The following is a 57671-nucleotide window of genomic DNA, read 5'->3' on the forward strand; positions in this document are numbered from 1 at the left end:
AGTGCTTCTTTGCAGAAGGCTTATATAGAACCGTTAATATTACTATCAACCATTCGTTGTAAAGTGGCGCGTCCTGGAGGATTCGAACCTCCGACCGCCTGGTTCGTAGCCAGGTACTCTATCCAGCTGAGCTAAGGACGCACAGTGTTCTCGTTCTGAGAAGGGTGCGAAGTCTATCACACTTTTCAGTTTAGAAAACAAAAAAATTGACCATACGGTCAATAAATGGCGGTGAGGGAGGGATTCGAACCCTCGATGCGGCTACAAACCACATACTCCCTTAGCAGGGGAGCGCCTTCGGCCACTCGGCCACCTCACCGCATTATATTTTATATCGAATAAACGATATGGCGCGTCCTGGAGGATTCGAACCTCCGACCGCCTGGTTCGTAGCCAGGTACTCTATCCAGCTGAGCTAAGGACGCGCATTTTTCTTTTTCAAGAATTCCACAAGAATGGCGGTGAGGGAGGGATTCGAACCCTCGATGCGGCTACAAACCACATACTCCCTTAGCAGGGGAGCGCCTTCGGCCACTCGGCCACCTCACCGTCTTGCGGAGGCACATATTACGATTTACCAAAAATATGTCAAACATTTTATTGGCAAAATCACATAAAAAACGGTTAACAGAACAACTTTCAACCAAACTGCTTAAAAATGCTAGTTATATGTACTTTATGCCTACTATAAAACAAGAAAGGCTAGTCCTATGACCAGCCTTTCAATAGAAACTTAGTAGTTGCCTGATGCAACGTTTCCATTACCTTTTTCTGCTTGAATGCGCATGTAAATCTCTTCACGATGCACAGAAACTTCTTTAGGTGCGTTTACACCGATACGCACTTGGTTTCCCTTAACACCCAGTACAGTAACGGTCACTTCATCCCCAATCATTAGGGTTTCACCAACACGGCGAGTCAAAATTAGCATTCGATAGCTCCTTGCTGTCACTCAAAATACTTTGAGATCTATTATTCAATAAAAATAACAACTTGGTAAAGAACTTATTACAAAATAAGCGCTTTTTTGTCTGTAGCAACACTATGAGACTGCTCAATGTATTGAGCATGAATAAAATTGGCAGCCCGATCCAGATGTTCCGGTAATAGTAGCAACTTCACTACCCTATCACACCTAAAACTATCAAGAACTTTGATATCTTTCGCCAACAATTTAGGTAAAACATTAAGATGTAGCCCCTCAAGCTCAGCACCAACAATAGTCAAAGCGCTAATAGGTTCAACATTGCTGACGTCTTCAGATAGGATCTGTAATAGCTTGGAGACATCATTGTTGTTAACAATTAGGTGTTTGGTCGTTTGAGAATGCACGGCGATGCCCAGTAACTGACACTGCATTGCAACCTGTTCTCCTTTGTCTTCATTAACAATTAGGCGAGCAAGCTCGCGCTGTAGTGCTAAACCACACACATTTTTTTTGCTTTGTAAGCGAGTAACCAAAGTACCTTGTTTTGGCGAAAACGAGGACAATACTCGAATATCAAGATTGTACTTAGCAGCAAACTCTACACACGGCTCGTGTAAAACCTTAGCGCCATGCTTTGCCATGGTTTGCATGTCATCAAAATCGACATGGTCTAGTTTCAAAGCCGATTCAACAACCCTAGGGTCGCAGCTGTACACGCCATCAACATCGGTGAAGATCTGGCATTCCTTGGCCCCTAACAACCCTGCGAGGGTCACAGCGCTGGTATCTGAACCGCCGCGTCCTAGAGTGGTAATCGCACCAGCTTGGTTAACGCCTTGGAAGCCCGCCACAATGACTATCTGATCGTCATTGAGCAATCGGTTAAATTTCTCATTATCGACCGACTGAATCGTTGCTTGATTGTGCATATCATCGGTAACAATGCCCGCTTGCCAACCTGTTAACGAGGTCGCTTTGTGGCCGAGTTTATTAAGAGTCATCGCTAATAGAGCAATGGTGACCTGCTCGCCAGCGGACAAGATGACATCGAGCTCTCTAGAGTTAGGTACGCTATCAACCTCATAGGCTAAGCCTTGCAAGCGATTCGTTTCACCCGACATCGCCGAAACCACAACCACAACTTGATTGCCCTGCTCTTTGGTCTTTATGACCTGCTCGGCAACCGCTCGAATTCGGTCAACGGAACCTACAGATGTCCCACCAAACTTTTGCACGATTAATCGGTTCTTCACTTACTTTCCACCTTCCTAAAACAGTCTTCTGTTCTTTGTACACAGGACACTTTAAAACAACAAAACCAAGCACTTTGCGATAACAAAAATGCTTGGTTCCTATTACTTTCCTTGGGCACTGAATGTACCCAAGTTAATTACTCTTCGCTTACAGGCGCTCTTCCAACCATGGAATAACAGACTGTAAGGCTTCCGGTAGTGCTGCCACGTCTGTACCGCCCGCTTGAGCCATATCAGGACGACCTCCGCCTTTACCACCTACTTGAGTCGCCACCAAGTTAACTAACTCACCCGCTTTCACTTTGCCAGTAAGATCTTTCGTTACGCCCGCAACTAAGCCGACTTTGTCGTTGGCAATATTGGCGAATAGAATAACGCCAGTACCAATGCGGTTTTTCGTATCGTCAACCATGTTGCGAAGGTTCTTATTGTCTGCGCCTTCAAGCGCAGCAATAAGTACTTTAGTACCGTTGATTTCCTGTACCTTACCCATGATATTAGCGCTTTCTGCTGCTACCATTTTGTCTTTTAGGTACTGAATTTCTTTTTCTAGTGATTTCGCTTTCTTCGCTGATTCAACTAGCTTCTGTTGCAGTTTATCTTGCTCAGCATCGATAGCGTCTAGAGCTGCATCAGCTGTTACCGCTTCGATACGACGAATACCGGCAGCAATGCCGCCTTCAGAGGTAATCTTGAACAGACCGATATCACCAGTGTTAGCCGCGTGAATACCACCACATAATTCAGTAGAGAATTCACCCATAGAAAGCACGCGAACTTCGTCGTCATACTTCTCACCGAACAATGCCATCGCACCTTTCTGCTTAGCAGACTCGATATCCATTACATTAGTTTCAATGTCGTGGTTAGTACGAATTTGTGCGTTAACCATACGCTCAACTTCTTTCAATTCAGCAGCTGTTACCGCTTCTAAATGAGAGAAGTCAAAACGAAGGTTTTCAGCTTTAACTAGTGAGCCTTTCTGAGTTACGTGCTCACCTAGAACCTTACGCAGTGCAGCGTGTAGCAAGTGAGTTGCTGAGTGGTTCAGTGAAATTTGTGCACGGCGCACTGCATTAACAGCGGCTTTAGCTTTTTCACCTAAGCTCATCACGCCTTCAACAAGCTCACCATGGTGTGCAATGGCATTGCCTAGCTTCTGCGTATCAGTAACCTTAAATTCACCGAGCTCAGTTTTTAGGGTACCCGTATCGCCAGATTGACCGCCTGATTCGGCGTAGAACGGAGTTTGCTCAAGAACAATAATGGCCTTTTGACCACTTGATAGGTTCTCTGTTGGTTGACCTTCTACAAAGATAGCTTCAATGTTGCTCTCGCCATCTGTCGCAGAGTAACCACAAAATTCTGTTGTGCTGTCTAGCTTGATTGTTTCATTGTAATCAGTGCCAAACTGACCCGCTTCACGCGCGCGCTTACGCTGTGCTTCCATCGCTTTCTGGAAGCCTTCTTCATCAATGTTGAATTCACGTTCACGTGCAACATCATTGGTTAAGTCAGCTGGGAAACCATAGGTATCGTACAATTTAAATACCGTCTCACCATCAAGCGTTGATTTACCTTCGTTCTTCAAGCCATCCAATGCGTCGTTAAGAATGCTCATACCGCGCTCTAGGGTGCGGCCAAAGTTCTCTTCTTCAATACGAAGTACTTTCTCAACCAGTGCTTGCTGTTTCTTAAGTTCAGCGCCTGCTTCACCCATAACATCAGCCAATACACCCACTAGAGTATGGAAGAATGCACCTTGAGCACCTAACTTATTACCGTGGCGAACTGCGCGACGAATAATACGGCGAAGTACGTAGCCACGGCCTTCATTTGACGGCATAACACCATCAACGATAAGGAAAGAACATGAGCGGATATGGTCGGCGATTACACGCAGAGACTGATTTGAAAGGTCTTCGTACCCAACCGCTTCTGCAGATGCTTTGATAAGAGTTTGGAAGACATCTATTTCATAGTTTGAGTGCACGCCCTGCATGATTGCAGAGATACGCTCAATCCCCATACCTGTATCAACAGCCGGCTTTGGAAGGGGTTCCATAGTACCGTCAGCGTGACGGTTGAACTGCATGAATACGTTGTTCCAGATCTCGATGAAGCGATCACCGTCTTCTTCTGGTGTGCCAGGACGTCCGCCCCAAATATGCTCACCATGATCATAGAAGATCTCAGTACATGGACCACAAGGACCTGTGTCACCCATTGTCCAGAAGTTATCAGACTCGTAGGCTTTGCCACCTTTTTTATCACCAATGCGGATAATACGGTCAGCTGGAATGCCCATCTGCTTATTCCAGATATCAAAGGCTTCATCATCAGTTTCGTAGATAGTAACCAACAATTTCTCTTTTGGTAGGCCAAGAGATTCAGTCAGGAATTCCCAAGCAAACTTGATTGCGTCTTCTTTAAAGTAGTCACCAAAACTGAAGTTACCTAGCATTTCAAAGAAGGTGTGGTGACGAGCAGTAAAGCCAACGTTTTCTAAGTCATTATGTTTACCACCGGCACGAACACAACGTTGCGCCGTAGTCGCTCGCGAGTAGCTACGCTTTTCAGCTCCTAGGAAGCAGTCTTTAAACTGGTTCATACCTGCGTTAGTAAACAGCAGTGTAGGATCGTTGTGAGGTACAAGAGAAGAACTCTCTACAATCTGGTGCCCTTTGCTCTCAAAGAACTTTAAAAAGGCACTACGAATTTCGGCGGTGCTCATGTACATGTGGCAATTCCTGAAACGTTCAAGTTAGATTTTTGCCACATTGTAAATCAAGCAAGGGAGAACGACTAGTTTTCTGTCTAATTTGCCTGAAAATGCTGGTGAATTAACGAAGAATTGTCAGAAGGGCTTTGCTTACTGCAGGGCAATAGAAGCAAGTATGCTGTTTATATCTCTGAATTTACTAAGGATTTAGCGCATATTGGATCTGCTCAAGGCTAAACCCGCGATATTGCAGAAAACGCACTCGTTTGGAGTGTTCGTGATTCTCACTGGTAGGATTATCAGCTAAGTACTTTTTTGCTGATAGCTTAGCAAGTTCAAACCAATTTTGAGGCTCTTCTGCCAACGCTTGATCGATAACCTCACTGCGCACATGTTTTACGTGCAAATCCTGACGAATTCGACGTTCACCATGGCCTTTTTCCACATGCTGTTTGATTTGATCTTTGGCGTAACGCAGGTCATCTAAATAATGATGCTCTCGACAAAACTCGACGGCTTCATCAATATCACTTAACTCAAAACCTTTGTTCAGTAGCTGTTGTTGTAACTCGTAGCGACCATATTCACATCGACTCAATAGATCTAGTGCGGTCTTTTTAGCGGTCCAAGTAGGAGTAAGAGAATACATACACACCTCGTTAGATTCAGTGCGAAGAAAAAAGAGAAAAGCTAAGGGAAAGTACTGAGCCTTAGGATAAAGGCTCAGTATATTAGGAGCATAATTGAGTTAAGGTTACTCTACCTCAGCCTCTTTAGTGTCTTCAAGTTGAGCCGTAGTCAGAAGCATTTCACGCAGTTTAGTGTCGATCTCTTTCGCTACTTCAGGGTTTTCAGCTAGGAACTTGCCTGCATTAGCTTTGCCTTGGCCAATTTTGTCACCGTTATAGGCATACCAAGCACCCGCTTTATCTACCAACTTGTGCTTAACACCAAGATCAATTAATTCACCGTTACGGTTAAAGCCTTGACCATACATGATTTGGGTTTCGGCTTGTTTAAACGGTGCAGCAATCTTGTTCTTAACGACCTTAATACGGGTTTCGTTACCAACAACCTCGTCACCATCTTTAATTGCGCCAGTACGACGGATATCAAGACGAACAGAAGCGTAGAACTTAAGTGCGTTACCACCAGTAGTGGTCTCTGGGTTACCAAACATCACACCGATTTTCATACGGATCTGGTTGATGAAGATACACATACAGTTAGATTGTTTAAGGTTACCGGTTAGCTTACGCATTGCTTGAGAAAGCATACGAGCTTGAAGGCCCATGTGGCTGTCGCCCATCTCACCTTCGATTTCAGCTTTTGGTGTTAGTGCCGCTACTGAATCGACAACCAATACGTCGATAGCGCCAGAGCGAGCTAGTGCATCACAGATCTCTAATGCTTGCTCACCTGTATCTGGCTGAGAAACTAAAAGAGCATCAATGTTTACGCCAAGCTTTTGCGCATAGATAGGGTCAAGTGCGTGCTCTGCATCGATAAAGGCACACGTTTTACCTTCACGTTGAGCTGCAGCAATCAACTCTAGAGTTAGTGTTGTTTTACCCGATGATTCAGGGCCGTAGACTTCTACGATACGTCCCATTGGCAAGCCACCAGCACCCAGAGCGATGTCTAGAGACAGTGAGCCAGTAGAAATTGTTTCTACGTCCATGGTGCGGTTATCACCAAGGCGCATAATTGAGCCTTTACCGAATTGTTTTTCTATTTGGCCAAGTGCAGCCGCGAGAGCTTTTTGCTTGTTGTCGTCCATTTTATGCTCCATGGAATCGGGTATTTCTAGTTGATGAATCAATTATTACTGTTAATTCATACAGTGTCTAGATGAAAAAGTGTTTTTTTTGCATCCAGCAAAGAATTACTTATTTTCTATATGTTTTTCAATTAGTTGAAGAGCATGATAAACGGACTGATTTCTCACCTGCGCACGATTACCAGCAAAAATGCAGCGTTGTACCTGTATAAGATCAGTATTTAACGCTAATGCAAAACACACAGTGCCAACGGGCTTATCTTCACTGCCGCCACCAGGACCTGCAATCCCAGTAATAGAAACTGCAATCTGAGCTGCAGAGTGTTGCACCGCGCCTAAGGCCATCTCCTGTGCTACCTCTTCACTCACTGCGCCAAAGCAGTCTAATGAGCTAGAGTTCACGCCCAGCATCTCCATCTTAGCTTCGTTGCTATAGGTGACAAATGCTCGATCAAACCACGCTGAGCTGCCAGCAATTTCCGTTACCGCTTGCGCCACACCACCACCAGTGCATGATTCAGCGGTTGCCATCATCCAGCCTTTTTTCTCAAGCAATTTTCCCACTTGAGCACTTAAGTTATCCAATGTTCTTTCCGACATCTGACTGATTCGCTTTACCCTTTAGTTGTGAATCATTTATCCTAAGCCTCTATAGAAATAATGAAAAGCAACAGAAGTGATTATGTCGGTAAAATCAAAGCCAAAACACACCCCAATGATGCAGCAGTATCACAAGCTCAAAGCAGAGAACCCTGAGATCCTGCTTTTTTACCGCATGGGTGACTTCTATGAATTGTTTTATGATGATGCAAAGCGTGCCTCTCAGCTGCTGGATATCTCGTTAACCAAACGCGGAGCATCTGCAGGCGAACCTATCCCAATGGCCGGCGTGCCTTTTCATGCTGTTGAAGGCTACTTAGCCAAGCTGGTTCAATTGGGTGAGTCTGTGGCTATATGCGAACAAATTGGCGACCCTGCCACGTCAAAAGGTCCCGTTGAGCGTAAGGTCGTTCGTATCATTACCCCTGGTACCGTTACCGATGAAGCCTTGCTAGCAGAACGTGTAGATAACCTGATTGCCGCTATCTATCAACACGATGACAAGTTTGGTTATGCCACTTTAGATATTACTTCTGGCCGCTTCTTAATATGTGAGCCACAAACCGAAGAAGCCATGCTCGCAGAGCTGCAGCGCACTAGCCCTAAAGAGCTGCTATTTCCAGAAGACTTCGCGCCAGTGCACCTAATGGAAGGTCGTCATGGCAACCGTCGCAGACCCGTTTGGGAGTTTGAGCTACAAACAGCAAAGCAGCAGCTGAACATCCAGTTTGGTACGAAAGACTTAGTAGGCTTTGGCGTTGAAAAAGCAGAGCTTGGTCTTTGCGCCGCTGGCTGCCTAATACAATACGTCAAAGATACCCAGCGCACCGCTATGCCACATATCCGTTCGATCACAATGGAGAGGCAAGATAACTCGGTTATCCTCGATGCCGCCACAAGACGCAATCTAGAGATCACGCAAAACTTATCGGGTGGCCTTGATAACACCCTGGCTGAGGTATTGGATCATACCGCGACTGCAATGGGCAGCCGCATGCTCAAACGTTGGTTACATCAACCCACTCGTGAAGTCTCAGTGCTGAACAACCGCTTGGACTCAATTTCTGAGTTAATTGAGCAGGGGCTTTTTCCCGAGCTGAGTCAAACCTTAAAACAGATTGGCGACATTGAGCGTATTGTTGCTCGATTGGCGATTCGCTCTGCTAGACCACGTGACCTGGCTCGTTTGCGCACCGCACTGCAACAACTGCCGGAGCTAGAAGCAACACTAGAAAGCTTAGTGAACCCGCATCTGAAAGGTTTATCCAATGATGCTAAGCCGTTAGACAGTTTATGTGAGCTGTTAGAGCGAGCAATCAAAGAGAACCCTCCTGTGGTCATTCGTGATGGTGGGGTACTCGCTGAGGGGTATAACGAAGAGCTCGACCAATGGCGCGATCTTGCTAATGGCGCCACTGAGTACCTAGAGAAACTTGAATCCGATGAACGAGAGCGACACGGTATAGATACCTTGAAGGTAGGCTACAACGCCGTTCACGGCTTTTACATTCAAGTCAGTCGTGGGCAAAGCCACCTTGTGCCACCTCACTACATTCGTCGCCAAACGCTGAAGAATGCTGAGCGCTACATTATTCCTGAGCTAAAAGAGCACGAAGACAAGGTACTCAACTCTAAATCTAAGGCTCTAGCGGCTGAAAAGGCATTGTGGGAAGAATTATTCGACCTGATATTGCCTCACCTTAATAGGCTACAACTGCTGTCGTCTGCCGTCTCTGAAATTGACGTATTGCAAAACCTTGCTGAGCGCGCCGAAACCTTAGAGTACTGTTGCCCAACCATTAAAAATGACATTGGGTTATCCGTTACTAACGGCCGACATCCCGTTGTTGAGCAAGTGCTAGAAGACCCGTTCATTGCCAATCCTATTGAGCTTCACCCGAAACGTAAAATGCTGATCATTACAGGCCCAAACATGGGCGGCAAATCCACCTATATGCGTCAAACGGCATTGATTGCGCTGCTTGCTCATATTGGCTCTTATGTTCCTGCAGAATCTGCAGATATTGGCTTGCTTGATCGTATATTCACACGTATTGGTGCTTCCGACGATCTTGCCTCTGGGCGCTCCACCTTTATGGTGGAAATGACGGAAACAGCGAACATCTTGCACAATGCCACCGACCGAAGCTTAGTGTTGATGGATGAGATTGGGCGAGGAACCAGTACTTATGATGGACTATCTTTGGCATGGGCTAGCGCCGAATGGCTGGCGAACCAGATCAGTGCCCTCACCTTATTTGCCACTCACTACTTTGAATTAACAGAGCTACCTGCTCAGCTAAAAGGGCTGGCAAACGTCCATCTAGATGCCGTGGAACACGGCGATGACATTGCCTTTATGCACGCGGTACAAGAAGGCGCTGCCAGCAAGTCTTATGGTTTAGCGGTGGCAGGCTTAGCTGGTGTACCTAAGCCTGTAATAAAGCAAGCGAGACAAAAGCTCAACTTACTAGAGCAGCTTAGCCATCAGCCACAAGCAAACAATCCAAGTAGTGTCGAGATTGCAAATCAACTTAGCTTGATCCCTGAGCCTAGTGATGTGGAGCTAGCGTTGGGCGCCATTGATCCTGATGATCTGACACCGAGACAAGCTTTGGAAGCGCTGTATCGGTTGAAGAAGATGCTTTAACTATCAGTTATTAGCTACCAGCAGTCAGCTATCAGTAAGAGCAATAACAACAAAAAAAGGTCAGCAAATGCTGACCTTTTTATTGGGTACTTATAGGATGTTATTCACTGTCAAAGTTAAACAGCGACTCCATATTCAGTCCTTGCTTCAATAGAATCTCACGCAGTCGACGTAAACCCTCTACTTGGATCTGACGTACGCGTTCACGAGTTAGGTTAATTTCACGGCCTACCTCTTCTAGCGTTGAAGGTTCATAGCCAAGCAACCCAAAGCGACGAGCAAGTACTTCTTTCTGTTTTGGATTTAGTTCATCAAGCCAATCGATAAGAGAGTGCTTAATATCGTCATCTTGAGTGGAAACTTCAGGGTCTGAGTTGTTGATGTCAGGAATGATATCAAGCAATGCCTTATCACCGTCACCGCCAATTGGGGTATCGACTGAGCTCACACGCTCATTAAGGCGCAGCATTTTGCTGACATCATCTACTGGCTTATCCAGTTGCTGAGCAATTTCTTCGGCTGTTGGTTCATGGTCAAGCTTCTGAGATAACTCACGAGCCGTTCTAAGATAAATGTTCAGCTCTTTAACCACGTGGATCGGCAAGCGAATTGTGCGGGTTTGGTTCATCAGGGCGCGTTCGATGGTTTGTCGAATCCACCATGTTGCGTATGTAGAAAATCTGAAGCCGCGTTCAGGATCGAATTTTTCTACGGCGCGAATTAGACCAAGGTTACCCTCTTCAATTAGATCTAATAGAGCTAAGCCGCGATTGCTGTAACGACGAGAGATCTTAACAACCAGACGCAGGTTACTTTCAATCATGCGCTTGCGTGCTGCTTCGTCTCCGCGAAGTGCTCGTCTTGCATATAGAACCTCTTCTTCTGCTGTTAGTAGTGGGGAGAAGCCGATTTCGCCTAGATAAAGTTGAGTTGCGTCTAGATTCTTTGTTGAAGCATCAAACTCTTCTTTTACCTGAGTTTCTACCTTTTCAACAATGCTACTTTCTTCTACTTCCGCACTAACTTTGTCTTCTGTTAGGTCTTCCACTTTTGCTGCAGTGTTATCCATACTCATAGCGCCTCCAATGGCTCAACAGGTTGGCATTACCGCTTTTAATGCCATCAGTTAGGGTAAATATCTTTCCGGGTTAACGGATTTTCCTTGATACCTAATCTCAAAGTGCAGTTTAACGCCGCTAGTGCCAGAGCTACCCATGGTTGCAATCTTTTGCCCCGCCGATACTGTCTGTCCTTCATGGACTAACAAATTATCGTTGTGAGCATAAGCACTAAGGTAATCATCATTATGTTTAACAATAATAAGGTTGCCATAACCACGAAGGGCGCTACCGGAATAAACCACACTACCACTGGCAGTTGAGATAACCGACTGGCCACGTTGACCTGCTATATCAATCCCTTTATTGCCTTGTTCTCCTGATGAGAACTTGCTGATGACTCTTCCTTTAGTTGGCCACTCCCATGACGAGACCGCTTTATTTGCTGGCGGTTTCGATGTTGCGGCACTGTTAACACTTTGTTTAGAACCAACATACTCCTTTGTTGACTGCTGATCAACCTTTGCGGTAGCACTTTTTTGTGGGTTTGTCGAAGTCTGCCCCGAATTTTGTGCTGTACTCTGTGCAGGTGGAGGACTCTTTGCAGTGGAAGTTTGAGCTACAGCAACAGGTTTACTTGAACTATAAGCTGGAGTTGTATCTTTATAATCAGGGTGCCAAAGCTTAATTCTCTGGCCGACACGCAGGGTATAAGGTGCTTTAAGATTGTTAAAGCGGATAAGATTATTGACGTTGCGATCCGTAATATAAGCGATGTAATAAAGGGTATCGCCCTTATCTACCTCATAAAAACTGCCTCGAAAGCTGCCACGATCGAGCTGCTTATAATCACGATTTTTGGCAGAAAATCCGCTAGGGGCGCAACCTACTAAGGCTGCTACCAGTGCAATCCCAATGATCGAACGCAAAATCTTATCCATAAACCTAAGCTAGCTCTCCCTGAACTAAAGGCACAAATCGTACATCTTCTATAATTTCAGACTGAACTCCAGACTCGTGTTTCACAATTTTCAACAATTGTTGCTGTGAGTCTCCAATGGGAATGATCAGTCGCCCGCCAACCGCTAACTGGTCAACAAGAGCTTGGGGAAGCTCCGCTGCTGCCGCTGTTACAATAATAGCGTCAAATGGTGCATGTGCGCCCCACCCTTTCCAACCATCACCATATTTCGATGACACATTATAAATATCGAGTTTCGATAAGCGACGCTTTGCATCCCACTGCAGCGTTTTAATACGCTCAATGGTATGCACACGTTCAACCAACTGTGCTAATACCGCCGTCTGATAGCCTGATCCTGTCCCCACTTCTAAGACCTTAGAGGTGTAATCCAGTTCCAATAATTCTGTCATTCTTGCGACAATATAAGGCTGAGAGATGGTTTGCCCATTACCGATAGGCAGGGCGTTATTATCATAGGCCTGATGTCTCATTGCCTCAGATAAAAATGATTCTCTAGGCAGATTAGCCATCGCCTTCAACACAGCAGAATCACGTATGCCCAACTGCTGCAAATGCTCTGACAAACGTTGAGCTTGATAATGTCCCATCTACGATCCTTTCAACCACTTGTTCATACTAGGCAGAGACTCATGCGCGGTCAGGTCTACTTGTAGAGGCGTGATAGAGACCTTTTTCTGCTCAAGTGCATAAAAGTCAGTGCCAATTCCGGCATCTTGCTCTTTACCCGGAGGACCAAGCCAGTAGATCTGCTTTCCTCTCGGGTCGAGTTGCTTAATCATGTTTTCTGCGTGATGTCTTGCGCCTAAGCGAGTAACCGTAATGTCACCGAGGTCTTCCCAGGCAACATCAGGAATATTCACGTTAAGCAGTCTATTGGTTGGTATAGGTTGGCGCTGGTGTTGCTCCACCAGCTGACGCGCTATCTTAGCCGCGGTAGTAAAGTGTGTGTTTCCAACCAAAGATAATGCAATAGATTGCACGCCAAGAAAGTGTCCTTCCATTGCAGCGGCAACGGTTCCAGAATACAGCACATCATCACCTAGGTTTGCACCATGGTTGATACCACTCAATACCAAGTCTGGATAATCGTCTTTCATTAACTCATTCAAGGCAAAGTGCACGCAGTCCGTTGGCGTCCCCTGCACGGAATGAACATTAGGTGCAATCTCATTAACCCTAAGAGGATTTTCTAACGTCAGTGAGTTTGACGCGCCGCTGCGATTTCTGTCTGGCGCCACAATGATCACGTCTGCAATCTGTTTTAGCTCCTCAGCTAGAACTCGAATACCTTCGGCATGTACGCCATCATCATTACTTAAAAGAATCTTCATTAAACTTAGGTACTCTTAATCAAACGAACGTTCAAAAGGAATATCTTCAATTACCTCTCGCATGATAGAAGTAGCGAAACAGCCTGAATCCAACCAGAATTTCACTACTACTTCATCGTTACTGCTTTCCCAACTCAGTTGCTCAGGTAGCAATTTAATGGCTCTGCGGTCATGACGCATGCGATTGCCTCGAATCAAAGCCATTAGGTCGGGTTCTGCATCTACAGCAGCCTGCTCTATCTCTAGTGCAATGTCTGAGGTTGGTAGCGCATTATCACCAGCTAAAGCTGCGGTAATGTCACCCGACTCAGAGAGCACATCACCAGCAATAACTGAGTCAAAACACTCTTTGTCTAGTCGCTCAGAGACGATCTGATTAAAGATCCATGAGCGTGCGGTTGAGAGATATAAGCTACGTTTGTTTTGATTTCGAGTACGAACATTATCTCGGCCCCAGCGACGAGCTTCATCAAGGTTATTGCCGTTGTTTCCGAAGCGCTGTGCACCAAAGTAATTTGGCACGCCACTTTCTGAAATAGCCAGCAAGCGTGCTTCAACTGCAGCGACGTCCGTCACTTCACTTAAGGTGAGTTCGAAAAAATTACCCTTTAAATCACCAGGGCGAAGTTTCTTGTTGTGCCTAGTGATTTCTAGGATCTCGACACTTGGGTGCATTGTTGTAAATAGTGCGAAGTCCAAGTCATCACTTTTTGGAAGGTGCACACTTAGCCATTGCTCAGTGACGGCATGGCGGTCTTTCAAGCCAGCCCAGCTTACGTCTTTAGACTTTACGCCACAGAATTTAGCTAACTCATTTGCTACAAAACTGGTGTTCTCGCCAGTTTTGCGAACACGTAACATCAAATGCTCGCCAGTGCCTAATAACTCAAAGCCTAAATCTTCTTTCACTGCAAAATGTTCGGCTCTAGCTTTAAGTTTGGCTTTAGCGGTTGGCTTACCGTGTTGGTAAGCAAGATTTGATAGTATGTCACTCATAGTCTGGAGTGTGCCTCTAGTTAGAATGTTGAATCAGAACCACGGCTTCTACCGCGATCCCTTCTTTACGTCCGGTAAAGCCCAAACGCTCTGTTGTTGTAGCTTTTACGTTGACGTTGCCAAGCTCAGTCTGCAGGTCTTGCGCAATCGCTTCTCGCATACTTTGAATATGCGGCGCCATTTTAGGCGCTTGTGCCATGATAGTGACATCGAGATTGCCCAGTACATATCCAAGCTCTTGCACACGTCGGTATACATCTTTGAGTAAATCGCGGCTATTTGCGCCTTTCCATTTATCATCCGTATCAGGAAAATGATGGCCAATATCTCCCGCGGCAATAGCGCCAAGCAATGCGTCGCATACAGCGTGCAGGGCCACATCACCATCAGAGTGAGCAACTAGGCCTTGTTCATAAGGAACAGCAACACCGCCTATGATAACGGGGCCTTCGCCGCCAAATTTGTGTACATCAAAGCCGTGTCCAATACGGATCATAACTGCTCCTTGGTCGTAGGTCTTAAATAGAATTCAGCTAAGGCTAAATCCTCTGGCTGAGTTACCTTGAAGTTATCCGAGCGCCCTTCAACAAGAAGTGGTGATAGCCCTATCAGCTCCATACAGGAGGCCTCGTCAGTCACTTGAGAGTGATTATTCAAAGCCGACTGCAGGGCTTGTTGCAGTGGATAGCAGCGAAACATTTGCGGCGTTAAGGCATGCCAGAGGTTAACGCGATCGATGGTGCCTTTGATCTCGTTGGCTGGCGATGAACGCTTCATGGTATCGCGCACCTTTGCTGCCAAAATGGCGCCCACTTGATGTTTGCACCCTTGTTCAATGAGCGTTGTGATGTCCTCATGACTCACATTAGGTCTTGCAGCATCGTGCACCAATACCCACTCTTGATAATCTTGTTGTTTAAGATAATCCAAAGCATTCAATACTGAGTCGCAACGCTCTTTTCCACCCGCAACTCGAGTCACTAGTGGGTGGTTCGCGATAGTCGTCTCAGAGAAATATTCATCCTCTGCACTCACAGCAATCACTACCTCAGAAATAGCAGGGTGCGATAACAGTTTTTCTACTGTGTGTTCTAAGATAGTTTTTCCGTGCAGCATGAGATACTGCTTAGGTCGATCTGCCTGCATTCGACTGCCAACACCGGCAGCAGGGACAATAGCGATATATTTATTCAAGTTGAGAACCGGTTATACAAAATTAGTCCGAATCGATAATACGATAGAAGGTTTCACCTTCTTTAACCATTCCGAGTTCATGGCGAGCTCGCTCTTCGATGGCATCAAGTCCTTGTCTTAGGTCGTCAATCTCAGCAAACATCTCATCATTGCGCTTGCGTAGCTCCGAGTTCACTGAGCTTTGAATTGCAATCTCATCTTGAACCTGGCGGTAATCGTTAACGCCATTTTTACCGGCCCACAGCTTTGCTTGCATCAGCACCAGTAAACCAAACAGCAATACGGAAAATACACGCACGAAAGAATCCTTCTCTAATAACTGACTCTTATAGACTTTCAGCCCAAGAACCTGGCAAACCTTAGTTATACCAATCACAGTAAGTAAGTGGTCAGAAATAGCGTAGGAAAAACGCTGGATAACAAGGCAGAACTTTTTGATAAGTCGTTATTCTACAATCAAAAATTCTAACGCCGTTATCGAGTGTTTTAACAAGCTAGGATGACCTGTCATTTATTACGATTGGTATTAGTTAATATTTATAACATATTCGTGTAATAGACGACACGCATCAAACTTAATGACAAGAAAAATACAAAAAAAAACACCCCGCAAACGCGAGGTGTTTATGTTTTAAAGCTGACAGCTGAAAGCTATAAGCTTCAAGCTAAGCTAATAATTAAGCTTGGCCTTTAACTTCTTTAAGACCGTTGAACGGTGCACGCTCACCTAGAGCTTCTTCGATGCGAAGAAGTTGGTTGTACTTAGCAACACGGTCAGAACGGCTCATAGAACCAGTCTTGATTTGACCTGCAGCAGTACCAACCGCTAGATCAGCGATAGTTGCATCTTCAGTTTCGCCAGAACGGTGAGAGATAACTGCAGTGAAGCCAGCATCTTTAGCCATCTTGATTGCAGCTAGAGTCTCTGAAAGTGAACCGATTTGGTTGAACTTGATAAGGATAGAGTTAGTGATACCTTCTTTGATACCGCGCTCTAGGATCTTAGTGTTTGTAACGAATAGATCGTCACCTACTAGTTGAAGCTTGTCACCTAGTAGTTCAGTTTGGTGCTTGAAGCCATCCCAATCTGATTCGTCAAGACCGTCTTCGATAGATACGATTGGGTATTGGTTAGCAAGGTCTTGTAGGTAGAAGTTAAATTCTTCAGAAGTGAAGATTTTGCCTTCGCCTTTCATGTTGTACTTGCCAGTTTCTTTGTCGAAGAACTCAGAAGCAGCACAGTCCATAGCAAGAGTAACGTCTTTACCTAGTACGTAACCAGCAGCTTCTACAGCTTCTTGGATAGCAGCTAGAGCAGCAGCGTTAGACTCAAGGTTAGGAGCGAAGCCACCTTCATCACCAACTGCAGTGCTTAGGCCTTTTGCCTTAAGAACTTTAGCTAGGTTGTGGAATACTTCAGCGCCGATACGTAGAGCTTCTTTAAGAGTTTTAGCGCCAACTGGTTGGATCATGAACTCTTGGATGTCAACGTTGTTATCAGCGTGCTCGCCACCGTTGATGATGTTCATCATTGGTAGAGGCATAGAGAATTGACCTGGAGTGCCGTTTAGCTCAGCGATGTGCTCAAAAAGAGGCATGCCTTTAGCTGCAGCAGCTGCTTTTGCGTTAGCAAGAGAAACAGCAAGGATTGCGTTAGCACCGAACTTAGACTTGTTTTCAGTACCGTCTAGGTCGATCATCACTTGGTCGATAGCAGCTTGGTCTTTAGCGTCTTTGCCAGCTAGAGCAGTAGCGATTTCGCCGTTTACAGCGTCAACAGCTTTAAGAACACCTTTACCTAGGAAACGTGCTTTGTCGCCGTCACGTAGCTCAAGAGCTTCGCGAGAACCAGTAGATGCGCCAGATGGCGCAGCAGCCATACCTACGAAACCGCCTTCTAGGTGTACTTCAGCTTCTACAGTTGGGTTACCACGTGAGTCGATAATTTCACGACCTAGAACTTTAACGATCTTAGACATTAAATGTTTCCTCTTATAATCAAAAAAATGTCAATTTTAAGGGGTGCTATACATCTCCGCTCAACACCCCTGCATTCCTTTACTTGTCGAATTCACCGCGTTGGAATTGACCAGCCGCTTTAACGAAACCAGCGAATAATGGGTGCCCATCACGTGGTGTCGATGTGAATTCTGGGTGGAACTGAGCCGCCACGAACCAAGGGTGCGCAGGATTCTCGATAACTTCCACCAATTTTTTGTCTGCTGATAGACCTGATACTTTAAGACCAGCTTTCTCGATCAACGGACGTAAATTGTTGTTCACCTCATAACGGTGACGGTGACGTTCGTGGATCTTAGCGCTGCCATAGAGTTCATGAGCTTTAGTGCCCTTCTCTAGGTGACATAGCTGAGAACCAAGGCGCATTGTACCACCAAGGTCAGAGGTTTCGGTACGCTCTTCAACGTTACCTTCTTTATCAACCCATTCGGTAATCAAGCCTACCACAGGGTTTGGTGTTTCTTTGTTAAATTCTGTTGAATGCGCATCAGCGAGGTTAGCAACATTTCGCGCGAATTCAATCAGCGCTACTTGCATACCAAGACAAATGCCTAGGTACGGGATCTTGTTCTCACGAGCGTATTGTGCAGCACGAATCTTACCTTCAACACCACGGTCGCCGAAGCCACCTGGTACTAGAATTGCGTCTAAACCAGCAAGTGCTTCTTCGCCCTTGCTCTCAACATCTTGAGAGTCCACATACTTAATGTGGACGTTGAGGCGATTTTTCAACCCTGCATGCTTCAATGCTTCGTTCACAGACTTATAAGCATCTGGTAGTTCGATGTATTTACCGACCATACCGATGACCACTTCACCTGTTGGGTTTGCTTCTTCGTAGATTACTTGTTCCCACTCAGACAAGTCTGCTTCTGGCGCATTAATGCCGAAGCGAGTACAAACTAGATCGTCGAGACCTTGTGACTTGATAAGCTGAGGAATCTTGTAGATAGAATCTACATCTTTCATTGAGATAACTGCTTTCTCTTGTACGTTACAGAACAAAGCAATTTTCTTGCGCTCGTTTGCAGGAACCATACGGTCACTACGACAAACAAGGATATCTGGTTGGATACCAATCGAAAGCAACTCTTTAACTGAGTGCTGTGTTGGTTTTGTTTTCACTTCGCCCGCTGCCGCTAGGTAAGGTACCAGCGTTAGGTGCATGAACATAGCGCGTTCACGGCCTAGCTCAACAGCTAGCTGACGAATCGCTTCCATAAATGGTAGTGATTCGATATCGCCCACGGTGCCACCGACTTCAACGATCGCTACATCATGGCCTTCAGAACCCGCAATTACACGGTCTTTGATAGCATTAGTGATGTGAGGGATAACCTGAATGGTAGCGCCTAGGTAGTCGCCACGACGCTCTGCTGCTAGAACGTCTGAATAAACACGACCCGCTGTAAAGTTGTTACGCTTAGTCATCTTGGTGCGAATGAATCGCTCATAGTGACCAAGGTCAAGGTCAGTTTCAGCGCCATCTTCCGTGACAAACACTTCACCATGCTGAGTTGGGCTCATTGTACCCGGATCAACGTTGATGTAAGGGTCAAGCTTCATCATGGTCACTTTAAGACCACGAGCTTCTAAAATAGCCGCAAGAGATGCTGCTGCAATACCTTTACCGAGTGAGGAAACAACCCCGCCAGTAACAAAAATGTAATTTGTCGTCATGTTTAACCTGAAATTGGTTGAATGAGGGAAATGGATATCTTCTGGACGGGATGCAAATATACCAGAAGCCCTTTATCGCCACAACGTGAAACTTATCACAGGCATTTTTTTTATTTTTTGCTTCAAATCAATTCAATCTTCTAAAGCCAATTTTACTTCCGCTCATCTTGTTTTACTAAATCCCACAAAGAATCAAGATACTCAAGGTCACAATCATCTAGGTTGCGACCTTGCTCTTGAACCTTTTTCTCTACTGCTCTAAAGCGTCTTTCAAATTTGTTATTTGCCTTACCCAGCGCAACCTCTGGGTTGCAATTTAGGTGCCTAACCAGGTTCACTGTAGCGAACAAAAGATCGCCCAATTCATCCTCAACTTTCTCTTTTACAACAGTCACTTGCAAGGCTTCATCGAGCACCTCTTGCACCTCTTCATGCACCTTATCTACCACGGGTCCAATGGTGTCCCAATCAAAGCCATGTTTAGCACAGCGTTTTTGAATCTTGTTGGCACGACTGAGTGCAGGCAAAGACTTAGGTACAGAGTCTAGAATACTTTTTTCAACATTGCCTGAACGAGCTTTCTCTTTCTCTTTTTCTGCTTCCCAGTTGTCATTTATTTCTTGCTCATCGGCAAACTTCTCGTCAGAAAAAACATGTGGATGACGGCGCACAAGTTTTTCATTGAGCACTTCTAGCACATCTTCAAAATCAAACAGTTGCTGTTCTTTTGCCATTTGTGAGTAGAAAATCACTTGAAACAGTAGATCACCCAGCTCTTCTTTTAGATTATCCCAATCTTGATTTTGAATGGCGTCTACCACTTCATAAGTTTCTTCAATGGTATGGGGAACAATAGTGTCAAAGCTCTGCTTTTTGTCCCATGGGCAACCCTGCTCAGGGTCACGGAGCGTGGCCATTATGGATAGCAATTGTTCGATGGAGTTTGAAGCTGACATAATATTTCCAATTCACATTCAAAAAAGAAAGCCCCTTTTCAGGGGCTTGTTAGATGGGTTAGCCAAGACGTTTGACGGATATAACGTCTTTGATCTGCTCGATTCGAGATTGAACCCGAGAACTAATTTCCACACTGTTCACTTGAACATCGAGATCCATAATCGACATTTGGCGCTTATGGTCGGTGCGTGAACGCATACTCGCTACCTTGAGCTTTTCGTTAGTGATCAAGGTAGTAATGTCTTTTAACAGTCCTGTGCGCTCTAGCGCTTCCACTCTCAAGGTCAGAATAAACGAGCCGACAAAACCACTTCCCCATACCGTATCTATGATTCGTTCCGGGGCATGATGCCTTAGCTCGTTGAGTTGGTCACAATCACTGCGGTGCACTGAGATGCCACGACCTTGTGTAATGTAACCACTGATTCGGTCACCCGGTATCGGCTGACAACAGCGCGCCAAGTGGGTCATGAGATTATCAACCCCTTCAACCACCACTGCGTCTTTGTGTGGCTTGCTCTCAATCGGCGCTGTCGAGTCTACACTCTTGAGCTTTTCAAGGGCTTGCTTATCTTCTTCTTCCGCTGTTGGCTTGTTGACTAGGGCATTGATGTGATTAACCACTTGGTTAATGCGCAAGTCACCACTACCGATCCCAGCGTACAACTCATCAGCTGAATTGACGTTAAAGCGTTTTAAGGCGTAAAGATCCGCATCTTTCAGATTTGCGCCAATCTTAGCCAGTTCAACCTCTAGGATCTCTTTACCCGCATCAATATTTTTCTCTCGGCTCTGTTTTCTAAACCAAGCATTTATCTTGGCGCGAGCACGGCTTGAGTGAACAAAACCTAATGATGGGTTTAGCCAATCTCGAGAGGGATTTGGCTCTTTTTGAGTAATGATCTCAACCTGATCGCCCATTTCCAATTGATGAGTAAACGGTACGATTCTTCCTGCTACTTTAGCGCCAATACAACGGTGCCCTACCTCAGAGTGAATGTGGTAAGCAAAATCGAGAGGCGTCGCTCCCATCGGCAGGTCGACTACATCACCACGAGGGGTAAAGGCATAAACGCGATCATCAAACACTTGAGATCGCAGTTCATCCAACATCTCACCGGAGTCCGACATCTCTTCTTGCCAATCAAGCAGTTTACGTAGCCAAGTAATCTTCTCATCGTAGCCACTGCGTCCACCTGAGCTGCCCTCTTTGTATTTCCAGTGGGCCGCCACACCAAGCTCTGAGTCTTCATGCATTTGCTTGGTACGGATTTGAATCTCTATGGTTTTGCCTTCAGGCCCAAGCACAACGGTATGAATAGATTGATAGCCGTTAGGTTTTGGGTTCGCGACATAGTCATCGAACTCACTAGGAAGGTGCTTATACTTGGTGTGTACGATACCGAGGGCGCCGTAACAATCTTGCAGTTGGTCAGCAATAATTCGCACGGCACGCACATCAAAAAGCTCATCAAAGGCGAGCTTTTTCTTCTGCATCTTACGCCAGATACTAAAGATGTGTTTCGGACGACCGCTCACCTCAGCATTGATATTGGTGCGCTTCATTTCTGATTCGAGATCATCAACAAATTCAGTGATATAGCACTCGCGGTCAATGCGTCGCTCAGCTAATTGCTTGGCAATTTTTTTATAGGTAGTCGGGTTTTGATAGCGAAACGCGTAGTCTTCGATTTCCCATTTAAGCTGACCAATACCCAGGCGATTAGCAAGCGGTGCATAAATGTTGGCACACTCTTTCGCAACGGCTTGGCGTACTTCATCTGGAGCGTTTTTCACTTCACGCAAATTACAGATACGTTCGGCGAGCTTGATGATGACACAGCGAAAATCATCCACCATGGCCAGCAACATGCGTCTAACGTTATCAATCTGGGAGGAAGCACTACTGCTCTCTAAAGAGGCGTTTAGTTGACCAATGGCGGCCATCTCTTCAACGCCCTCGATCAATTTCATGATCTCTTGGCCGTAACGCTCTTTAAGTTCTTCGGTGTCAAATAAGCCGCTGGAGACAACTGGGAATAATTGAGCTGCAAGCAGGGTTGCTCTATCCATAGATAGAGTGATCAATATTTCGATCATCTCACGCCCACGCCACAGCAATAACTCCTTTTGCTCATGACTTGCTAGCATCTCTTCACAATCGATGTACAGCTTACGCAGCTTATTCTCGGTTTTTTGCCCTTGTTTTAGACTGTCTATCCAGACATCAAGGTTAAACTCTTCATCCTTTTTTATGTGCGCACTGCGTACCGCAACCATATTTCGTCCCTAAATAACTATGATTCTACTCTCGTACATTTCTTGCAACAGTATACCCCTAGGGCGATTCAGCTGTTTAGCAAAATTTGGAAATTTGCGTTATTTCTCAAATAACACCATGGATTCTAGGTGCCCCGTATGCGGGAACATATCTAAAATTCTCATTTTCACCACCTTGTAGCCTTGCTCAAGCAAGGATTCACTATCACGAGCTAGAGTCGCTGGGTTACAAGACACATACACGATGCGCGAAGCTTCAAATGAAGAGAGCTTTTCCACTACACCCGCGGCGCCAGCTCTGGCAGGGTCCAAAAGGATTTTGTCAAAGCGCTCACTTGCCCAGCTTTCTTTCCCGGTAAGCTCTGCAAGGTTAGCTTGATAAAACTCAGCCGTATCTATGCCCAGCGTCTTCGCATTATCACTCGCTCTACAGACCATTTCATCGACCCCTTCAATACCAACTACCGCTTTTGCTTTAGCACTGAGTGGGAACGTAAAGTTACCAACGCCACTGAACAGATCCAGCACTCTTTCATTCTCGTTCACATCAAGCCATTCAATAGCTTTAGATACCATCTGCTGATTCACAGAGCGATTAACCTGAATAAAATCGGTAGGCAAGAAATCCAACTCAAAACCAGTCTCATTGCACCTAGGTGATTCGCCGCACAGTTTTTTTGGCTTGCTCTGTCCCTCGTGAAGATACAAGGTAAGGTTATTCTGCTGAGCAAAATCTAGAACCGCTTTACTGTCTTTCGCTCTTAATTCAGCACTAGTTCGAAGTAAGATAACCTTAGTATTGTCCGCTTCTACCAGTTCTAAGTGACCGAGAATCTTAGGTTGGGATAACCCTTCTAGGAGAGTCTTCATTTCAGGAAATAGACCAGCTAGTGAATCGGCTAGCACAGGGCACTGACTAACAGTCACTATATTTTTGCTCTGCCCTTCTCTGAAGCCAAAATTCAATTTGTTCTTTTTAGTATCCCACAGCAGGCTAATACGAGCTCTACGACGATAGCTTCTACTATTACCCACTATCGGCGCTTCTAATTCTTGTTGCGGTGCGACCTTAGACATCACCTTAGAGAAGGCCTGTTGCTTCACCTCTAACTGCTGCTCGTATGGCATATGTTGCAAGGTACATCCACCGCATTGCTGAAAGTGCGGGCAAAATGCAGTCACACGTTCATCACTGGCCTTTAATACTTTGATTAATTTAGCCTTTATGAATTTCGCTTTGCTCTCTACAGGCTGACATACCACTTCTTCGCCCACCAAGGCTCCAGAAATGAACACTGGCTTTCCTTGGGAGTAGGCCATCCCTGCACCCTGAAAGTCGTATTTTTCGATGGTCAGACTCAAGTGCTTGTGGGTACGGTTGTTATTTTTTTGCGGTTTATAAAAGTTAGCCATAGAGGTGTGCCTAGTAAGTTTTAACGGTCATGCATCAAGCTTTTGACTGAGTTTTCAGTCTGACAGAGTTCTTGGGAAGCAATTTTAATTTCAATGATTTAGACTTAGGTTCAAGTTTAGGAAACTCAAAAGCCTTTGAAGGCTTATTTTTTCACATCCGGCACATTAATAAAACATGACAAGATACGGACTTCGCGCACGCGTAATAACATTGACTCTCGCCCCAACACTCATTGTTGGGATGTTGCTGAGCGTGTTCTTTACTTCAAATCGCTATAACGACCTTGAAGCGCAATTGATCACCGCCGGTACCAACATTGTCGAGCCACTCGCGATTGCCAGTGAATTCGCTATGTTACAGCAAAATCGTGAAGCGGTGAGAAGACTGATTAGCTACAGCCATCGTAAGCGCTCAGATGTGGTTCGAAGTATCGCAGTATTCGATGCCAATCACGAATTATTTGTTACCTCAAACTTTCATCCTAACTTCCAAAGCCTGATGTTCCCCCAGTCAGAGCCAATTCCGCTACACAGCACTGTTCAGTTAATTGATACCAAGCTGATTATTAGAACACCAGTCATCGCTGAGGCTCAGTTTGTCGCGCCTCAAGCAGACTCAAAAGAAAGTAATCAAGTGTTGGGCTACATCGCCATAGAGCTGGATCTTTCTAGCTTGAGGCTTCAACAGTATCAAGAGATCGTCGTAGCGCTGGTTGTGATGTTCCTAGGAGTGGGGTTATCCGCCTTTTTCGCCTACCGATTGATGCAGGATATTACTGCGCCAATTACCCATTTGAAAAACAGTGTGGACCGTATTCGACGCGGGCAATTAGACGTTCGTATTGAAGGCAAAATGCATGGTGAGCTTAATTCACTGAAGAACGGTATCAATGCGATGGCAATGTCGCTCTCTGAGTACCATATAGAGATGCAGCACAGTATTGACCAAGCGACTTCCGATCTTCGTGAAACCTTAGAGCAGCTGGAGATCCAAAACGTTGAGCTGGATATTGCTAAGAAACGCGCTCAAGAAGCCGCGCGCGTGAAGTCTGAGTTCTTAGCCAATATGTCACACGAATTAAGAACACCGCTCAATGGCGTGATCGGCTTTACTCGTCAAATGCTCAAGACCAATTTGTCACACAGCCAAACGGATTACCTGTTAACTATCGAGCGTTCAGCTAACAATTTGCTTAGCATTATCAATGACATCTTAGACTTCTCTAAACTTGAGGCGGGTAAGCTGCTTCTAGAAAATATCCCATTTGATTTCCAAGAATCACTGGAAGAAGTTGTCAATCTGCAAGCCCCAAGCGCGCACGAAAAAGGACTAGAGTTAACCCTGAAGATCGACCCTAAGATCCCTGCTGGGGTTGTAGGTGATTCATTACGCATTCAGCAAGTACTGACCAACTTAGTGGGTAACGCAGTTAAGTTTACCGAACGTGGCAACATTGACGTCAGCATTGAACTTCGTACGCAAAAGGAAGATCAAGTTGAGATCCAGTTTATGGTGAAAGATAGTGGTATCGGTATCTCTGAGCGCCAGCAAGCTCAACTGTTCCAAGCATTTAGCCAAGCGGATGCCAGTATTTCAAGACGTTACGGTGGTACAGGTCTTGGCCTTGTCATTACCCAGAAACTGGTGCGCCAAATGGGCGGTGAAATCAGCCTAACCAGTCGTCTGCACCAAGGCTCAACCTTCTGGTTCACTATTCGCCTCAATACCACCGACTTGCCACTTGAACAGATCGATCTTTCAGATATTCGTGGCAAAGAAGTGCTGCTAATTGAGCAAAACCTGCAAGCGGCCAATGTATTACAACAACTGTTAACTCAAGAAAATATTGTTACTCAATATCGCTCGGCGATTCCTGAGTCCATTACTCCTCATGATTATATTATCTATAACGTTCCAGTGAATGAGATCATGGGAGAGGCAGAACTGGTCGAGTTCATCTATCAAGCTAAAGCAGTTTGCCCGAACGTTATTATTGGTCTGCCAAGTAATCAGCTAGCCCTATCTGAAACCTTGATGGCTCAGCATTCTGTAACCTGTATCATCAAGCCACTAACTCGCACTAAGATCATGCAGGCGATGCTACGCGGCCAAGATAGCAGTGTGCCTATCTACGCAAAACCCGAGCCTCTATTGCTTGAGAAACTACCACTTAAAGTAATGGCGGTTGACGACAACCCAGCAAATCTCAAGCTCATCAGCGCCTTGCTTGATGAGCACGTAGAGTCAGTCGTCACCTGCTCCAATGGTCAGAGCGCCGTCGACGAGGCCACTCGCACTCACTTTGATTTGATCTTAATGGATATTCAGATGCCAGGGTTGGATGGTGTTGCGGCTTGCCAAGCTATCAAGCAAACAACGACCAATAGAGATACTCCTATCATTGCAGTGACTGCCCATGCGATGAGTGGCGAGCGCGATAGATTGCTGCAAGCGGGGATGGATGATTACCTGACCAAACCTATTGAGGAGCGAGTTCTGCTCAAGGTACTTAATCATTGGGGTGGAAACCCAATTGATGAGACAGTGGCAGTCTCTGCACCAGAAGTCGTTTCTACACCGAGCAGTGACGTCATCATTGACTGGCGAGCAGCCTTAGCTCAATCCGCCAACAAGGAAGACTTAGCCAAAGAGATGCTGCAGATGCTCGTGGATTACATTCCAGAAGTTAATGAGATCGTGGAGCAAGCAATTGATGAGCAATTAGGCTCACGAGAAGACCTTATCCACCATATCCATAAACTGCATGGTAGCAGTAGCTACTGTGGTGTTCCTAAGCTTAAGAAGGCCTGTGCATTGCTCGAACAGATGTTGCGCTCTGGAGAGACGATAGAAGATATTGAGCCTGAGCTGTTAGAGCTTCAAGATGAAATGGAGAAGGTACAAACGACGGCTCGCTTGTACCTACAAGGTTAGCACTCGAGAATAACCGTAGCTACGGCGTAGTGCCTTTCATCGGATATTGACAGATGAATATGCGCAACGCCAAGCTGCTGAGAAACTTCTTGAGCCCTGCCCGACAGCAGTAGCACCGGCTTGCCCAAGGCGTCATTACTAATGGTGAAATCTTGGAACGACACACCTTTTGCTATGCCGGTACCTAAAGCCTTAGAGGCGGCTTCTTTGGCAGCAAAGCGTTTGGCTAGGAACTTAGCCTTTGAGGTGAGCTGATGAAACCGCTCCATCTCAACCTCAGTTAAAATGCGCTCAGCAAAACTAACACCCGTACGATTGAGCGCCTTTTCTACGCGCTCAATCTCTGCAATGTCAGTCCCTAAACCAACAATGGCCATTACTTACGAGCCTGATCCATGATCGCTTTCATGTCAGCGACCGCTTTGTTCAAGCCATCAAATACTGCACGCCCCATAATCGAGTGGCCGATATTCAGCTCATAGATCTCAGGCAGTGCCGCAACAGGGCCAACGTTGTGATACGTCAAGCCATGCCCCGCATTTACCGTGATGCCTAAGCCTGATGCATAGGTTGCAGCTTCGGCAATAACCTTAAGCTCTTTGTGTTGCTCTTCTTCAGTCTGTGCTTCTGCATAGTGACCGGTGTGAAGCTCAATGAAAGGGGCGCCCGCAGCCTTCGATGCATCGATTTGCTTCGAATTTGGGTCAATAAACAATGATACCTTGATGCCTGCTGCTGCCAGTTTTTCTGTAGCAGCTTTGATCTTGTCGAACTGACCTACGACGTCTAGACCACCTTCCGTAGTAAGCTCTTCGCGTTTTTCAGGAACCAAACATACGAACTCTGGCTGAGTCTTAAGTGCGATATCTACCATCTCGTCGGTAACAGCCATCTCAAGGTTCATGCGAGTCTGAATCGTCTCAGCTAGGATACGAACGTCTCTGTCGAGGATATGACGACGATCTTCGCGCAAGTGGATTGTGATGCCATCGGCACCGGCACGTTCTGCAATTTCGGCTGCGTGAACTGGATCTGGATACTTAGTTCCGCGCGCATTTCGTAGGGTCGCAATGTGGTCAATGTTGACCCCAAGTAAGATTGGATTCATTTTCCGATACTCCGTGTTCGGGGCATAAATAACTCCCGACTTTTTATTGGTTTTCCGCCAAGATAAGGCTTTAAGGCTATACGTGTAAAGCGCTTTGCCGCGCTCAACTGAGATTTAGAGGTAAAACGCCTTTCGCTCAAGGCTATCAACTCTTCCCCCATAAAGGTTAGGTTGTCTTTTCGCACCGAGGCAATGAAGCCTTGTTGCTCTCGATAACGGTAGGTCATCTTAGGGTCTATAGGCTCCCCTGTGCCCGAGCAATGCATAAAATCAACGCCGTATCCGAGTGCATTCAGCAAAGCGAGTTCAAAGCGGCGCAATGCAGGTTCTGGGTTATCAGCTTGAGCAAGCTCGGTTAATGCATGTAGGTAATCGATAAACAGCTCTGGATAGGGCACCTCTTGTGCAATCACTCTCACCAATATTTCATTGATGTACATGGCTGAATAAAGAGTTACGCCACTCAGAGGTAAACCAAGACTAATGGGTTCGGCTTGGCGCAGGGTTTTCATAGAGCCGCCCCCCGACCACTTGAGTAGTAAAGGCGTAAAGGGTTGCAGGGCCCCTTTTAGTGGTGAGCGCTTGCTTCTGCCGCCCTTACTGAGGATGGTCACACGACCAAATTCCTCAGAAAAGACATCTAAGATCAAGCTAGATTCTGTATAAGGGCGACGATGCAGTACAAAGCAACGTTGGAAGCCTTCAATTACCGACATAGTATTGATGCCATAAAAAACTCCACGTCTAAGGTGGAGTTTTGAGTTTAATCTTTATAGGTCATCCATGTAGCCCAATGAACGAAGTGCTCGCTCATCGTCAGCCCAACCAGATTTGACCTTAACCCAAGTCTCTAGATAAACCTTGCGACCAAATAACTCTTCCATATCTAAACGAGCTTCTCGTCCGATGGTTTTTATCTTGTCACCACCCTTACCTATGACCATTTTCTTCTGGCCACTGCGCTCAACGAGAATCAGAGCGTTAATGTGGAAACCATCATTGTCAGGGTTGTAATCAAAACGCTCAATTTCCACAGTGACTGAGTATGGTAGCTCGTCGCCAGTGAAACGCATTAATTTCTCACGCACGATCTCTGAAGCCATAAAGCGCTGAGAGCGGTCTGTTACGTACTCTTCAGGGAAATGGTGTGTCGCTTTTGGTAAGAAGTCACGAACGTGTTTACGCAATACATCAGTATTCTTGCCTAGCTTTGCAGAGATAGGCACAACGTCAACGAAGTCCATCTTCTGTGTCATCTCTTGCATGTGCTGCATTACAAGGTTTCGGTCTTGTACTTTATCAACCTTATTCACACACAATACGACAGGGAAGTTTGCTGCTCTTAGCTTGTTTAGCACCATCTCATCGTCAGCAGTCCAGTGCGTACCATCAACCAAGAAAAACACCAAGTTTACATCACTCAAAGAGCTGTTCGCAGCGCGGTTCATCAAACGGTTGATTGCGCGTTTTTCTTCGATGTGAAGCCCTGGGGTATCTACAAAGATAGCCTGAAAATCACCGTCAGTGTCTACACCCATAATACGGTGACGAGTTGTCTGAGGTTTACGCGAGGTAATCGAGATCTTCTGACCAAGGATATGGTTAAGAAGCGTTGATTTACCTACGTTAGGTCGACCCACAATAGCGATAAAGCCACAGTGTTGGTTCTCAACAGAGGTTGCTTTTTCTTGGTTGTGCGAAGCAAAGTACGCATCAAGGTCGATACCTTGATCTTCTGGCTGATCGTGATTAGACATTAGTTAATTTCTCCAACGCAAGTTCAGCCGCAGCTTGTTCAGCTTTGCGACGACTGGTGCCTTTACCCGTAAAAGGTCTTTCTACACCTGATACTATGCAATCAACGGTAAACTCTTGGTTGTGAGCCTCACCCTTAATCTTAGTTACATCGTAAGTCGGTAACGGTTTACGACGACCTTGTAAGAACTCCTGAAGACGTGTCTTAGGGTCTTTTTGCGATACACCAGGTTCAATCGCCTCAAGGCGACTCATGTACCAGCTAAGAACAATCGCTCGCACTGGCTCTGTACCGCTGTCTAGGTATATAGCGCCGATAATGGCTTCTACCGCATCTGCAAGGATAGAATCGCGACGGAATCCGCCACTCTTCAACTCACCTGGACCTAATTTTAAGTAGTCTCCGAGTTCAAATTCACGCGCTAATTCAGCCAGAGTTTTACCTCTTACCAGTGTGGCACGCATTCGACTCATGTCGCCCTCGTTTACCTTTGGAAAACGGTGGTACAAATCATCTGTGATGACAAAACTTAAAATTGAATCGCCCAGAAACTCTAGTCGCTCATTATGTTTGCCATTGGCGCTGCGGTGGGTCAGCGCCAAGTTCAGTTTATCTAAGTCATTGAATTTGTATCCAATGCTCTTTTCTAGTCTAGCTAATTGAGAAGTCATACTCTCTGATTACTCTATGCCGCCAATGCGGTTTAAACGGATACCGGTTGGAATCCAAGATGGCAGGAAGCTGTCGTCACTACGATCAAACTCAAAGCTCACCCATATTCCAACTGCTTTACCAACGAGGTTGGCTTCAGGAACAAAGCCCCAATAACGGCTATCTGCGCTGTTATCACGGTTGTCACCCATCATGAAATAATGCCCTTGTGGCACAATCCATTCACGAACACCAGCTCTAGGCTGATACGCAGCTACGTTATCCTGACGCAGTGGATTCACCAAAACTTGGTGCTGATGCTCACCCATGGTTTCGTCTAGACGAATCAATGGGATGTTATTTTGTATAAACTCACTTTCCGTATAGTTGGTCAGAGGCACTGGTGTGCATTGCTTCTCACCACTTGGCTTAATACAAAGTTTCTTATCTTGAGTATAGCGAACCGTATCACCCGGCAAGCCGATTACTCGCTTAATGTAGTCAATGTTTGGTTGAGGTGGGAATTTAAATACCGCTACGTCACCACGCTCTGGCTTACCCGTTTCAACTAACTGGTTGCGCCATACAGGGTCTTTCAAGCCGTAAGAGAATTTCTCAACAACGATAAAGTCACCAATCAGCAAGGTTGGCATCATAGAGCCCGATGGGATCTGAAAGGGTTCGTAGATAAACGAACGCAATACCAACACAAAGGCGATCACAGGGAAAATAGAAACACTGTTCTCAATCCACCATGGCTGATGAGTTATCTTAGCCTTGGTTTTATCGTCCAAGCCCGTTGTTTGAGCCTCAACCTCTGCCACCTTGGCAGCTCTTTTCTTTGCCCAAACGAGCTTTTCTAGAGCGTAGACAATACCAGTAACCAAAGTCACACAGACTAGGATTAGTGAAAACGTATTAGCCATTGAAATCCCTTAAATTTAACTGTTTCTAAAACAACGAAAGTGAAAGGGTCATTAACCCTTTCACTTTGTAATTCATAATCAACCGTTATTAATGGTTAATCTTTGCCTACATGAAGAATCGCTAGGAAGGCCTCTTGCGGAAGCTCAACGTTACCGATTTGCTTCATACGCTTCTTACCTTCTTTCTGCTTCTTCAAAAGCTTTTTCTTACGGCTCACATCACCACCGTAACATTTAGCGATTACATTTTTACGCAACTGCTTAACGGTTGAACGAGCGATAATGTGGTTGCCAATTGCTGCCTGAATAGCAATATCAAACATCTGGCGAGGAATGAATTCTTTCATTTTCTCAACCAACTGACGACCGCGTGTTTGCGAGTTATCTTTATGAGTGATAATAGCCAATGCATCAACTGTATCGCCATTAAGCAATACGTCTACACGCACCATGTTTGATTCTGCGTAGCGATGGAAATTGTAGTCTAGAGACGCGTAGCCACGTGATGTCGATTTTAGGCGGTCAAAGAAGTCTAGTACCACTTCTGCCATTGGCAGGTCGTAGGTAAGAGCAACTTGGTTTCCGTGATAAACCATATCAACCTGAATACCACGCTTCTCAACACAAAGGGTAATAACATTACCTAGGTAGTCTGATGGTACTAGGATATTACAGCGAGCAATAGGCTCACGAATCTCTTCAAGATCATTTACCGCTGGTAACTTCGCTGGACTATCAACGTACAGTAAATCACCATTGGTCTTAACCACTTCGTATACTACCGTTGGTGCTGTAGTAATGAGGTCTAGGTCGTATTCACGCTCTAGACGTTCTTGGATAACTTCCATGTGAAGCATACCCAAGAAACCACAACGGAAGCCAAAGCCTAGTGCTGCAGAACTCTCTGGCTCATAGAACAATGATGCGTCGTTTAGGCTCAATTTACCCAGAGCGTCACGGAAGTTTTCGTAATCATCAGAGGATACAGGGAATAAACCCGCGTAAACCTGCGGTTTCACTTTTTGGAAGCCTGGCAGTGCTTTTTCACAGCCGCCTTTAGCGTGAGTTAGGGTATCGCCTACTGGCGCACCTAGGATGTCTTTAATACCACAAACAACCCAACCTACCTCACCGGTATTCAGTTCTGTTGTATCAAGCTGTTTTGGCGTAAAGATACCGATGCGGTCAATACCCCAAACTTGGCCTGTACTCATTACTTTTATCTTGTCGTTCTTCTTAAGCTTACCGTGTTTTACACGCACTAGAGATACAACGCCAAGATAATTATCAAACCATGAATCAATGATCAGCGCTTGCAAAGGTCCTTCAGGGTCACCTTCTGGCGCAGGAATGGAGCTAACGATGGTCTCAAGAACTTCATCAACACCGACGCCTGTCTTAGCAGAACAGCGAGTTGCTTCCATCGCATCAATACCAACGATCTCTTCGATTTCTTCTGAAACACGCTCAGGATCAGCGGCTGGAAGGTCAATCTTATTCAAGATTGGCACAACCTCTAGATCCATTTCGATTGCGGTATAACAGTTAGCTAGCGTCTGCGCTTCAACGCCTTGACCTGCATCAACCACCAGCAAAGCACCTTCACAGGCCGCTAGAGAGCGAGATACTTCATAGGAAAAATCCACGTGCCCTGGAGTATCGATGAAGTTCAGCTGATAGGTTTCCCCATCATTTGCTTTGTAGTCTAGAGTCACACTCTGAGATTTGATCGTGATGCCACGCTCTCTTTCAAGATCCATAGAATCAAGAACTTGCGCTTCCATTTCGCGATCACTAAGGCCTCCACAAACTTGAATCAGGCGATCTGATAAGGTGGATTTACCATGGTCAATGTGGGCAATAATCGAAAAGTTACGAATGTTCTTCATAGTAAGGTGCGGTTAGACTCATACAAAATTGAAAGGGAAAATGATGGTTTTTTCATCATCATTTTGCTCAGGTTGGCAGATTCTACCCAATTTCAGCGCTTGCCGCTATCTTCATTTTACTTCTAATTGTTGGCCTAGGGTACGAATCAGAGTTACTTGTTGTTCTGCATCATGATTAGATTGTCGGAGTTTGGCTTTCACAGCCATGCCGCTCATCAAGGCAAAACCGGCTCCAAAGATAATACTTACCCATTCTTGGCCATTGAACATGGCCTCAGAAATCTCTGCGCCAATCACAGCGCCAAGGAACAAAAACAATAGAGGAACGAGATAGACTAAGGCTGCAGCAGACAGCAAGGCTTTTTCTGGGAGGCCAATCTCCACGATGTCGCCTTCTGAGACCTGTACAGGTGTTGTTAGCGACCAAGCGTGTTGTTTATTGCCAATGGCTTTGGTGACTTGACCTGTGGCACAACTGGATTTAGAGGCGCAGCTGTTGCAACTGGTCTGCTGCTCACAGGATAAGTCGACTTTAAAAAGTTTAGCTGGTGAATTAGGTGACGCTATCTCCGTCACCCTTGTCACTTGAGCCAGTGCGTTCATCATGATCAGTTACCTAATGAAAAGTCACTGATTGTAATATACGTTGCGCGGTACTAGGAGGAATATCTCCCACTACAATAATTTCATGCTGATTGACCACTGCACTTTGCAGAGTACGCCTACCCTGTCTGACAAGCTGACGCTTCAACGATAAATCATCTTCAGGGGCAACATAGATAGAGAACTGGAACAAACCATCTGAGTAGATCTGGCTCTCTACCATTCGGTCCGAACCAAACAAGGGATGGCTTTGCATCTTCTTGCTTTCAAATCCTCTAGGCATCCAATCGGCACTCCAAGAGATTTCATCAACACTACTGTCTGGCAATGTCACCACATCAGGCAGTGAAGCTTGCTCTAGGCCCTTCATGATTGGGATAAGATGGTCGGTCACAGAGTAAGAAACCGTTCGATACTGTTCTAGGATTTCTCCATCTCTGTCAATCAAATCCGCTCGAAGGGGCAGCGCTGTTTGCTCATCAATCCACACTATATACGAGTATCGTTGTCCGTCTTTAGGCACAACACGCACAACTTGAGTCGGGGCACCTGCTTCACGAGCGCGACCAACCTTAACAAAGTCGTAGTAGGCTTTTAGACGCTCGGTATCGACACTGAGCATAGGCATTAGTGGCGCGACCATTTTATCCGACGCAATCGTGAAAGGGTCGATACCTGGTTCGATATAACTGACTTGGTCGCCTCTACGAATCACTTCTCGCACAGGACCACTCAAATACATGAGTTGAGCAAATCGCGTGTCGTTATCATTGGCTTGGCGATACACCAAAGGCTCAATACTGCTCTTTCGAATCAACACATACGACATCTCATAATTGAGAGTATCGCTCGCGTCGCTCATCTTGTGGAGAAGAGCCTCAGCAGGATTATCTTCTGCTAAGGCTAAAGGAGAGGCTGTTAAGCTGAGCAGCACACAAGCGCTGGCCAGAAATTTCTTCATTTGATTTCCGTTTCTACGTCAGAGCTCGTTTCGCTGTGGTTAAGGCGAAGCTGCAACTCATAGTCTTGCAACACAGTGTTAATACGACGACGTTGCTCTGCAATTTGCTCATCCTGAGGCGAAACCTTGTTCGCATCAGTTTTTGCGCGCACAGAATCACGAGTTAAGCTTACTGGCTCAACACTACCCGCCATAGGGATAGTCTGCAGAACAGGAAGGGTTTCCGCTACCTGTGAAGGCTGTCCATCAACACTACCACCGTACTGTTGAACCCCTAGAATGACCGCAAAGGATACACAAGCAGCAACGGCTACTTGACCAAATTGGGTTAGCCATTGAGGGAGGCCTTTTTTAGCCTTGGTCGGCGCTGGTTGCTCTTCGAGCATTGGCTGAACCTTGCTTGAGTGAGCTGGCTCATCTTCAAGGGCAAGGGCTACTCGGCTGGCGATATCCCAGTTAGGGTTATCTGGAGCGTCCCCTCGCATCACATCACCAATCAGATGGTAGTTCTGCCACGTCTGTTGAGCATCCTTCTCATTTTCCACCTCAGAGATCAGGCTCAAGTCTACCGACTCGCCATCCATCAAAGCTGAGATTTTCTCTTTGTTAGACATTACTTTCACCATTGTGATTATCTTCTAACGCTGAAGAAGCGGTTGCATTTTTTTCTCTACCGCTTCTCGAGCTCTAAATATTCGCGAACGAACTGTGCCCACTGGGCAATCCATAACAGCTGCGATCTCTTCATAACTTAATCCATCAAGTTCTCGCAACGTCATAGCGGTTTTCAGGTCTTCAGGTAGTGCTTCAATAGCATTGAAAACTACCTCCTTCAATTCATTCGACAACGTTAAGTTTTCTGGGTTCGATATTTCTTTTAGCGCATTCCCAGTTTCCAAATATTCGGCGTCCTCAGCGTCTACGTCAGTAGCAGGCGGCCTACGCCCTAGCGCGACAAGATGATTTTTAGCCGTGTTCACCGCAATGCGATATAGCCAAGTATAAAATGCACTTTCACCCCTAAAGTTAGGGATAGCACGATACGCCTTAATAAAGGTCTCCTGCGCCACATCGGCTACATCACTTTGATTATTCACGTATCGAGAAATCAAGTTACACACTTTATTCTGATATTTAACTACCAGAAGATTAAAGGCTTGCTTATCTCCATTTTGAATGCGCTCAATCAGTACTTGATCGGTCAACTGCTCGTTCATTCGAGCTTTTACTCCTATGTTCAGCTCTCATCTTCTCAGATATGAGTTTTTTCAGTGCATAATATATTATTGACAGCACCAATTACTTGAGCACTATTGTGACTCAATCAAAGTACAAAAGTTCATTTTGATTAAGGTTTTTTTAAAACTTAGTCAAAAATGTGATGTACTAGGCGCTTGATAGCCAATTAGAAGCGAACTTCAGTCTAAGGTTAGAACTGTTGATGCAGCGCAATGCTTTGCGCGACAAGTAGTAGTCGAATAGTAGCACCCTAGTACCCGGGTGGGTTAAGAACACGTCAAAAACTATAAAATTAAGCGAGTGTTCGGCTAGGGGTTAATAGTTAGCGTATAGGCTAACAGACAACAAAGGAAACAACGTCTCAATGAATTCAATCTCTCAGCATCAATGTGATGTACTGGTTATAGGTAGCGGTGCAGCTGGGCTATCTTTGGCTCTTCGTGTTGCCAAAAAATCCAAGGTTATCGTTTTAAGTAAAAGTCTAAGCCGTGAAGGCGCTACCTTCTACGCACAAGGCGGCATCGCTGCCGTATTCGATGAAGCGGACACTATAGAGTCTCACGTTGATGACACTTTAATTGCTGGCGCTGGCCTTTGTGAAAAAGACAAAGTTCAGTTTATTGCAGAAAACGCAAAAAAATGTGTTCAATGGCTCATCGATGGCGGTGTTCCATTTGATCAAGAAGAATCCGATGATGACGATGATAAGCCTCGCTATCATTTAACTCGTGAAGGTGGGCACAGTCATAGACGTATTTTGCATGCGGCAGATGCCACGGGTATGGCCATGCAAACCTCTCTTCAAGAGAATGTCCTTAATCACCCAAACATTACTGTGCTAGAGCGACATAACGCCGTCGATTTAATCACTGAAGATAAGATTGGTGGTGATGCACAAAAAGTTGTGGGCGCATATGTGTGGAATCGCGATTCAGAGCATGTAGAGACGATCGCCGCTAAGTTTGTTGTACTGGCAACAGGTGGCGCTTCAAAAGTGTATCAGTACACCAGCAACCCAGATGTGTCATCTGGCGATGGTATTGCCATGGCATGGCGCGCAGGATGCCGTGTTTCCAACCTTGAATTCAATCAGTTCCATCCAACGTGTTTATTCCACCCAGAAGCTCGAAATTTCTTATTGACCGAAGCACTTCGCGGTGAAGGGGCGTACCTTCTAAGACCCGACGGCACGCGCTTTATGCCCGATTTTGATTCTCGCGAGGAGTTGGCACCACGCGATATCGTTGCTCGCGCTATCGACTTTGAAATGAAACGCTTAGGTGCAGATTGCATGTACCTCGATATCAGCCATAAATCCGCTGATTTCATCACCAAGCACTTCCCAACAATACACATGCGCTTGCAAGACCTTGGACTCGATATGACCAAGGAACCCATCCCGATTGTCCCTGCAGCACACTACACCTGTGGCGGCGTAATGGTGACCCCAGAAGGCCAGACAGACGTTAAGCAGCTGTATGCGATTGGTGAGGTAAGCTATACCGGATTGCACGGCGCAAACCGCATGGCGTCGAACTCTTTACTTGAGTGTGTTGTGTATGCATGGTCAGCAGCGAAGAGCATTCTTAAGCAGCTGGACCAAGCTGAAATGCCCGATAACTTGCCATGTTGGGATGAGAGCCAGGTTTGTAACTCTGATGAAGAGGTTATCCTTCAACACAACTGGCATGAGCTAAGACTGTTCATGTGGGATTACATGGGAATAGTTCGCACCGACAAGAGGCTTGAGCGCGCCCTGCGACGTATTCAGCTTTTGCAACAAGAAGTCAACGACTACTACAGTAACTTCCGCGTCTCAAACAACCTACTTGAGTTGCGTAACCTGTTGCAAGTTGCTGATTTGATGGTTCGCTGTGCGATGGAGCGAAAAGAGAGTCGAGGACTGCACTACACCTTGGACTATCCAGAGATGCTAGAAGAAGCGAAACCGACTATCTTGGTGCCTAACCGTTCAGATAAAAGCTACCCAAACTAATCAAAACACTCTTGTTATAGAGTAAAAAGGCGCTCATTGAATGAGCGCCTTTTCTATAAATGCCGGTCGTTCTGCGAGCTTAAGAGCGTACCTTACTCAGGTTATGCGCAACGACTTTATCGATCATCGAAGCTAACGCTAAGTTTTCACTGCGACCATGACCCATCACCCAAGTGAATAGATCGGGATCATCACACTCTAATAGCGCTACAAAATCTTTCTTTTCTTGGTCGGTCAGCCCGTCAAAGCATTCTTCAAAGAAGGGCATAATAACAACGTCCAACTCCAACATACCGCGTCGACACGCCCATTTAATACGTGCTTTTTGCTCTGGTGTGTACATGCGTTACCTCAAAAATAAATCATTCCTTTTGCCCGAGTGTACCAGTCCCGCTAAACCGTAACTATTAGCTTAATCACAGCTTACAGCTTACATCTGATGATTTATCGGCCTTAGGGTTGAAATTGCATCCTTAGACATACACATCAATAGTGATTACCATATACCCAACGACTTAGCTCAAGGAATCACTATGAGTGCAACATCTTCTGTTTCTTTAAACTTGCCTTCACTCGCATGGACTTCACTCTCTGACTGGCAAGCTATCGCCGTAACCGGTGCGGACAGCAAATCTTATCTTCAGGGTCAGGTAACCTGCGATGTCGTCCAATTGGACGCTGAGCATTCTACTCTAGGCGCTCACTGCGATGCTAAAGGGAAAATGTGGAGCCTATTTCGACTGTTTCATCACAATCAAGGCTACGCTTTATGGCAGCACAAATCGGGTATTGAAACCGCCTTACAAGAAATTAAAAAGTACTCGGTTTTTTCAAAGGTAGACCTTGAGCTGTCTTCGCAAATCAGTATTGGTGTACTCGGCGAACAAGCCGACAGCTTTATCGATGCTATTACTGACGGGCAAGGAGATGTGCGTTCTGTCGCTTCTGGCAGCGCGATAAAAATTGATTCGCAGCGCTGGCTATTGCTAATTGATGAAGGTGAACTCGATAATCTAAAGCCACAGTTGCAAAATGCCGAAGAAATCAGCGCTGATGCGTGGGACTATGTTGACGTGCTTAATGGCATCCCTCGAGTGATTCAATCTCAGCAAAACACCCATATTCCTCAGACATTGAACTTGCAAGCTCTCGAAGGAATTAGCTTTGAAAAAGGTTGCTATACAGGTCAAGAAACCGTTGCTAGGGCAAAGTATCGCGGGACAAACAAAAAAGTCATGCGCTTACTGCAAGGCTCTGCAAGCGATAAAGCTGCCTTCACCTTTGAGCGTCAGGTGGGTGAAAACTGGCGTGGTGCGGGTGAAGCGATCGCACAATATCGCAACCAACAAGGTGAGGCTTTGGCTTTGATTGTTCTTAACAAGGATATTGAGTTTGATACTCAATTTAGACTCGTTGGTGACACGACTAACACTTGGTCTTTGGTGGAATTGCCATACGATATCGAACAGTAAATGCTAGAAACTGCAGTCACCCAGTTTTTACAAAGAAATGGAGTGAGGTTCACTATGATGCCTCACTCTACTCCTGCTATCTCCATTGATGATGCAGCCAAACAGCGAGGAATCTCCTCACACATCATGCTAAAAACGGTATTGCTGAGAGATATGGGCGGTAAACTTTTCTTGGCCTGCATACCTGGAGATCAGCAAGTCGACCCTAAAAAGGTTCGCGCACACTTCAACTGCCGGCGCACAACCTGTGTCAATACAGAGGAGGTAGCTCATATCACTGGTTTTAAGCCAGGCACTTTAACTCCACTAATGCTCCCTGAATCAATTACGACTATCTTCGATCACTCTATCCTGCAGCTCGCAGAAGTCACTATTAGCAGTGGTAGTGATATGGCTGGGATCATGCTTCACACAGAGGACGTTCTTAAATTTTGTAAGCCTCAGTTTTCACACATTACAAAAGCAACCAACACCCCATAAACCTGCGCCCCTCCCAGTACATTAACACTTAGTTACATCTATGATCCTATTGGTTAGAACTTTTTCAGCAAATTCACGGTCTATATGAAGGTAAATGCATTTTATAGGTGACAAAGTCAGTACTTAAACCTATAGAAAACTACATGAGCGCAATTTAAATCTGAGCTAAATCGCAAAATCAGTTTAAAACATCAGATTAGATGAGCGTTCTGTTTATTAATCCAGTTGCATCACAATTTCGTAGAAACAAATAACCTATAATCGTTCTCGCCATGGAGGCAGAGAATAAATAAAAATTAGAAAGGGTTCAGAAATGAGACTGTTTAAGCGTTATGTTCCTAGCATGATTGCAAAACACGTAAGTAGACTATTCAAGGGAAGAATTTATATTTACGGCGTCGGTAAGTTTGAGTTTGATAACGGGAAGTTAATCCTTCCTCATCACGCTGAAGAGCGTCACTTCAAAACAGTAAAAGAAGTGAACGTCGAAGTGAAAAGACTGCGAGCTTGCTACATTTAGTTGGCTAAAAATAAAGGAGGCTCTTGCCTCCTTTTTTATTTCAGGTTTTGTTATTTGGCTAGCCTTGGGAGGTCTCCCTTCAACCCTAGAGCATGCTTCATTACTTCATTCTTTACGCCCGGCAATGTCCCAGCAAGGTTCATCCCTACGCCACGCAATAATTTCTTCAACGGATCGCCTCCGTTAAACAACTCTTTAAAGCCCTGCATACTAGAGATCATCTTCACCGCTTCAGTTTTTCTCCAACGCTCAAAATGACGCAAATTGGCGTAATCACCAATATCTTTACCTGTGTTCCAGTACTGTTCGATTTCTTGGGCCAAGGTTGCCGCATCAAGAAGGCCAAGATTGACACCCTGTCCTGCCAATGGGTGAATCGTATGTGCTGCATCACCAATCAGAGCCACTCTGTTCTTAGCGAAGTCTCGTGCATAGCGCATCTTTAAAGGAATAGCTTGTCTTGTAGTTAGATGCTTGACCTGACCCAAACGCATATCAAAATCGACCGCTAATTGCTTGCAGAAGTCTTTCTCTGACAGTGCCATTAACTGCTGAGCTTTATCGGTAGTTTGTGACCAAACGATAGAGCACAGGTTCGGTTCATGAAGAGGTAAGAAGGCTAGTGGGCCAGTTTCGGTAAAGACCTGTCTCGCTATACCATTGTGGGGCTCTTCCATTGTCACATTGGTCACGATGGCAGTGTGGTCATAATCCCACTCAGTCAACGGGAAGTCTTGCTGTTGGCGCACCCATGAGTTCGCTCCATCAGCGGCAACCACAAGTTTGGCCGTCAAGTTCTGGCCATTATCAAGGGTTAACCACGCCTCTCTTTCTCCTACCGCCAAATTGGTACACTTATTCGGTTGCAAGAGAGTGACGTTTGGCAATTGCTTCACTTGTTCAAAAAGGAAGTGCTGGATAATCTGATTCTCTACAATATACCCAAGGTTGTTTTCATGCAGCTCTTTGGCCGAGAAATCAATCTTAGCAAAGGTATCTTTTTCCCACACTTGCATGGCTGAATAGGCGGTGCAGCGATGATGAGCAATACCTTCCCAAGCGCCCAGTCTTGCTAGGATTTTTTCACTGGCACGGCTCAATGCTGATACGCGAGAAGTGGCTAGCGGGGTAATCTCGTTGGGCTCGTTGCTTTCAATAATCGCAATTCGAATATCGGTTTCTTTTAAGGCTAGGGCAAGCGTCAATCCAACCATGCCGCCACCAACAATCACCAAATCTACATTTTTCATCATTCTGTGTTCTACACCAGTCCTAGGCTACGATTTTTAACCGGGCCTTGCATGGAGGGGGCTATATCAAAAATAGCGAGCCCTAGGTTCCGAGCAACTACCATAGGCAGCCATTCATTTGAAAATATTCTGACCAGAGAAGAGGTCATTGTGCAGGTCGCCTCGCGATCTTGTTCACGAAGACACTTAAACTCTGCCAAGCAAGCATACTCACCACAATCAGTGTAGTTAGTGGCGACATCAACCAGTGTTGCTACATCGCGAATACCAAGGTTAAACCCCTGCCCCGCTATGGGGTGAAGCGTCTGAGCGGCATTGCCAATAAAGGCCACTCGGTGATGAGTCAGGCGATCTCTTTTGTGTAACATTAAAGGATAACTGGCAAGGCTTCCCACTTTCTTGAATCGACCTAGGCGCCAGCCAAACTCTTGTTGTAGTTCAGATAAAAATTGCTCTTCATTCCAAGATAAAGCGTGCTGCAACATAGACTCTGTCATGCACCATACCAATGACATACGGTTGTGTGTCATTGGCAATAACGCAACAGGGCCATGAGAAGTAAAGCGTTCGTAGGCTCGATTGTGGTGCGGTTGTTCAAGTTCAATATTTGCAATCAACGCATGCTGCTCGAAATCATCCACAGATTTGGACACATTGATAAGCTCGGCCACTTTGGAGTTTGCACCATCTGCCGCTACGACAAGCTTTGCACTCAGCGTTGTTCCTGAACGAAGAACCGCTTCAACACCCTCTTGATGCTGAATAAGTTGCTCGATTGCATCAGGACAAAAGAGATCAACATTGGGATCAAGCTGTAGTTTTTCTCGATAGACTGCGCCCACATCAGCGAGTTCGACCACAGAACCGAGTAACTCTTTGCCCAACTGCTCTGCATCAAACCCTGTTTGTGCAAAATGACCACGGTCCGATACATCAATAGATTTAATTGCAGTAGCCTTAGGTTGGATAGCCTCCCAAAGCCCATAACGGCGCAATAGTTCGACACTGCCTAGTGAAAGAGCAATGGCTCTGGAGTCAAACCCAGGGTGCTTTGAAGAATCGGCAATCGCCTCTACTACAGCTACTTTTTTATTTGCCATGCGACTCAATGCCAGGGCTAACGTTGCCCCGCTCATCGCACCACCAATAACAACCACATCGTACTGCAAAGCAAACTTCCTTATTGTATCGCGCGATTAATGAACGGTTTTCGATTCAGGCTTTGCTGGCTTTGTGCCGAGCTCAGAATGAACCGTTAATGCACAAATTTTAACATGCTCTAGCACCTGCTCCAGCAGAACCGCTTGTTCCTCTAGATCATCTTCAGGATCAACTTCTAACTTTGCAATCTCTAAAAGGTCTTGAAGTGCCTCTTTGGTTTGCTCACTGGCTTTATTTACCTGTGCATCTATCAAGCCTAACCCTGATACAAAGTGGCTCACCCATTCACTCAATGCCCCTGAATACACAGCAATGTCGCTGTCTACCGGTAATAAAATGCTTAATTCAAAGTTGTCATCAGTCAACTCCTCTCGAGCGACCTTTAAGGTCTGCTCAGCAAGAGCCAAACATGCCATCGGCCAGCCCATACCGTCATTGGTATAGTCAAACAACAGCGCTTGCCATGCATCACTGTCTTTCGCTAATCCACCACTTAACATACCAATAAGTAGGCCATGCATTTCAGCTGGGGTCACGGCAATACCGGCTGTTTTAAGTTCATCAGCAACGGATAGGTAATTAGGTAAAGAGGTTTGGCTCATAAGAGGGTGTCCTAAACGGGAGTAATCTGGCTATCTTATCATTTGGTTAAGACTCGATACAGACGCAAAATTAGACTCAGCTCTCTCATTTTTCGTATCAGTCACATGTAGGTTATACTAAGAATGTCGAGCAATTGAGCAAATTGCTCTGTTTCTAGCTAGTTGAGCACCCTATCTCTCGTACATGAGCGGAAAAGCTTGAATCTTAGTGGGGGTTTTTCTATAGTTTCTTGCCTAAAGGTGCACTGGACGCACAAGGCTTTTTTGGAGCGGTAACGAGTTGTCGAGCATGAGCAATCAAGCAGTTGAAGTCGAAATTTTAGGTAAGATTACTCGCGTTAATTGTCCAACGGGCAAAGAGGGTGCTTTACGACAAGCAGCGCAAAATCTTGATCAACGAATCAAGGATATGGCTGAGAAGACAAAAGTCGCCAATACCGAAAAACTTCTAACTATCGCAGCGCTTAACGTTTGCTACGAATTGCTAGAAAAAGAAATTTCGTCTGAAATTCAGCATGATATCGAGCAACGCTTAGAACTACTCGATGGCAAGCTAGACAAAGCTCTAACGAAAGAGTAACAATACATAGCCAAGTGGATGGCAGAATTAAAATTACCCTGGGGTGTGCGTCAGCTGGATTTATGTCCCTGAGCCGATAAGCAATCCTTAAGGGTTAGTACTTGATGGCTATTGAGCAAGCTCGACTCGTATCGAGAAGCCTACGGTCAACATTGCTGATCCGCCTTGAACCAGCTGGTTCAAGGGCCAAAATCCGCAACGGCACTCTGGGGTCCCTCATGCAATCACTCATCACTCGTAGTGACATTCGCAAACACATTCGCACACTCCGTGTGGCACTTACTGAATCAGAGCAACATTCAGCAGCCTCTCAATTGGTGACTCAGTTTCGCCAACTTCCTGAACTGACAAGTACCAAAAATGTAGCCCTGTATCTCGCAAATGATGGCGAAATAGATCCAAGCCTTGCCATACAATGGTGCTGGAATAACAACATCAACACTTGTATCCCTGTGCTTCATCCGTTTTCTAAAGGGCAGTTACTGTTTCTTCGCTTCACAGCAAATACCGAACTCATTCCCAACAAATATGGCATTCTTGAGCCTAAATTATCGGTAACGGAAATCGTACCGGTAGCCGATTTGGATATCATCTTTACGCCGTTAGTGGCCTTTGATACTCGCGGGCACAGACTAGGAATGGGCGGTGGATATTATGATCGCACCTTAACACCCTTTATTAATAGCCCCACTCCAAAGCCCATAGGTATCGCTCACGACTGCCAACAGCTCCAGAAGTTGCCAAGCAAGGACTGGGATGTGCCATTGGACAAAATCATTACTCCAAGTAAAACCTGGAGTTGGTAATCCCCCCTTGTCGATTCAAATATTCTATCAATGAGTATATAATCGCGACGACCCCCTTTACCTCTTATCTGGAGAATCAGAATGACCCAAGATGAAATGAAAAAAGAAGCTGGTTGGGCAGCGCTTAATTACGTTGAACCTGACACAATCGTCGGTGTAGGTACGGGCTCTACCGTAAACCACTTTATCGACGCCTTGGGCACCATGAGCGATAAAATTAAAGGGGCAGTATCAAGCTCTGTTGCATCAACAGAGAAACTTGAGCAACTGGGCATTAAAGTGTTTGATTGCAATGAAGTTGCCTCTTTAAGTGTCTATGTTGATGGCGCTGATGAAATCAATGCGGACAAAGAAATGATAAAGGGTGGCGGCGCAGCACTGACTCGCGAAAAGATTGTTGCCGCTATCTCAGAGAAATTCGTGTGTATCGTTGATGGTACCAAAGCGGTTGATGTACTGGGTGAGTTCCCACTTCCTGTTGAAGTTATCCCTATGGCACGCTCTTATGTGGCGCGCGAGCTAGTTAAACTAGGCGGAGACCCTGTCTATCGTGAAGACTGTATCACCGACAACGGCAACGTGATCCTTGATGTGTACAACATGAAGATCACTAACCCTAAACAACTTGAAGATCAGGTTAACGCTCTACCTGGTGTAGTTACCGTTGGCCTATTTGCTCATCGCGGTGCGGATGTGGTTATTACAGGTACGCCAGAAGGCGCGAAAATTGAAGAATAAGATATAGTTTTTAGCTATTAAAGCATATCTAACCCCTTGATTTTGCTATTCAAATAAAAAAGCAGAGGCTCAAAAGAGTGTCTGCTTTTTTTTTATTGTAATTTTCTTACCCAAGTTGTTCTTTTTTTGATAATTTAGAGAGAGTTCACTTTTAGAAAACGTTTGCTTTTCGAAATTAATTTACCCAAATGTTAAGGAATAACCATTATGACCAGAGTCTCTTTACACAAAGATAAGATAAAGATCTTGCTTCTTGAAGGTCTGCACCCTTCGTCAGTTGAAGTATTAGAGGCGGCAGGTTACTCCAACATTGAATACCACAAAGGCTCAATCTCGGAAGAAGAGCTAATAGAAGCGATAAAGGATGTGCATTTTGTCGGGATTCGCTCTCGCACCAACCTAAATGAGCGCGTATTGGCTGCAGCCAACAAACTGGTTGCTATCGGTTGTTTCTGTATCGGTACAAACCAAGTTGACCTCAACGCAGCGGCAGCTAAAGGCGTGCCGGTATTCAACGCACCATTCTCAAACACCCGTAGTGTTGCCGAATTAGTGCTGGGACAAATCTTATTACTCATGCGTGGCATTCCAGAAAAGAACGCCCTCGCCCACCGTGGTATCTGGAAGAAAAGCGCCGATAACTCTTACGAAGCTCGTGGAAAGCGTTTGGGTATCATTGGCTACGGTCATATCGGCACCCAGCTAGGTATTATTGCTGAAAACCTTGGTATGCGAGTCTACTTCTATGACATTGAGAATAAGCTTTCTCTAGGTAACGCGACCCAAGTGCAAACGATGGCTGAGCTACTCAACAAATGTGATGTTATCAGCCTACACGTTCCTGAAACCCCAGGAACCAAAGATATGATGAGCGCTAATGAGTTCGCTCTAATGAAGCCTGGCGCTATCTTTATCAATGCGGCACGTGGCACAGTTGTCGATATCCCTGCACTGTGTGCTTCACTTGATTCAGGCCACCTTGGCGGCGCAGCTGTAGACGTGTTCCCTGTAGAACCAAAGACCAACGCTGACCCATTTGAATCTCCACTAATGCAGTTTGATAACGTAATCCTGACTCCGCATGTGGGCGGTTCAACTCAAGAAGCTCAAGAAAATATCGGTGTAGAGGTTGCTGGAAAGCTAGCAAAATACTCAGACAACGGTTCAACCCTTTCAAGCGTGAACTTCCCTGAGGTATCTTTACCACAACATCAAAGTGCTTCTCGCTTACTTCACATCCATGAAAACCGTCCTGGTGTTCTAACACAAATCAACACCATCTTTGCGAGCGCTGGCATTAACATCGCAGGTCAATATCTACAAACGAACGGTGATCTTGGTTATGTGGTTATCGATGTTGAAGCTGAGCGTTCAGAAGAAGCATTGGCGAAACTTAAAGAGATCGACGGTACTATCCGTGCCCGCCTACTTCACTAGGCTGTTGTAATACCAATCACACTAAATAAGTGATCAGAAATAGCGCAGGAAAAATTCTCGAGGACAAGGCAAAATTTTTCGATAAGTAGTTATTCTACAATCAAAAATTCTAACGAAGTTATCAAGCCTTTTAACTAGCTAGAATGACCAGTTATTTACTACGATTGGTATTAGTACGATTGGTATAAAGTATAAAAATACAAAAGCCCCTGTAACGAATCTCGTTACAGGGGCTTTCTACTATCTTTGCTACTTCAGCTTATAAACTACCTGCACTCTATCTTTGATCACTATGGTAGCATCTTGATAGCTATTTGAGCGCTCTGACGCGTCCATAGCCATGCTTCTAGAGAGCATAGGCCTAACTTGTGGGGATTGGTAATTAACCTGCCACACACCATCTAAGGCCTTTTCAAAGCCTTCAGCCACTGATTTTGCTTTTGCTTGTGCGTCTTTTATTGCTTCACTACGAGCAATAGCTTGATACTTCGAAGGGTCTTGTACGCTCAGCTGCACTTGATCGATACGATTGATGCCAGATTCCAATGCGACATCAAGTAACTTGGGTAAAGATGCTAACTCCTCAACCGTCACTCTCACCTGCCTAGAGGCTCGATAACCTTTTTGCTCAGGTTTCGCGTTCTTTGGATAATGCTTTTGAGGCATGAGTTGGATGTTGCCACTTTGAATATCTTCTCGAGAGAGTCCCGCACTTTGTAAACTGGCAAGGAACTTATTCACCACTGAATCAACCTCTGATTTCGCTTCTTCTGCACTGTCCTTGATTGCTACTACCTGTACAGAAAATTCCGCCATATCTGGTTCGGCAAGAACCTCTCCATAACCAGTCGTACTTAAGTGAGGGAAGTCGAACGACTGCGCCTGTGCACTAACAACCCATACCGATAAAAGCGCACCAAACATCAATTTGACCATTTTCATTTTGCTCTCCATTTGCTGTTTCTTTTTGGACTACTCAAAGCGCAGAAGGTTGCACATGCGTGTGAACGAAAAAGCGCGCCATTCGGCGCGCTAATAAACTATCAATATCGATTACGACTCGACTTTATTGAGGTGCACATCCATTTGCGGGAATGGAATCTCGATACCATTCTCATCAAGCGCAATCTTAATGGCTTGAAGGGTATCAAAGTACACATCCCAGTAATCTTCAGTTCGACACCAAGGGCGAACGACGAAGTTTACTGATGAGTCAGCAAGAGCGAGTACGCCAATCTGAATACCCTTATCTTTTAGAAGACGATCGTCTGCTTCAAGAGTCTGGCGAATAACTTGTTCAGTTTTCTTAAGGTCAGCGCTATAAGAGACGCCAATGATATGGTCAACACGGCGCGTAGCATGCCTTGAGTAGTTGGTAATAGGGCTGCCAATTACACCACCATTAGGCACTACTACCATTTTGTTATCTGGGGTAGTCAGCACTGTTTGGAAGATCTGAATAGAATCTACAGAACCTGCAACACCGCCTACCTCAACATAGTCACCAGATTTAAATGGACGGAAAGCGACAATGAGTACGCCTGCTGCAAAGTTTGATAGTGAGCCTTGCAGTGCAAGACCAACCGCTAAACCAGCGGCACCAATAACAGCAACTACAGATGCAGTTTGAACCCCTAATCGTCCAAGGGCTGCAATCAGAACAATAACGAATAATAGATAACGAACTAAAGCATGAACAAAATCGACGACCGCTTTATCCATGCGGCGTTTTTCAAGCATCTTGGAGACGCTATTAGCGACCATTTTAGTAACGATATTACCGATAAACAGTATCAGTACAGCGGTAATAATATTCACAGCATAACCAATCAATAAATCAGAGTTATTGGTTAACCACGTATGCGCTTCCTGCATCCCTTCATGAAGGGCATCGACGCTTGGGACTTCTGGTACTTCAGGGGTTTCTTGTGACATTGTAAGTTTCTCTTCCGTAATAAAGTGTTACAACTGAAATGCGACGGCATCATACTTGCGTATGTGCATTTTAGGTCAGGTTTCTGTGAAAACTCAGCTTCCTGCAAATTATAAGAATAACACTAAAAAACTATAGTACAGAAGACAAAAAAAACCCGCTATAAAAGCGGGTTTTTCTAAATTAATTAATAAGTTGCAAACTTATTACAGTACGTCAACCGCGTTGAGGTCAGCAAATGCTTTCTCAAGACGAGTAACCATAGAAGCTTGACCAGCACGTAGCCATACGCGTGGATCGTAGTACTTCTTGTTTGGTTGGTCTTCACCTTTAGGGTTACCGATTTGACCTTGTAGGTAATCACGGTTATCAGCTTCGTAAGAACGGATGCCGTCCCAAGTAGCCCACTGTGTATCAGTATCGATGTTCATTTTGATAACACCGTAGCCGATAGACTCTTTGATTTCTGCTTCAGAAGAACCAGAACCACCGTGGAATACGAAGTTTAGAGCGTTAGGTGCAATACCAAACTTCTCTGCACAGTATGCTTGAGAGTCACGTAGGATAGTTGGAGTAAGAACTACGTTACCTGCTTGGTAAACACCGTGCACATTACCGAAAGATGCTGCGATAGTGAAACGAGGGCTGATAGCGCTTAGTTTCTCGTATGCGTAAGCAACGTCTTCTGGAGAAGTGTAAAGCTCAGATGCGTCCATGTCAGAGTTATCTACGCCGTCTTCTTCACCGCCAGTACAACCTAGCTCGATTTCTAGAGTCATACCTAGTTTAGTCATACGCTCTAGGTACTTAGCACAGATTTCGATGTTCTCTTCTAGAGACTCTTCAGAAAGGTCAATCATGTGAGAAGAGAATAGAGGCTTACCAGTTTGCGCGAAGAACTCTTCACCTGCGTCTAGTAGACCGTCAATCCAAGGAAGAAGTTTCTTAGCTGCGTGATCAGTATGAAGAATAACTGGCACACCGTAAGATTCAGCAACAGCGTGAACGTATTTCGCGCCTGCAACAGCACCAAGGATTTGAGCACCTTGACCTTCTAGTTTCACGCCTTTACCAGCGAAGAAACCAGCACCGCCGTTAGAGAACTGAACAACTACTGGAGCTTTAACTTTAGCTGCAGCTTCTAGTACACCATTTACAGAGTCAGTGTTAACAACGTTTACCGCTGGAAGAGCAAATTTGTTTTCTTTTGCTACTTCAAAAACTTTTTGTACGTCGTCGCCAGAGATAACACCTGGTTTTACAAAATCGAAGATCTTAGACATGGAATAAGTCCTATTTTCTGTCGTTTAGTATTAAATTGCACTTTTGCAAAGATTAAAAAACCTTGCTTACAACGCAAAGCATTGTAGCAAAATTAACAAAAAGGCGAGAACAAAGTTCTCGCCTTAAAAAATTACGCTTTTGCGCGCTCTTCTAGCATAGCAACTGCTGGAAGAACTTTACCTTCTACAAACTCAAGGAAAGCACCACCACCCGTTGAGATGTAAGAAACGTCAGCCTTGATACCGAACTTGTCGATAGCTGCTAGCGTGTCACCGCCACCCGCTACAGAGAAACCTGCAGAGTCAGCGATTGCTTTAGAAATACCCGCTGTACCCGCTTCGAAGTTTTTGAATTCGAATACGCCTACAGGGCCGTTCCAAAGGATAGTTTTTGCGTTGCCGATGATTTCAGCAAGTGCTGCAGTTGAATCTGGGCCAAGGTCGAAGATCATGTCGTCGTCTTGAACTTCAGAAACGTGCTTGATTTCAGCTTCTGCGTTTTCGTCAAATGCTTTTGCACATGCAACGTCAGTAGCAACTGGAATTGCACACTCTTTCATTAGTTTCTGAGCCGTTTCAACTAGGTCTGCTTCGTAAAGAGACTTACCTACGTTGTGGCCTTCAGCAGCGATGAAGGTGTTTGCAATGCCACCGCCAACAACAAGTTGGTCAGCGATTTTAGATAGAGACTCAAGAACAGTCAGCTTAGTAGATACCTTAGAACCACCTACGATAGCAACTAGTGGACGCTCAGGGTTATCCATTGCTTTGCCAAGAGCTTCAAGCTCAGCAGCAAGTAGAGGACCAGCACACGCTACAGGAGCGTGAGTACCTACACCGTGAGTAGATGCTTGCGCGCGGTGAGCGGTACCAAATGCATCCATAACAAAGATGTCACAAAGAGCAGCATACTTCTTAGATAGCTCTTCTTCGTTTTTCTTCTCGCCTTTGTTGAAACGAACGTTCTCAAGAACAACAAGTTCACCAGCATTTAGCTCAAGACCTTCTAGGTAGTCTTTTGCTAGCTTAACTTCGCAATCTAGTGCGTCGTTTAGGTAGTTAACTACAGGTGCTAGAGAGAACTCTTCTGCGTACTCGCCTTCAGTTGGACGACCCAGGTGAGAAGTAACCATTACTTTAGCGCCAGCTTCTAGGCAACGCTTAATAGTAGGAAGAGATGCAAGGATACGAGCATCAGAAGTTACTTTACCGTCTTTTACAGGAACGTTTAGGTCAGCACGGATAAATACGCGTTTACCTGCTAGTTCCAGGTCAGTCATCTTGATTACAGACATTGTTAGTCCTCTAAAGTTTAAATATAAAAACTGTCCACTCGTCTCGGCACTATCGCCAGCACAAGTGTTCGAAATCCATCTAATGTAAGCTTACATTGGGCCGTTTATCTAATAGTTCAAGAGCTAGAACAAAAAAGCTACGGATTTATTTCGCGCGATGTAATTAATGTGACGCATGCATCGCTAAGGCCGTATCTAGCATCCGATTTGCAAAACCCCATTCATTATCGCACCACACTAGCATCTTCACTAGTTGGCCGTCACTGACACGGGTCTGCGAACCATCGACAATCGCACTGTGGGAGTCATGGTTAAAATCTATAGAAACAAGCGGCGCTTCAGTATAGTCAACTATTGACTGTAATGTACACTGAGATGCCTGCAGGATGGTTTGATTTACGTCATTAACTTTCACATTTGTATCTAAAGTTACACTCAGGTCCATCGCGGTGACATTTACTGTGGGCACACGCACAGATATCGCCTCAAACTTGTTTTCAAATTTCGGAAATATTCTTTCAATCCCTTTGTGAAGTTTGGTATCCACAGGAATAATCGACTGACTGGCACTGCGTGTTCGTCTCAGATCCGGATGATAGGCATCAATCACCTGCTGGTCATTCATCGATGAGTGTATGGTAGTAATAGTGCCCCTTTGAATACCGTAGGCGTCATCCAACACCTTGATAATAGGAACAATGCAATTGGTGGTACATGAACCATTAGACACGACTCTATGTTCTGGCTTCAGTGTCTCGTGGTTGATACCGTAGATAATGGTGTTATCAAGGTCCTGTGACCCTGGATGAGAAAATAGAACTTTATCCGCTCCAGCTAAGATATGCTGCTGACCATCCGCTTGAGTGCCATAGACGCCGGTACAATCCAGCACGATATCCACATCAAGATCACGCCAAGGAAGCAAATCCAGCTCAGCAAGATGCAAGATACGAATCTCATCCTTGCTACCATCGATGTGATGGATGTTCAGATACTCTTGAGTGTGACTAACCTTATGATGAAAGCGCCCATGACTGGTGTCATACTGGAGAAGATGCGCCATAGCATCCGGCTGCGCCAGTTCATTAACCGCCACTACCTTTATTAAGTCCTGCTTACCGCTCTCATAAACCGCCCGCAACACATTGCGCCCGATACGACCAAATCCATTTATTGCGACTCTTAGCATGGTGTTACTCCCTGCCTGCTTCATGTCTTTTTATTTCATAGAAGTGTATCAGATCACACTTTCAAATACATGTTTAGAACAAAAGGTAAAGAAACAAGGCTTGTGACTTGATTGCAAAAAAATATTCATTCAATCTGATAAAATATATGCATTAAAAATTAATCAAGGAATCGAGTTAAATGGAATTAACTAAGCCTTTGAATGAGAAAAATCAGCAACTGAGAGTTCTTGCACCGGTATTAATTCTAAGCATCATCTTTAGCCTGATTATGTTTGGTACCTTTTGGGATAAAGTTTCTTCATTAGATCTGTGGGACGATGATGATTACATGAGATTAGTTCAAATCTCAGAATGGGTGGCATCTGGAAACTGGTATCTTCAGCCACTAGGGCGCCTCAATCCTGAAGATGGACAAATCATCCACTGGACTAGAGTTCCAGACATTGTTCCCTACATTCTAATTAAAGCTTTCACCACTGTTACAGATATAGAAATGGCTACACTGATTTCTATATCAATAACCCCACTACTCTATCTATGTATTACGGCAGTTTTAATAGCTGCTACAACGAGCAAGTTATTCGGAAGTCAATACGCATTCATAAGCGCTGTTTACGCCCTTTCATCATATTTGCTCATCAAATTTCTTCCAGGTTCAATCGACCATCATAATGTACAACTCTGTATTACAGCTTTTTTTATTCTTTTAATACCTATCAAAGAGTATGAGTTTGAATATAAAAGAAGAGCATGGGTTCAAGGCATGATGATCGCAATCTCTCTTTGGGTAGGCGTTGCTAACATTTTGTTTTTCATATCCGCATTAAGTATTTTGGTTTTCTATGGTATTTTACGAAACGAGAAAGCACTAAAATATGCTTCAACAATATCTTTGAGTGCATTCGTTTTTTCACTAATTTTCGTAATTTTAAACAGACCCTATTATGAGTTTTTTGACGTTCATGTCGATGCTATATCAATTGCATTCTCTTTTTGTTTTTTATCAGGGTTCGTATTTTGTGTATTATACTCGACCATTTACCCTATAAATAACAGCAGATATTTATCTTTCACCTTTAGTCTACTGGCTTCTCTTCTACCCACACTAGCAGCATTCCCTGAATTAGTTACTGACATTGCATATAGAGCACACCCAGAAATACTAAAAACTCATTGGATAGATTTAATAAGTGAAACTTTTTCAACCACTCACTACATTATTAAAAATGGATTCTTCTCATCATCAAATATAGCAATAATGCTCTTGCCTGCTCTTTTCTCATTACTATTTATTGATAAAAAATCACCAGTAATTAATCACTATTTTATTTTCATACTCTCTTTATCAATTCCATTTTTATGGCAAGATAGAGCATCTATCACTCCACTATTACTAGCTATCCCATTACAAGCTTATGTAGCCATAAATATATCAAAAAAGACCAGTAATAATTTATACAAAGCGTTAATAATATTGATTCTTTCGCCTGTATTTATAGGAGGAGTCTTAGACATTGCACCTAAAACCAATAACCAAGAACTGTTAGAAAAAACAAATCTAACTGAGCATACTACTAAGAGTAAGCGGTTAGAACATTTATTTTCTGAAATAAACTTTGATAATGAAAAGATCCTCGCTCCGATTGACTTTGGAACTAGGATTTTAGCACTAACCAAAGCAAATATAGTTTCTTTGCCCTACCATAGAAACATTAAAGGCAATAGTAATATGATAGAAATATTCATAAGTACTAACCTTGACTATGTGAAAAAAGAAATAATCAACAATAAAATAACTCACATTATTATTGGTGACGCTCAACAGAGCAAGGTGCTAAAAATCCTTTCTAGTGAAAATTCATTCATTAATAAATTAGACAGAGGGGAGCTTCCCCCTTGGTTATTGAGAATATATAAACAAAATGGTTTAAGGGTCTTCAAGATCAAAGAGCGAACTGAAGGAGTTACTCATGAGTAAAAAAGATATTGAACTAACTATATTAATGCCTTGTTTGAACGAGTCTGAGACACTACTAACGTGTATAACTAAAGCTAAAAAATACATGCAGGATGCTAATATAGAGGGTGAAGTATTAATAGCAGATAATGGCAGCATTGATGACTCTAAATATATAGCTAAAGGTGCTGGCGCCAGAGTTATCAACGTGGGAAGAAAAGGATACGGAGCAGCTTTACAGGGAGGCATTTCTGAGGCTAGAGGTAAGTATATAATTATGGGCGATGCTGATGATAGTTATGACTTTAGTAGCCTAACCCCATTCGTAAAAAAACTTCGCCAAGGTAATGATTTAGTCATGGGCAATAGGTTTAAAGGAGGAATAGAAAAAGGTGCAATGCCCCCTTTACACAAATATCTAGGAAATCCAATTCTTAGTTTCCTGGGTAGATTATTTTTCAACATAAAATGTAGAGACTTCCATTGCGGGTTAAGAGGATTCAACAAGCAATCTATCTCTTCATTGAATCTACATACTACAGGCATGGAGTTCGCCAGTGAGATGGTTGTCCGCTCTTCTTTGAGTGGCCTAAAATTGGAAGAAGTTCCGACTACATTGTCTAATGACGGTCGATCTCGTCCACCACATCTAAACACGTGGCGAGACGGGTGGAGACACTTATGCTTTCTCTTAATGTATACACCAAAATGGCTATACCTATATCCAGCAATCTCACTCATAACTTTTGGGCTATTAATTATTCTATCTTTACTAACCGGGCCAGTAACAATTTCTGGGATAGAACTAGAAAATAAAACTTTCTTCGCAGGTTGTTTGAGCTTTTTATTAGGAACTCAAGCTCTATTGATAGGTAAAACAGTACATAGATATGCTATAAAATCTGGCCTATTACCTAGTAGTAATAAAAATAAGCCACATCATTTAGAGTCATACGCAATATTAGGCTTTATGCTTACCATTATTGGAATAGTTTTGAGCTTCTTATGTCTATACCAATGGTCCAAGTTACACTTTGGTGACTTTCAAAGCCCTGTAGCTGATAGGTATATGGTTTTGTCACTCACCATTTCAATATGTGGAATGCAGATTTTCTTTAGTTCTTTTTTAAATGCGATAGTAAGTATTGATCACAACTAGTCAAATATTACATATAGTACAGATATAAAGGCGGATAAGATGAGCTCTCCCATAGCTAAAGAAAAAAAAGAATTCTTGATAGAATCTTGATTCATTTTCACCAAAAATTCTCCCATAACAATAGAGTAGAGTTACTATCCAGACTTTTTCACGATGGCATTTCCAGCTTAAATATAGAAGAAAAAGAAATACGTTTTTTGGATATTGGTTGTGGAGATATGAGTATTTCTAAGTCACTAGCAGTTAAAATCAAAGATTGTCATTATACTTGTATCGACATCTATCCGAATAGGAATAACTGGGTTAATTATCAACAATTCGATGGCAACACGATACCTTTCGGTGATAAAACCTATGATATTGCTATTTTCAGCGATGTATTACATCATGATTTTAGCAATATCGAAAGTCTACTTACTGAAGCGCGAAGAGTGGCAAAATATATAATTATTAAAGACCATTTTGAATATGGCTTTTTTTCTAGGAAAGTGTTGCAAATAGCGGATTTTATAGGAAACTATGGCTATGGAGTTTCAATTCCTAATAGGTATCTTTCTCAAGATTACTATAAAGACTTGATTGATAAACTAGGACTACTCGAGTTGAATAGGACTTGGCCTATTAACCTCTACCCAAACTCTCTTATTGCTGGTGTAATTATTAAGAAAGAATTTCAATTTATTAGTATCCTATCAACAGAAAACCACACATAATAATTGTTGAATTTTATAAACATTTCAAATAAATATGGATGCCAGGCATTATTACCCTGGCATCCATAAATTACGCTAATTACGCTTATAGAAGTTCAATCGCGGTCTTAACTACGTTCTCAGTAGTAAAGCCAAACATCTTGAACAATTCGCCTGCTGGAGCAGATTCACCGAAGGTAGTCATACCGATGATCTTGCCACCGAAGCCGACATACTTGTACCAGAAATCAGCGATGCCCGCTTCTACTGCGATACGCTTAGTCACTGATGATGGTAGTACTGACTCGCGGTATGCTTCATCTTGCTTATCGAACGCGTCAGTAGAAGGCATAGATACAACGCGTACCGCTTTGCCTGCTGCTGTTAGTTCAGCTTGCGCTGTAACCGCTAGTTCTACTTCAGAACCTGTTGCAATGATGATTAGCTCTGGAGTGCCAGCACAATCTTTAAGGATGTAAGCACCCTTAGCGATGTCAGCTACTTGAGAAGCGTCACGCTCTTGCTGTGCTAGGTTTTGGCGAGAGAAGATAAGCGCTGTAGGCGCGTCTTTACGCTCGATAGCCAGTTTCCATGCTACTGCAGATTCAACTTGGTCACATGGACGCCATGTGCTCATGTTTGGAGTCAGACGTAGCGAAGCCATTTGCTCAACCGGTTGGTGAGTTGGGCCGTCTTCACCCAGACCGATAGAGTCGTGAGTGTAAACTTGGATGTTCTGAACCTTCATCAGAGCTGCCATACGCATTGCGTTACGCGCGTATTCCATGAACATTAGGAAGGTTGCGCCGTACGGCACGAAACCGCCGTGCAGAGCAATACCGTTCATGATAGCCGTCATGCCGAACTCACGTACACCGTAGTGGATGTAATTGCCCGAGAAGTCATTTGCTTCAAGAGATTTAGAGCCAGACCACATGGTTAGGTTTGATGGCGCAAGGTCAGCAGAACCACCCATAAACTCAGGAAGCATTTGACCAAACGCTTCTAGTGCGTTTTGTGATGCTTTACGTGATGCGATGTTTGCTGGGTTTGCTTGAAGATCCGCAATGATTTGGTTTGCTTTCTCTTCCCACTCAGCTGGAAGTTCGCCGTTAACGCGACGCTTAAGCTCAGCTGCCTCGAGAGGGTATGCTGCCGCGTAAGCTTCAAATTTCGCATTCCAAGCCGCTTCTTTTGCAGCGCCAG

At 44.7% G+C, this 57671-nt stretch carries 53 protein-coding genes, 4 tRNA genes and 1 other RNA gene (1 of these 58 cut by a window edge); 14 read left to right on the top strand and 44 right to left on the bottom strand.

What is annotated here, in order from left to right; translation table 11 throughout:
• Positions 1–64 precede the first annotated feature (64 nt).
• From D5I41_RS19860 to pncC, 10 genes are all read right to left on the bottom strand, one after another.
• A tRNA-Arg gene (locus D5I41_RS19860) sits at positions 65–141 on the bottom strand.
• An 85-nt stretch (positions 142–226) separates the two neighbouring features.
• Positions 227–319, bottom strand: a tRNA-Ser gene (locus D5I41_RS19865).
• A 29-nt stretch (positions 320–348) separates the two neighbouring features.
• Positions 349–425, bottom strand: a tRNA-Arg gene (locus tag D5I41_RS19870).
• Between the two features lie 31 nt (positions 426–456).
• A tRNA-Ser gene (locus D5I41_RS19875) sits at positions 457–549 on the bottom strand.
• Positions 550–733: 184 nt separating this feature from the next.
• On the bottom strand, positions 734–931 hold the full coding sequence (csrA, locus tag D5I41_RS19880) for a carbon storage regulator CsrA (protein ID WP_004415691.1): 198 nt from the start codon (positions 929–931) through the stop codon (positions 734–736).
• Positions 932–1008: 77 nt separating this feature from the next.
• On the bottom strand, positions 1009–2181 hold the full coding sequence (locus D5I41_RS19885) for an aspartate kinase (protein ID WP_119011296.1): 1173 nt from the start codon (positions 2179–2181) through the stop codon (positions 1009–1011).
• A gap of 148 nt (positions 2182–2329) precedes the next feature.
• Complete coding sequence (alaS, locus tag D5I41_RS19890) at positions 2330–4921, bottom strand: alanine--tRNA ligase (RefSeq protein ID WP_119011297.1); 2592 nt, start codon at positions 4919–4921, stop codon at positions 2330–2332.
• A gap of 181 nt (positions 4922–5102) precedes the next feature.
• Positions 5103–5552, bottom strand: a complete 450-nt coding sequence (gene recX / locus D5I41_RS19895) for a recombination regulator RecX (RefSeq protein ID WP_119011298.1) — start codon at positions 5550–5552, stop codon at positions 5103–5105.
• 105 nt (positions 5553–5657) lie between these two features.
• A complete protein-coding gene (gene recA, locus D5I41_RS19900) occupies positions 5658–6683 on the bottom strand; it encodes a recombinase RecA (protein WP_119011299.1) in 1026 nt (341 codons plus the stop codon).
• Positions 6684–6788: 105 nt separating this feature from the next.
• Positions 6789–7283 carry a nicotinamide-nucleotide amidase gene (pncC, locus tag D5I41_RS19905; protein WP_186811121.1) on the bottom strand — a complete coding sequence of 165 codons (495 nt, stop codon included), beginning with the start codon at positions 7281–7283 and terminating at the stop codon, positions 6789–6791.
• A gap of 82 nt (positions 7284–7365) precedes the next feature.
• Between pncC and mutS the strand changes: the two genes are divergently transcribed.
• Positions 7366–9933, top strand: a complete 2568-nt coding sequence (gene mutS / locus D5I41_RS19910) for a DNA mismatch repair protein MutS (protein ID WP_119011300.1) — start codon at positions 7366–7368, stop codon at positions 9931–9933.
• Positions 9934–10033: 100 nt separating this feature from the next.
• Here the strand turns inward: mutS and rpoS are convergent, their stop codons facing one another.
• The 13 genes from rpoS to rlmD form a co-directional block, all read right to left on the bottom strand.
• The gene (rpoS, locus tag D5I41_RS19915; RefSeq protein WP_119011301.1) at positions 10034–11008 is read right to left on the bottom strand and encodes an RNA polymerase sigma factor RpoS; all 975 of its coding nucleotides are present in this window, start codon (positions 11006–11008) and stop codon (positions 10034–10036) included.
• 51 nt (positions 11009–11059) lie between these two features.
• A complete protein-coding gene (gene nlpD / locus D5I41_RS19920; RefSeq protein WP_119011302.1) occupies positions 11060–11932 on the bottom strand; it encodes a murein hydrolase activator NlpD in 873 nt (290 codons plus the stop codon).
• Positions 11933–11936: 4 nt separating this feature from the next.
• Positions 11937–12563: a protein-L-isoaspartate(D-aspartate) O-methyltransferase gene (locus D5I41_RS19925; RefSeq protein WP_017027195.1), complete on the bottom strand. Its 627-nt coding sequence runs from the start codon at positions 12561–12563 to the stop codon at positions 11937–11939.
• On the bottom strand, positions 12564–13307 hold the full coding sequence (gene surE, locus D5I41_RS19930; RefSeq protein WP_119011303.1) for a 5'/3'-nucleotidase SurE: 744 nt from the start codon (positions 13305–13307) through the stop codon (positions 12564–12566). It abuts the gene before it with no gap.
• Positions 13308–13322: 15 nt separating this feature from the next.
• On the bottom strand, positions 13323–14303 hold the full coding sequence (gene truD / locus D5I41_RS19935; RefSeq protein ID WP_119011304.1) for a tRNA pseudouridine(13) synthase TruD: 981 nt from the start codon (positions 14301–14303) through the stop codon (positions 13323–13325).
• A gap of 16 nt (positions 14304–14319) precedes the next feature.
• Complete coding sequence (ispF, locus tag D5I41_RS19940) at positions 14320–14799, bottom strand: 2-C-methyl-D-erythritol 2,4-cyclodiphosphate synthase (protein ID WP_119011305.1); 480 nt, start codon at positions 14797–14799, stop codon at positions 14320–14322.
• The gene (gene ispD, locus D5I41_RS19945; protein ID WP_119011306.1) at positions 14796–15497 is read right to left on the bottom strand and encodes a 2-C-methyl-D-erythritol 4-phosphate cytidylyltransferase; all 702 of its coding nucleotides are present in this window, start codon (positions 15495–15497) and stop codon (positions 14796–14798) included. The genes ispF and ispD overlap by 4 nt, the downstream gene beginning before the upstream one ends.
• A gap of 22 nt (positions 15498–15519) precedes the next feature.
• Positions 15520–15795, bottom strand: coding sequence for a cell division protein FtsB (gene ftsB, locus D5I41_RS19950; RefSeq protein WP_017027190.1), 276 nt, complete (start codon positions 15793–15795; stop codon positions 15520–15522).
• A 379-nt stretch (positions 15796–16174) separates the two neighbouring features.
• Positions 16175–17476 (bottom strand): phosphopyruvate hydratase, encoded by a 1302-nt coding sequence (eno, locus tag D5I41_RS19955; protein WP_119011307.1) that lies wholly within the window; start codon positions 17474–17476, stop codon positions 16175–16177.
• Between the two features lie 79 nt (positions 17477–17555).
• Positions 17556–19196 carry a CTP synthase gene (gene pyrG, locus D5I41_RS19960; RefSeq protein WP_119011308.1) on the bottom strand — a complete coding sequence of 547 codons (1641 nt, stop codon included), beginning with the start codon at positions 19194–19196 and terminating at the stop codon, positions 17556–17558.
• A gap of 152 nt (positions 19197–19348) precedes the next feature.
• Complete coding sequence (gene mazG, locus D5I41_RS19965; protein ID WP_119011309.1) at positions 19349–20152, bottom strand: nucleoside triphosphate pyrophosphohydrolase; 804 nt, start codon at positions 20150–20152, stop codon at positions 19349–19351.
• A gap of 58 nt (positions 20153–20210) precedes the next feature.
• Complete coding sequence (relA, locus tag D5I41_RS19970) at positions 20211–22433, bottom strand: GTP diphosphokinase (protein WP_119011310.1); 2223 nt, start codon at positions 22431–22433, stop codon at positions 20211–20213.
• Positions 22434–22532: 99 nt separating this feature from the next.
• Complete coding sequence (gene rlmD / locus D5I41_RS19975; RefSeq protein ID WP_119011311.1) at positions 22533–23846, bottom strand: 23S rRNA (uracil(1939)-C(5))-methyltransferase RlmD; 1314 nt, start codon at positions 23844–23846, stop codon at positions 22533–22535.
• A 175-nt stretch (positions 23847–24021) separates the two neighbouring features.
• Between rlmD and barA the strand changes: the two genes are divergently transcribed.
• A complete protein-coding gene (barA, locus tag D5I41_RS19980; RefSeq protein ID WP_119011312.1) occupies positions 24022–26781 on the top strand; it encodes a two-component sensor histidine kinase BarA in 2760 nt (919 codons plus the stop codon).
• Here the strand turns inward: barA and acpS are convergent.
• The 11 genes from acpS to rpoE form a co-directional block, all read right to left on the bottom strand.
• Positions 26778–27158, bottom strand: coding sequence for a holo-ACP synthase (gene acpS / locus D5I41_RS19985; protein WP_119011313.1), 381 nt, complete (start codon positions 27156–27158; stop codon positions 26778–26780). The two genes, barA and acpS, sit on opposite strands and share 4 nt — an antisense overlap.
• Positions 27158–27889 (bottom strand): pyridoxine 5'-phosphate synthase, encoded by a 732-nt coding sequence (pdxJ, locus tag D5I41_RS19990; RefSeq protein ID WP_119011314.1) that lies wholly within the window; start codon positions 27887–27889, stop codon positions 27158–27160. Before pdxJ ends, acpS begins: the two co-directional genes overlap by 1 nt.
• Positions 27886–28605: a DNA repair protein RecO gene (recO, locus tag D5I41_RS19995; RefSeq protein WP_017242927.1), complete on the bottom strand. Its 720-nt coding sequence runs from the start codon at positions 28603–28605 to the stop codon at positions 27886–27888. The genes pdxJ and recO overlap by 4 nt, the downstream gene beginning before the upstream one ends.
• 54 nt (positions 28606–28659) lie before the next feature.
• On the bottom strand, positions 28660–29646 hold the full coding sequence (era, locus tag D5I41_RS20000) for a GTPase Era (RefSeq protein ID WP_119011315.1): 987 nt from the start codon (positions 29644–29646) through the stop codon (positions 28660–28662).
• Entirely contained in the window at positions 29639–30316 is a 678-nt protein-coding gene (gene rnc / locus D5I41_RS20005) for a ribonuclease III (RefSeq protein ID WP_119011316.1), read from the bottom strand. The genes era and rnc overlap by 8 nt, the downstream gene beginning before the upstream one ends.
• Before the next feature lie 9 nt (positions 30317–30325).
• On the bottom strand, positions 30326–31222 hold the full coding sequence (gene lepB, locus D5I41_RS20010) for a signal peptidase I (RefSeq protein WP_119011317.1): 897 nt from the start codon (positions 31220–31222) through the stop codon (positions 30326–30328).
• 95 nt (positions 31223–31317) lie between these two features.
• The gene (gene lepA / locus D5I41_RS20015; protein ID WP_119011318.1) at positions 31318–33111 is read right to left on the bottom strand and encodes a translation elongation factor 4; all 1794 of its coding nucleotides are present in this window, start codon (positions 33109–33111) and stop codon (positions 31318–31320) included.
• Positions 33112–33222: 111 nt separating this feature from the next.
• Entirely contained in the window at positions 33223–33717 is a 495-nt protein-coding gene (locus D5I41_RS20020; protein ID WP_119011319.1) for a SoxR reducing system RseC family protein, read from the bottom strand.
• A 10-nt stretch (positions 33718–33727) separates the two neighbouring features.
• The gene (rseB, locus tag D5I41_RS20025; RefSeq protein ID WP_119011320.1) at positions 33728–34675 is read right to left on the bottom strand and encodes a sigma-E factor regulatory protein RseB; all 948 of its coding nucleotides are present in this window, start codon (positions 34673–34675) and stop codon (positions 33728–33730) included.
• Positions 34672–35289 carry an RseA family anti-sigma factor gene (locus tag D5I41_RS20030; protein ID WP_119011321.1) on the bottom strand — a complete coding sequence of 206 codons (618 nt, stop codon included), beginning with the start codon at positions 35287–35289 and terminating at the stop codon, positions 34672–34674. Before D5I41_RS20030 ends, rseB begins: the two co-directional genes overlap by 4 nt.
• A gap of 24 nt (positions 35290–35313) precedes the next feature.
• Entirely contained in the window at positions 35314–35892 is a 579-nt protein-coding gene (gene rpoE / locus D5I41_RS20035) for an RNA polymerase sigma factor RpoE (RefSeq protein ID WP_017027173.1), read from the bottom strand.
• A gap of 386 nt (positions 35893–36278) precedes the next feature.
• Here rpoE and nadB point away from each other — a divergent pair, with 386 nt between their 5' ends.
• Positions 36279–37910, top strand: a complete 1632-nt coding sequence (nadB, locus tag D5I41_RS20040; protein WP_119011322.1) for an L-aspartate oxidase — start codon at positions 36279–36281, stop codon at positions 37908–37910.
• A gap of 79 nt (positions 37911–37989) precedes the next feature.
• On the opposite strand, the gene D5I41_RS20045 is transcribed toward nadB, so the two are convergent.
• Positions 37990–38253, bottom strand: coding sequence for an FAD assembly factor SdhE (locus D5I41_RS20045; protein WP_017027170.1), 264 nt, complete (start codon positions 38251–38253; stop codon positions 37990–37992).
• Between the two features lie 190 nt (positions 38254–38443).
• Here D5I41_RS20045 and ygfZ point away from each other — a divergent pair, with 190 nt between their 5' ends.
• The 3 genes from ygfZ (at position 38444) to D5I41_RS20060 (ending at position 40382) form a co-directional block, all read left to right on the top strand.
• The gene (ygfZ, locus tag D5I41_RS20050) at positions 38444–39382 is read left to right on the top strand and encodes a tRNA-modifying protein YgfZ (RefSeq protein WP_119011323.1); all 939 of its coding nucleotides are present in this window, start codon (positions 38444–38446) and stop codon (positions 39380–39382) included.
• Complete coding sequence (locus D5I41_RS20055) at positions 39383–39862, top strand: aminoacyl-tRNA deacylase (protein ID WP_119011324.1); 480 nt, start codon at positions 39383–39385, stop codon at positions 39860–39862.
• 313 nt (positions 39863–40175) lie between these two features.
• A complete protein-coding gene (locus tag D5I41_RS20060; RefSeq protein WP_017027167.1) occupies positions 40176–40382 on the top strand; it encodes a DUF1107 domain-containing protein in 207 nt (68 codons plus the stop codon).
• A gap of 50 nt (positions 40383–40432) precedes the next feature.
• Here the strand turns inward: D5I41_RS20060 and D5I41_RS20065 are convergent, their stop codons facing one another.
• The 3 genes from D5I41_RS20065 to D5I41_RS20075 are packed head-to-tail and all read right to left on the bottom strand — an operon-like array spanning position 40433 to position 43395.
• A complete protein-coding gene (locus D5I41_RS20065; RefSeq protein ID WP_119011325.1) occupies positions 40433–41635 on the bottom strand; it encodes an FAD-dependent 2-octaprenylphenol hydroxylase in 1203 nt (400 codons plus the stop codon).
• 8 nt (positions 41636–41643) lie between these two features.
• A complete protein-coding gene (gene ubiH, locus D5I41_RS20070; RefSeq protein WP_119011326.1) occupies positions 41644–42801 on the bottom strand; it encodes a 2-octaprenyl-6-methoxyphenyl hydroxylase in 1158 nt (385 codons plus the stop codon).
• Positions 42802–42828: 27 nt separating this feature from the next.
• Complete coding sequence (locus tag D5I41_RS20075) at positions 42829–43395, bottom strand: YecA/YgfB family protein (RefSeq protein ID WP_119011327.1); 567 nt, start codon at positions 43393–43395, stop codon at positions 42829–42831.
• A 289-nt stretch (positions 43396–43684) separates the two neighbouring features.
• Between D5I41_RS20075 and zapA the strand changes: the two genes are divergently transcribed.
• The 5 genes from zapA to serA all read left to right on the top strand — a co-directional run bounded on the left by zapA (position 43685) and on the right by serA (position 46956).
• Entirely contained in the window at positions 43685–43975 is a 291-nt protein-coding gene (gene zapA, locus D5I41_RS20080; protein ID WP_017027163.1) for a cell division protein ZapA, read from the top strand.
• A 32-nt stretch (positions 43976–44007) separates the two neighbouring features.
• Positions 44008–44192, top strand: a non-coding RNA gene (gene ssrS / locus D5I41_RS20085) — 6S RNA.
• Position 44193: 1 nt separating this feature from the next.
• On the top strand, positions 44194–44781 hold the full coding sequence (locus D5I41_RS20090; RefSeq protein WP_119011328.1) for a 5-formyltetrahydrofolate cyclo-ligase: 588 nt from the start codon (positions 44194–44196) through the stop codon (positions 44779–44781).
• A gap of 81 nt (positions 44782–44862) precedes the next feature.
• Positions 44863–45519, top strand: a complete 657-nt coding sequence (rpiA, locus tag D5I41_RS20095; protein ID WP_119011329.1) for a ribose-5-phosphate isomerase RpiA — start codon at positions 44863–44865, stop codon at positions 45517–45519.
• Between the two features lie 207 nt (positions 45520–45726).
• Complete coding sequence (gene serA / locus D5I41_RS20100; RefSeq protein WP_119011330.1) at positions 45727–46956, top strand: phosphoglycerate dehydrogenase; 1230 nt, start codon at positions 45727–45729, stop codon at positions 46954–46956.
• 249 nt (positions 46957–47205) lie between these two features.
• On the opposite strand, the gene D5I41_RS20105 is transcribed toward serA, so the two are convergent.
• The 5 genes from D5I41_RS20105 to epd all read right to left on the bottom strand — a co-directional run bounded on the left by D5I41_RS20105 (position 47206) and on the right by epd (position 52656).
• Positions 47206–47898 (bottom strand): oxidative stress defense protein, encoded by a 693-nt coding sequence (locus D5I41_RS20105; protein WP_119011554.1) that lies wholly within the window; start codon positions 47896–47898, stop codon positions 47206–47208.
• A 111-nt stretch (positions 47899–48009) separates the two neighbouring features.
• Positions 48010–48831: a small-conductance mechanosensitive channel MscS gene (gene mscS / locus D5I41_RS20110; protein WP_119011555.1), complete on the bottom strand. Its 822-nt coding sequence runs from the start codon at positions 48829–48831 to the stop codon at positions 48010–48012.
• Positions 48832–49095: 264 nt separating this feature from the next.
• A complete protein-coding gene (fbaA, locus tag D5I41_RS20115; protein ID WP_119011331.1) occupies positions 49096–50172 on the bottom strand; it encodes a class II fructose-bisphosphate aldolase in 1077 nt (358 codons plus the stop codon).
• Positions 50173–50303: 131 nt separating this feature from the next.
• A complete protein-coding gene (locus tag D5I41_RS20120; RefSeq protein ID WP_119011332.1) occupies positions 50304–51467 on the bottom strand; it encodes a phosphoglycerate kinase in 1164 nt (387 codons plus the stop codon).
• Between the two features lie 163 nt (positions 51468–51630).
• Entirely contained in the window at positions 51631–52656 is a 1026-nt protein-coding gene (epd, locus tag D5I41_RS20125; RefSeq protein ID WP_119011333.1) for an erythrose-4-phosphate dehydrogenase, read from the bottom strand.
• A 179-nt stretch (positions 52657–52835) separates the two neighbouring features.
• On the opposite strand from epd, the gene D5I41_RS20130 reads away from it, so the two are divergent.
• The 3 genes from D5I41_RS20130 to D5I41_RS20140 all read left to right on the top strand — a co-directional run bounded on the left by D5I41_RS20130 (position 52836) and on the right by D5I41_RS20140 (position 56486).
• Complete coding sequence (locus D5I41_RS20130; protein WP_119011334.1) at positions 52836–54635, top strand: hypothetical protein; 1800 nt, start codon at positions 52836–52838, stop codon at positions 54633–54635.
• A complete protein-coding gene (locus D5I41_RS20135; protein WP_119011335.1) occupies positions 54628–55773 on the top strand; it encodes a glycosyltransferase family 2 protein in 1146 nt (381 codons plus the stop codon). The genes D5I41_RS20130 and D5I41_RS20135 overlap by 8 nt, the downstream gene beginning before the upstream one ends.
• A gap of 86 nt (positions 55774–55859) precedes the next feature.
• Positions 55860–56486, top strand: a complete 627-nt coding sequence (locus tag D5I41_RS20140; protein WP_162892871.1) for a class I SAM-dependent methyltransferase — start codon at positions 55860–55862, stop codon at positions 56484–56486.
• 85 nt (positions 56487–56571) lie between these two features.
• On the opposite strand, the gene tkt is transcribed toward D5I41_RS20140, so the two are convergent.
• Positions 56572–57671 carry the 3' portion of a transketolase gene (gene tkt, locus D5I41_RS20145; protein WP_119011337.1) on the bottom strand. It continues 892 nt past the right edge of the window, so only the last 1100 of its 1992 coding nucleotides appear in the window; its start codon lies off the right edge, out of view; its stop codon occupies positions 56572–56574.

The sequence above is a fragment of the Vibrio superstes genome (genome assembly GCF_003569005.1).
Taxonomy (GTDB): Bacteria; Pseudomonadota; Gammaproteobacteria; order Enterobacterales; family Vibrionaceae; genus Vibrio; species Vibrio superstes.

Excerpts from the sequence above, each read along its gene's own strand:
- D5I41_RS20135 (WP_119011335.1), top strand. The coding sequence starts at position 54,628 with ATGAGTAAAAAAGATATTGAACTAACTATATTAATGCCTTGTTTGAAC.
- D5I41_RS20045 (WP_017027170.1), bottom strand. The coding sequence starts at position 38,253 with ATGTACACACCAGAGCAAAAAGCACGTATTAAATGGGCGTGTCGACGC.
- mazG (WP_119011309.1), bottom strand. The coding sequence starts at position 20,152 with ATGTCAGCTTCAAACTCCATCGAACAATTGCTATCCATAATGGCCACG.
- epd (WP_119011333.1), bottom strand. The coding sequence starts at position 52,656 with ATGCTAAGAGTCGCAATAAATGGATTTGGTCGTATCGGGCGCAATGTG.
- ispF (WP_119011305.1), bottom strand. The coding sequence starts at position 14,799 with ATGATCCGTATTGGACACGGCTTTGATGTACACAAATTTGGCGGCGAA.
- surE (WP_119011303.1), bottom strand. The coding sequence starts at position 13,307 with ATGAAGATTCTTTTAAGTAATGATGATGGCGTACATGCCGAAGGTATT.
- D5I41_RS20075 (WP_119011327.1), bottom strand. The coding sequence starts at position 43,395 with ATGAGCCAAACCTCTTTACCTAATTACCTATCCGTTGCTGATGAACTT.
- relA (WP_119011310.1), bottom strand. The coding sequence starts at position 22,433 with ATGGTTGCGGTACGCAGTGCGCACATAAAAAAGGATGAAGAGTTTAAC.
- D5I41_RS20130 (WP_119011334.1), top strand. The coding sequence starts at position 52,836 with ATGGAATTAACTAAGCCTTTGAATGAGAAAAATCAGCAACTGAGAGTT.
- lepB (WP_119011317.1), bottom strand. The coding sequence starts at position 31,222 with ATGGCTAATACGTTTTCACTAATCCTAGTCTGTGTGACTTTGGTTACT.
- era (WP_119011315.1), bottom strand. The coding sequence starts at position 29,646 with ATGTCTAATCACGATCAGCCAGAAGATCAAGGTATCGACCTTGATGCG.
- fbaA (WP_119011331.1), bottom strand. The coding sequence starts at position 50,172 with ATGTCTAAGATCTTCGATTTTGTAAAACCAGGTGTTATCTCTGGCGAC.
- serA (WP_119011330.1), top strand. The coding sequence starts at position 45,727 with ATGACCAGAGTCTCTTTACACAAAGATAAGATAAAGATCTTGCTTCTT.
- recX (WP_119011298.1), bottom strand. The coding sequence starts at position 5,552 with ATGTATTCTCTTACTCCTACTTGGACCGCTAAAAAGACCGCACTAGAT.
- nadB (WP_119011322.1), top strand. The coding sequence starts at position 36,279 with ATGAATTCAATCTCTCAGCATCAATGTGATGTACTGGTTATAGGTAGC.
- acpS (WP_119011313.1), bottom strand. The coding sequence starts at position 27,158 with ATGGCCATTGTTGGTTTAGGGACTGACATTGCAGAGATTGAGCGCGTA.
- rseB (WP_119011320.1), bottom strand. The coding sequence starts at position 34,675 with ATGAAGAAATTTCTGGCCAGCGCTTGTGTGCTGCTCAGCTTAACAGCC.
- pdxJ (WP_119011314.1), bottom strand. The coding sequence starts at position 27,889 with ATGAATCCAATCTTACTTGGGGTCAACATTGACCACATTGCGACCCTA.
- D5I41_RS20065 (WP_119011325.1), bottom strand. The coding sequence starts at position 41,635 with ATGATGAAAAATGTAGATTTGGTGATTGTTGGTGGCGGCATGGTTGGA.
- recA (WP_119011299.1), bottom strand. The coding sequence starts at position 6,683 with ATGGACGACAACAAGCAAAAAGCTCTCGCGGCTGCACTTGGCCAAATA.
- lepA (WP_119011318.1), bottom strand. The coding sequence starts at position 33,111 with ATGAAGAACATTCGTAACTTTTCGATTATTGCCCACATTGACCATGGT.
- pncC (WP_186811121.1), bottom strand. The coding sequence starts at position 7,283 with ATGTCGGAAAGAACATTGGATAACTTAAGTGCTCAAGTGGGAAAATTG.
- rpoE (WP_017027173.1), bottom strand. The coding sequence starts at position 35,892 with ATGAACGAGCAGTTGACCGATCAAGTACTGATTGAGCGCATTCAAAAT.
- mutS (WP_119011300.1), top strand. The coding sequence starts at position 7,366 with ATGTCGGTAAAATCAAAGCCAAAACACACCCCAATGATGCAGCAGTAT.
- zapA (WP_017027163.1), top strand. The coding sequence starts at position 43,685 with ATGAGCAATCAAGCAGTTGAAGTCGAAATTTTAGGTAAGATTACTCGC.
- barA (WP_119011312.1), top strand. The coding sequence starts at position 24,022 with ATGACAAGATACGGACTTCGCGCACGCGTAATAACATTGACTCTCGCC.
- rpoS (WP_119011301.1), bottom strand. The coding sequence starts at position 11,008 with ATGAGTATGGATAACACTGCAGCAAAAGTGGAAGACCTAACAGAAGAC.
- rlmD (WP_119011311.1), bottom strand. The coding sequence starts at position 23,846 with ATGGCTAACTTTTATAAACCGCAAAAAAATAACAACCGTACCCACAAG.
- rpiA (WP_119011329.1), top strand. The coding sequence starts at position 44,863 with ATGACCCAAGATGAAATGAAAAAAGAAGCTGGTTGGGCAGCGCTTAAT.
- D5I41_RS20055 (WP_119011324.1), top strand. The coding sequence starts at position 39,383 with ATGCTAGAAACTGCAGTCACCCAGTTTTTACAAAGAAATGGAGTGAGG.
- D5I41_RS20030 (WP_119011321.1), bottom strand. The coding sequence starts at position 35,289 with ATGTCTAACAAAGAGAAAATCTCAGCTTTGATGGATGGCGAGTCGGTA.
- recO (WP_017242927.1), bottom strand. The coding sequence starts at position 28,605 with ATGTCGGTAATTGAAGGCTTCCAACGTTGCTTTGTACTGCATCGTCGC.
- alaS (WP_119011297.1), bottom strand. The coding sequence starts at position 4,921 with ATGTACATGAGCACCGCCGAAATTCGTAGTGCCTTTTTAAAGTTCTTT.
- D5I41_RS20020 (WP_119011319.1), bottom strand. The coding sequence starts at position 33,717 with ATGATGAACGCACTGGCTCAAGTGACAAGGGTGACGGAGATAGCGTCA.
- D5I41_RS20120 (WP_119011332.1), bottom strand. The coding sequence starts at position 51,467 with ATGTCTGTAATCAAGATGACTGACCTGGAACTAGCAGGTAAACGCGTA.
- eno (WP_119011307.1), bottom strand. The coding sequence starts at position 17,476 with ATGTCTAAGATCGTTAAAGTTCTAGGTCGTGAAATTATCGACTCACGT.
- truD (WP_119011304.1), bottom strand. The coding sequence starts at position 14,303 with ATGAGTGACATACTATCAAATCTTGCTTACCAACACGGTAAGCCAACC.
- pyrG (WP_119011308.1), bottom strand. The coding sequence starts at position 19,196 with ATGACGACAAATTACATTTTTGTTACTGGCGGGGTTGTTTCCTCACTC.
- mscS (WP_119011555.1), bottom strand. The coding sequence starts at position 48,831 with ATGCAGGAAGCGCATACGTGGTTAACCAATAACTCTGATTTATTGATT.
- ygfZ (WP_119011323.1), top strand. The coding sequence starts at position 38,444 with ATGAGTGCAACATCTTCTGTTTCTTTAAACTTGCCTTCACTCGCATGG.
- rnc (WP_119011316.1), bottom strand. The coding sequence starts at position 30,316 with ATGACTTCTCAATTAGCTAGACTAGAAAAGAGCATTGGATACAAATTC.
- D5I41_RS20090 (WP_119011328.1), top strand. The coding sequence starts at position 44,194 with ATGCAATCACTCATCACTCGTAGTGACATTCGCAAACACATTCGCACA.
- D5I41_RS20105 (WP_119011554.1), bottom strand. The coding sequence starts at position 47,898 with ATGAAAATGGTCAAATTGATGTTTGGTGCGCTTTTATCGGTATGGGTT.
- csrA (WP_004415691.1), bottom strand. The coding sequence starts at position 931 with ATGCTAATTTTGACTCGCCGTGTTGGTGAAACCCTAATGATTGGGGAT.
- D5I41_RS20060 (WP_017027167.1), top strand. The coding sequence starts at position 40,176 with ATGAGACTGTTTAAGCGTTATGTTCCTAGCATGATTGCAAAACACGTA.
- nlpD (WP_119011302.1), bottom strand. The coding sequence starts at position 11,932 with ATGGATAAGATTTTGCGTTCGATCATTGGGATTGCACTGGTAGCAGCC.
- D5I41_RS19925 (WP_017027195.1), bottom strand. The coding sequence starts at position 12,563 with ATGGGACATTATCAAGCTCAACGTTTGTCAGAGCATTTGCAGCAGTTG.